The 53648-nt window shown below is 64.1% G+C and carries 62 protein-coding genes (2 of these 62 cut by a window edge); 25 read left to right on the forward strand and 37 right to left on the reverse strand.

Going from position 1 to position 53648, the window contains the following annotated elements; genetic code table 11:
- Nucleotides 1-1058, forward strand: the 3' portion of a protein-coding gene (gene ettA / locus ACSH0F_RS10140; RefSeq protein ID WP_278327167.1) for an energy-dependent translational throttle protein EttA. It extends 616 nt beyond the left edge of the window; only the last 1058 of its 1674 coding nucleotides appear in the window; its start codon lies beyond the left edge, outside the window; its stop codon occupies nucleotides 1056-1058.
- Between the two features lie 81 nt (nucleotides 1059-1139).
- On the opposite strand, the gene ACSH0F_RS10145 is transcribed toward ettA, so the two are convergent.
- Entirely contained in the window at nucleotides 1140-1760 is a 621-nt protein-coding gene (locus ACSH0F_RS10145; protein ID WP_435202406.1) for a hypothetical protein, read from the reverse strand.
- Between the two features lie 438 nt (nucleotides 1761-2198).
- Between ACSH0F_RS10145 and ACSH0F_RS10150 the strand changes: the two genes are divergently transcribed.
- A complete protein-coding gene (locus tag ACSH0F_RS10150) occupies nucleotides 2199-2636 on the forward strand; it encodes an FKBP-type peptidyl-prolyl cis-trans isomerase (RefSeq protein WP_435202408.1) in 438 nt (145 codons plus the stop codon).
- Nucleotides 2637-2686: 50 nt separating this feature from the next.
- Here ACSH0F_RS10150 and ACSH0F_RS10155 read toward each other — a convergent pair whose 3' ends face one another.
- The 3 genes from ACSH0F_RS10155 to ACSH0F_RS10165 all read right to left on the reverse strand — a co-directional run bounded on the left by ACSH0F_RS10155 (nucleotide 2687) and on the right by ACSH0F_RS10165 (nucleotide 5382).
- Nucleotides 2687-3595 carry a substrate-binding domain-containing protein gene (locus ACSH0F_RS10155; protein WP_435202410.1) on the reverse strand — a complete coding sequence of 303 codons (909 nt, stop codon included), beginning with the start codon at nucleotides 3593-3595 and terminating at the stop codon, nucleotides 2687-2689.
- 61 nt (nucleotides 3596-3656) lie between these two features.
- Entirely contained in the window at nucleotides 3657-4544 is an 888-nt protein-coding gene (locus ACSH0F_RS10160; protein ID WP_435202412.1) for an OmpA family protein, read from the reverse strand.
- 268 nt (nucleotides 4545-4812) lie between these two features.
- Nucleotides 4813-5382: a pyridoxamine 5'-phosphate oxidase family protein gene (locus ACSH0F_RS10165; RefSeq protein ID WP_435202414.1), complete on the reverse strand. Its 570-nt coding sequence runs from the start codon at nucleotides 5380-5382 to the stop codon at nucleotides 4813-4815.
- Between the two features lie 184 nt (nucleotides 5383-5566).
- On the opposite strand from ACSH0F_RS10165, the gene ACSH0F_RS10170 reads away from it, so the two are divergent.
- Nucleotides 5567-6466, forward strand: coding sequence for an RcnB family protein (locus tag ACSH0F_RS10170; protein ID WP_435202416.1), 900 nt, complete (start codon nucleotides 5567-5569; stop codon nucleotides 6464-6466).
- An 87-nt stretch (nucleotides 6467-6553) separates the two neighbouring features.
- Here the strand turns inward: ACSH0F_RS10170 and ACSH0F_RS10175 are convergent, their stop codons facing one another.
- On the reverse strand, nucleotides 6554-7111 hold the full coding sequence (locus tag ACSH0F_RS10175) for a cytochrome b (protein ID WP_435202418.1): 558 nt from the start codon (nucleotides 7109-7111) through the stop codon (nucleotides 6554-6556).
- Between the two features lie 97 nt (nucleotides 7112-7208).
- Here ACSH0F_RS10175 and ACSH0F_RS10180 point away from each other — a divergent pair, with 97 nt between their 5' ends.
- Entirely contained in the window at nucleotides 7209-7877 is a 669-nt protein-coding gene (locus tag ACSH0F_RS10180) for a prolyl hydroxylase family protein (protein WP_435202420.1), read from the forward strand.
- A 7-nt stretch (nucleotides 7878-7884) separates the two neighbouring features.
- Here the strand turns inward: ACSH0F_RS10180 and ACSH0F_RS10185 are convergent, their stop codons facing one another.
- Nucleotides 7885-9510 carry a lysine--tRNA ligase gene (locus ACSH0F_RS10185; protein WP_435202422.1) on the reverse strand — a complete coding sequence of 542 codons (1626 nt, stop codon included), beginning with the start codon at nucleotides 9508-9510 and terminating at the stop codon, nucleotides 7885-7887.
- A gap of 462 nt (nucleotides 9511-9972) precedes the next feature.
- Between ACSH0F_RS10185 and ACSH0F_RS10190 the strand changes: the two genes are divergently transcribed.
- The 5 genes from ACSH0F_RS10190 to ACSH0F_RS10210 all read left to right on the forward strand — a co-directional run bounded on the left by ACSH0F_RS10190 (nucleotide 9973) and on the right by ACSH0F_RS10210 (nucleotide 15240).
- Nucleotides 9973-10227 carry a cold-shock protein gene (locus tag ACSH0F_RS10190; RefSeq protein WP_435202424.1) on the forward strand — a complete coding sequence of 85 codons (255 nt, stop codon included), beginning with the start codon at nucleotides 9973-9975 and terminating at the stop codon, nucleotides 10225-10227.
- Nucleotides 10228-10301: 74 nt separating this feature from the next.
- On the forward strand, nucleotides 10302-10487 hold the full coding sequence (locus ACSH0F_RS10195; RefSeq protein WP_435202426.1) for a hypothetical protein: 186 nt from the start codon (nucleotides 10302-10304) through the stop codon (nucleotides 10485-10487).
- 881 nt (nucleotides 10488-11368) lie between these two features.
- A complete protein-coding gene (locus tag ACSH0F_RS10200; RefSeq protein ID WP_435202428.1) occupies nucleotides 11369-14113 on the forward strand; it encodes an ATP-dependent DNA helicase in 2745 nt (914 codons plus the stop codon).
- Nucleotides 14110-14637 (forward strand): SixA phosphatase family protein, encoded by a 528-nt coding sequence (locus ACSH0F_RS10205; RefSeq protein WP_435202430.1) that lies wholly within the window; start codon nucleotides 14110-14112, stop codon nucleotides 14635-14637. The genes ACSH0F_RS10200 and ACSH0F_RS10205 overlap by 4 nt, the downstream gene beginning before the upstream one ends.
- 63 nt (nucleotides 14638-14700) lie before the next feature.
- The gene (locus ACSH0F_RS10210) at nucleotides 14701-15240 is read left to right on the forward strand and encodes an acyloxyacyl hydrolase (protein ID WP_435202432.1); all 540 of its coding nucleotides are present in this window, start codon (nucleotides 14701-14703) and stop codon (nucleotides 15238-15240) included.
- On the opposite strand, the gene soxR is transcribed toward ACSH0F_RS10210, so the two are convergent.
- Nucleotides 15237-15674, reverse strand: coding sequence for a redox-sensitive transcriptional activator SoxR (gene soxR / locus ACSH0F_RS10215; RefSeq protein ID WP_435202434.1), 438 nt, complete (start codon nucleotides 15672-15674; stop codon nucleotides 15237-15239). The genes ACSH0F_RS10210 and soxR overlap by 4 nt on opposite strands.
- 91 nt (nucleotides 15675-15765) lie before the next feature.
- Here soxR and ACSH0F_RS10220 point away from each other — a divergent pair, with 91 nt between their 5' ends.
- Complete coding sequence (locus tag ACSH0F_RS10220; protein WP_435202436.1) at nucleotides 15766-16140, forward strand: VOC family protein; 375 nt, start codon at nucleotides 15766-15768, stop codon at nucleotides 16138-16140.
- A 53-nt stretch (nucleotides 16141-16193) separates the two neighbouring features.
- Here the strand turns inward: ACSH0F_RS10220 and ACSH0F_RS10225 are convergent, their stop codons facing one another.
- From ACSH0F_RS10225 to ubiA, 3 genes are read right to left on the reverse strand one after another with little or no spacing between them, the layout of a single operon-like run.
- Nucleotides 16194-16520, reverse strand: a complete 327-nt coding sequence (locus ACSH0F_RS10225) for an ArsR/SmtB family transcription factor (protein ID WP_278327183.1) — start codon at nucleotides 16518-16520, stop codon at nucleotides 16194-16196.
- A 46-nt stretch (nucleotides 16521-16566) separates the two neighbouring features.
- Nucleotides 16567-17187 (reverse strand): SOS response-associated peptidase, encoded by a 621-nt coding sequence (locus ACSH0F_RS10230; RefSeq protein ID WP_435202439.1) that lies wholly within the window; start codon nucleotides 17185-17187, stop codon nucleotides 16567-16569.
- Nucleotides 17187-18101 (reverse strand): 4-hydroxybenzoate octaprenyltransferase, encoded by a 915-nt coding sequence (gene ubiA, locus ACSH0F_RS10235; protein WP_435202441.1) that lies wholly within the window; start codon nucleotides 18099-18101, stop codon nucleotides 17187-17189. The genes ACSH0F_RS10230 and ubiA overlap by 1 nt, the downstream gene beginning before the upstream one ends.
- 39 nt (nucleotides 18102-18140) lie before the next feature.
- On the opposite strand from ubiA, the gene ACSH0F_RS10240 reads away from it, so the two are divergent.
- The 3 genes from ACSH0F_RS10240 to ACSH0F_RS10250 are packed head-to-tail and all read left to right on the forward strand — an operon-like array spanning nucleotide 18141 to nucleotide 20628.
- Nucleotides 18141-18896 carry a 16S rRNA (uracil(1498)-N(3))-methyltransferase gene (locus ACSH0F_RS10240; RefSeq protein WP_435202443.1) on the forward strand — a complete coding sequence of 252 codons (756 nt, stop codon included), beginning with the start codon at nucleotides 18141-18143 and terminating at the stop codon, nucleotides 18894-18896.
- 42 nt (nucleotides 18897-18938) lie between these two features.
- Complete coding sequence (locus ACSH0F_RS10245) at nucleotides 18939-20309, forward strand: glutamate--cysteine ligase (RefSeq protein WP_435202445.1); 1371 nt, start codon at nucleotides 18939-18941, stop codon at nucleotides 20307-20309.
- A gap of 16 nt (nucleotides 20310-20325) precedes the next feature.
- Nucleotides 20326-20628 carry a putative quinol monooxygenase gene (locus tag ACSH0F_RS10250; protein ID WP_305932154.1) on the forward strand — a complete coding sequence of 101 codons (303 nt, stop codon included), beginning with the start codon at nucleotides 20326-20328 and terminating at the stop codon, nucleotides 20626-20628.
- On the opposite strand, the gene ACSH0F_RS10255 is transcribed toward ACSH0F_RS10250, so the two are convergent.
- The 5 genes from ACSH0F_RS10255 to ACSH0F_RS10275 all read right to left on the reverse strand — a co-directional run bounded on the left by ACSH0F_RS10255 (nucleotide 20629) and on the right by ACSH0F_RS10275 (nucleotide 26377).
- Entirely contained in the window at nucleotides 20629-21987 is a 1359-nt protein-coding gene (locus tag ACSH0F_RS10255; protein ID WP_435202448.1) for a methyltransferase family protein, read from the reverse strand.
- A gap of 55 nt (nucleotides 21988-22042) precedes the next feature.
- Nucleotides 22043-23416 (reverse strand): PQQ-binding-like beta-propeller repeat protein, encoded by a 1374-nt coding sequence (locus ACSH0F_RS10260; protein ID WP_435203157.1) that lies wholly within the window; start codon nucleotides 23414-23416, stop codon nucleotides 22043-22045.
- 34 nt (nucleotides 23417-23450) lie between these two features.
- A complete protein-coding gene (locus ACSH0F_RS10265) occupies nucleotides 23451-24248 on the reverse strand; it encodes a tetratricopeptide repeat protein (RefSeq protein WP_435202450.1) in 798 nt (265 codons plus the stop codon).
- 132 nt (nucleotides 24249-24380) lie between these two features.
- On the reverse strand, nucleotides 24381-25514 hold the full coding sequence (locus ACSH0F_RS10270) for a glycosyltransferase family 4 protein (RefSeq protein ID WP_435202452.1): 1134 nt from the start codon (nucleotides 25512-25514) through the stop codon (nucleotides 24381-24383).
- Nucleotides 25511-26377: an alpha/beta fold hydrolase gene (locus ACSH0F_RS10275; RefSeq protein ID WP_435203159.1), complete on the reverse strand. Its 867-nt coding sequence runs from the start codon at nucleotides 26375-26377 to the stop codon at nucleotides 25511-25513. Before ACSH0F_RS10275 ends, ACSH0F_RS10270 begins: the two co-directional genes overlap by 4 nt.
- A gap of 75 nt (nucleotides 26378-26452) precedes the next feature.
- On the opposite strand from ACSH0F_RS10275, the gene ACSH0F_RS10280 reads away from it, so the two are divergent.
- Entirely contained in the window at nucleotides 26453-27850 is a 1398-nt protein-coding gene (locus ACSH0F_RS10280) for a protein adenylyltransferase SelO family protein (RefSeq protein WP_435202454.1), read from the forward strand.
- Nucleotides 27851-27945: 95 nt separating this feature from the next.
- Nucleotides 27946-29349 (forward strand): succinylglutamate-semialdehyde dehydrogenase, encoded by a 1404-nt coding sequence (astD, locus tag ACSH0F_RS10285; RefSeq protein WP_435203161.1) that lies wholly within the window; start codon nucleotides 27946-27948, stop codon nucleotides 29347-29349.
- A 24-nt stretch (nucleotides 29350-29373) separates the two neighbouring features.
- Here the strand turns inward: astD and ACSH0F_RS10290 are convergent, their stop codons facing one another.
- Together ACSH0F_RS10290 and ACSH0F_RS10295 are read right to left on the reverse strand one after the other, a co-directional pair.
- A complete protein-coding gene (locus ACSH0F_RS10290) occupies nucleotides 29374-30084 on the reverse strand; it encodes a hypothetical protein (protein WP_435202456.1) in 711 nt (236 codons plus the stop codon).
- 237 nt (nucleotides 30085-30321) lie between these two features.
- Nucleotides 30322-30840 (reverse strand): glycine zipper 2TM domain-containing protein, encoded by a 519-nt coding sequence (locus ACSH0F_RS10295; protein ID WP_435202458.1) that lies wholly within the window; start codon nucleotides 30838-30840, stop codon nucleotides 30322-30324.
- A 173-nt stretch (nucleotides 30841-31013) separates the two neighbouring features.
- On the opposite strand from ACSH0F_RS10295, the gene rarD reads away from it, so the two are divergent.
- Complete coding sequence (gene rarD, locus ACSH0F_RS10300) at nucleotides 31014-31916, forward strand: EamA family transporter RarD (protein WP_435202460.1); 903 nt, start codon at nucleotides 31014-31016, stop codon at nucleotides 31914-31916.
- Here rarD and pyrC read toward each other — a convergent pair.
- Nucleotides 31894-32931: a dihydroorotase gene (gene pyrC, locus ACSH0F_RS10305; RefSeq protein ID WP_435202462.1), complete on the reverse strand. Its 1038-nt coding sequence runs from the start codon at nucleotides 32929-32931 to the stop codon at nucleotides 31894-31896. The genes rarD and pyrC overlap by 23 nt on opposite strands.
- Nucleotides 32932-32947: 16 nt before the next feature.
- Entirely contained in the window at nucleotides 32948-33766 is an 819-nt protein-coding gene (locus ACSH0F_RS10310; protein ID WP_435202464.1) for a patatin-like phospholipase family protein, read from the reverse strand.
- Nucleotides 33767-33804: 38 nt separating this feature from the next.
- Here ACSH0F_RS10310 and ACSH0F_RS10315 point away from each other — a divergent pair, with 38 nt between their 5' ends.
- Nucleotides 33805-34545: a YgfZ/GcvT domain-containing protein gene (locus ACSH0F_RS10315; protein WP_435202466.1), complete on the forward strand. Its 741-nt coding sequence runs from the start codon at nucleotides 33805-33807 to the stop codon at nucleotides 34543-34545.
- Here the strand turns inward: ACSH0F_RS10315 and ACSH0F_RS10320 are convergent.
- A complete protein-coding gene (locus ACSH0F_RS10320) occupies nucleotides 34529-35128 on the reverse strand; it encodes a TetR/AcrR family transcriptional regulator (protein ID WP_435202468.1) in 600 nt (199 codons plus the stop codon). The two genes, ACSH0F_RS10315 and ACSH0F_RS10320, sit on opposite strands and share 17 nt — an antisense overlap.
- Before the next feature lie 115 nt (nucleotides 35129-35243).
- Between ACSH0F_RS10320 and ACSH0F_RS10325 the strand changes: the two genes are divergently transcribed.
- Complete coding sequence (locus ACSH0F_RS10325; RefSeq protein WP_435202470.1) at nucleotides 35244-36122, forward strand: metal-dependent hydrolase; 879 nt, start codon at nucleotides 35244-35246, stop codon at nucleotides 36120-36122.
- Between the two features lie 58 nt (nucleotides 36123-36180).
- Here the strand turns inward: ACSH0F_RS10325 and ACSH0F_RS10330 are convergent, their stop codons facing one another.
- From ACSH0F_RS10330 to rplU, 3 genes are all read right to left on the reverse strand, one after another.
- The gene (locus tag ACSH0F_RS10330; RefSeq protein WP_435202472.1) at nucleotides 36181-36720 is read right to left on the reverse strand and encodes a GNAT family N-acetyltransferase; all 540 of its coding nucleotides are present in this window, start codon (nucleotides 36718-36720) and stop codon (nucleotides 36181-36183) included.
- A 217-nt stretch (nucleotides 36721-36937) separates the two neighbouring features.
- The gene (gene rpmA / locus ACSH0F_RS10335; RefSeq protein ID WP_278327203.1) at nucleotides 36938-37207 is read right to left on the reverse strand and encodes a 50S ribosomal protein L27; all 270 of its coding nucleotides are present in this window, start codon (nucleotides 37205-37207) and stop codon (nucleotides 36938-36940) included.
- A gap of 12 nt (nucleotides 37208-37219) precedes the next feature.
- Nucleotides 37220-37669 carry a 50S ribosomal protein L21 gene (rplU, locus tag ACSH0F_RS10340; RefSeq protein WP_435202475.1) on the reverse strand — a complete coding sequence of 150 codons (450 nt, stop codon included), beginning with the start codon at nucleotides 37667-37669 and terminating at the stop codon, nucleotides 37220-37222.
- A 189-nt stretch (nucleotides 37670-37858) separates the two neighbouring features.
- Between rplU and ACSH0F_RS10345 the strand changes: the two genes are divergently transcribed.
- Both ACSH0F_RS10345 and ACSH0F_RS10350 read left to right on the forward strand, forming a co-directional pair.
- Entirely contained in the window at nucleotides 37859-38377 is a 519-nt protein-coding gene (locus ACSH0F_RS10345; protein WP_435202477.1) for a hypothetical protein, read from the forward strand.
- Entirely contained in the window at nucleotides 38374-39054 is a 681-nt protein-coding gene (locus ACSH0F_RS10350; RefSeq protein WP_435202479.1) for a Crp/Fnr family transcriptional regulator, read from the forward strand. The genes ACSH0F_RS10345 and ACSH0F_RS10350 overlap by 4 nt, the downstream gene beginning before the upstream one ends.
- A gap of 6 nt (nucleotides 39055-39060) precedes the next feature.
- Here ACSH0F_RS10350 and ACSH0F_RS10355 read toward each other — a convergent pair whose 3' ends face one another.
- From ACSH0F_RS10355 to coxB, 14 genes are all read right to left on the reverse strand, one after another.
- Nucleotides 39061-39486 carry a hypothetical protein gene (locus ACSH0F_RS10355; RefSeq protein ID WP_435202481.1) on the reverse strand — a complete coding sequence of 142 codons (426 nt, stop codon included), beginning with the start codon at nucleotides 39484-39486 and terminating at the stop codon, nucleotides 39061-39063.
- A 74-nt stretch (nucleotides 39487-39560) separates the two neighbouring features.
- Complete coding sequence (locus ACSH0F_RS10360) at nucleotides 39561-40028, reverse strand: molybdenum cofactor biosynthesis protein MoaE (protein ID WP_435202483.1); 468 nt, start codon at nucleotides 40026-40028, stop codon at nucleotides 39561-39563.
- Nucleotides 40021-40263 (reverse strand): MoaD/ThiS family protein, encoded by a 243-nt coding sequence (locus ACSH0F_RS10365; RefSeq protein WP_435202485.1) that lies wholly within the window; start codon nucleotides 40261-40263, stop codon nucleotides 40021-40023. Before ACSH0F_RS10365 ends, ACSH0F_RS10360 begins: the two co-directional genes overlap by 8 nt.
- Before the next feature lie 3 nt (nucleotides 40264-40266).
- Complete coding sequence (locus tag ACSH0F_RS10370) at nucleotides 40267-40566, reverse strand: Rossmann fold domain-containing protein (protein ID WP_435202487.1); 300 nt, start codon at nucleotides 40564-40566, stop codon at nucleotides 40267-40269.
- Complete coding sequence (locus ACSH0F_RS10375) at nucleotides 40563-40937, reverse strand: dihydroneopterin aldolase (protein WP_435202489.1); 375 nt, start codon at nucleotides 40935-40937, stop codon at nucleotides 40563-40565. The genes ACSH0F_RS10370 and ACSH0F_RS10375 overlap by 4 nt, the downstream gene beginning before the upstream one ends.
- Before the next feature lie 10 nt (nucleotides 40938-40947).
- Nucleotides 40948-41838, reverse strand: a complete 891-nt coding sequence (locus ACSH0F_RS10380; protein WP_435202491.1) for a class I SAM-dependent methyltransferase — start codon at nucleotides 41836-41838, stop codon at nucleotides 40948-40950.
- Nucleotides 41838-43229 (reverse strand): threonine synthase, encoded by a 1392-nt coding sequence (gene thrC, locus ACSH0F_RS10385; protein WP_435202493.1) that lies wholly within the window; start codon nucleotides 43227-43229, stop codon nucleotides 41838-41840. The genes ACSH0F_RS10380 and thrC overlap by 1 nt, the downstream gene beginning before the upstream one ends.
- Nucleotides 43230-43279: 50 nt before the next feature.
- Nucleotides 43280-43915, reverse strand: coding sequence for an SURF1 family protein (locus tag ACSH0F_RS10390; protein ID WP_435202495.1), 636 nt, complete (start codon nucleotides 43913-43915; stop codon nucleotides 43280-43282).
- Nucleotides 43916-43993: 78 nt separating this feature from the next.
- Nucleotides 43994-44815 (reverse strand): cytochrome c oxidase subunit 3, encoded by an 822-nt coding sequence (locus tag ACSH0F_RS10395; protein ID WP_435202497.1) that lies wholly within the window; start codon nucleotides 44813-44815, stop codon nucleotides 43994-43996.
- Between the two features lie 67 nt (nucleotides 44816-44882).
- A complete protein-coding gene (locus tag ACSH0F_RS10400) occupies nucleotides 44883-45455 on the reverse strand; it encodes a cytochrome c oxidase assembly protein (protein ID WP_435202499.1) in 573 nt (190 codons plus the stop codon).
- A gap of 123 nt (nucleotides 45456-45578) precedes the next feature.
- Entirely contained in the window at nucleotides 45579-46511 is a 933-nt protein-coding gene (locus ACSH0F_RS10405) for a heme o synthase (RefSeq protein WP_435202501.1), read from the reverse strand.
- Nucleotides 46512-46519: 8 nt separating this feature from the next.
- On the reverse strand, nucleotides 46520-47479 hold the full coding sequence (locus tag ACSH0F_RS10410; protein ID WP_435202503.1) for an alpha/beta fold hydrolase: 960 nt from the start codon (nucleotides 47477-47479) through the stop codon (nucleotides 46520-46522).
- 76 nt (nucleotides 47480-47555) lie between these two features.
- Nucleotides 47556-49280 carry a cytochrome c oxidase subunit I gene (ctaD, locus tag ACSH0F_RS10415; protein WP_435202505.1) on the reverse strand — a complete coding sequence of 575 codons (1725 nt, stop codon included), beginning with the start codon at nucleotides 49278-49280 and terminating at the stop codon, nucleotides 47556-47558.
- Nucleotides 49281-49315: 35 nt separating this feature from the next.
- The gene (coxB, locus tag ACSH0F_RS10420; RefSeq protein ID WP_435202507.1) at nucleotides 49316-50413 is read right to left on the reverse strand and encodes a cytochrome c oxidase subunit II; all 1098 of its coding nucleotides are present in this window, start codon (nucleotides 50411-50413) and stop codon (nucleotides 49316-49318) included.
- Nucleotides 50414-50635: 222 nt separating this feature from the next.
- Between coxB and pyrE the strand changes: the two genes are divergently transcribed.
- The 5 genes in view from pyrE to lepB are tightly spaced (each overlapping or abutting the next) and all read left to right on the forward strand, a layout consistent with a single transcriptional unit that may run on beyond the window.
- Complete coding sequence (gene pyrE / locus ACSH0F_RS10425) at nucleotides 50636-51217, forward strand: orotate phosphoribosyltransferase (protein WP_435202509.1); 582 nt, start codon at nucleotides 50636-50638, stop codon at nucleotides 51215-51217.
- Entirely contained in the window at nucleotides 51217-52296 is a 1080-nt protein-coding gene (locus tag ACSH0F_RS10430) for a serine hydrolase domain-containing protein (protein WP_435202511.1), read from the forward strand. Before pyrE ends, ACSH0F_RS10430 begins: the two co-directional genes overlap by 1 nt.
- The gene (locus tag ACSH0F_RS10435; protein ID WP_435202513.1) at nucleotides 52293-53051 is read left to right on the forward strand and encodes a pyridoxine 5'-phosphate synthase; all 759 of its coding nucleotides are present in this window, start codon (nucleotides 52293-52295) and stop codon (nucleotides 53049-53051) included. Before ACSH0F_RS10430 ends, ACSH0F_RS10435 begins: the two co-directional genes overlap by 4 nt.
- Nucleotides 53048-53449, forward strand: coding sequence for a holo-ACP synthase (gene acpS / locus ACSH0F_RS10440; RefSeq protein ID WP_435202515.1), 402 nt, complete (start codon nucleotides 53048-53050; stop codon nucleotides 53447-53449). The genes ACSH0F_RS10435 and acpS overlap by 4 nt, the downstream gene beginning before the upstream one ends.
- On the forward strand, nucleotides 53446-53648 hold the start of the coding sequence (gene lepB, locus ACSH0F_RS10445; RefSeq protein WP_435202517.1) for a signal peptidase I. It continues 682 nt past the right edge of the window; only the first 203 of its 885 coding nucleotides appear in the window; the start codon lies at nucleotides 53446-53448; the stop codon falls past the right edge of the window. Before acpS ends, lepB begins: the two co-directional genes overlap by 4 nt.

Genomic DNA, 53648 nt, shown 5'->3' on the forward strand with positions numbered 1-53648 from the left:
ACCTCAAGGAATATGCCGGCGCCGTGCTGATGATCACCCACGATCGCTACTTCCTCGACAATGTGGTGGAGTGGATCCTCGAACTCGACCGCGGCAGCTACTATCCGTACGAAGGCAATTACTCGACCTATCTCGAAAAGAAGGCCAAGCGGCTCGAGCAGGAAAGCCGCGAGGAAAGCGGGCGGCAGAAATCGCTCAGCCGTGAGCTCGAATGGATCCGGCAGACGCCGTCTGCGCGCCAGACCAAGTCCAAGGCGCGTATCCGCAAGTTCGAAGAACTCCAGGAAAGCCAGAAGGACCGCAAGCCGGGCAAGGCGCAGATCGTCATCCAGGTGCCCGAACGGCTCGGCGGCAAGGTGATCGAGGCCAAGGGCCTGACCAAGTCCTATGGTGACAAGCTGCTCTTCGAAAACCTCGACTTCATGCTGCCCCCGGGCGGCATCGTCGGCGTGATCGGGCCGAACGGCGCAGGCAAATCCACCCTGTTCAAGATCATCACCGGGCAGGAGGAACCCGACAGCGGCAGCATCGAGATCGGCAGCACCGTCCACCTCGGCTATGTCGACCAGAGCCGCGACGACCTGAACCCGAAGAACAACGTGTGGGAGGAAATCTCCGACGGGCTCGACTACATGAAGGTCAACGGCCACGACACCTCCACGCGGGCCTACGTCGGCGCGTTCAACTTCAAGGGCGCGGACCAGCAGAAGAACGTCGGCAAGCTGTCGGGCGGCGAACGCAACCGCGTGCACATGGCCAAGATGCTGAAGGAAGGCGGCAACGTGCTGCTGCTGGACGAGCCGACCAACGACCTCGACGTGGAAACGCTCGGCGCGCTGGAAGAGGCGATCGAGAACTTCGCCGGCTGCGCCGTGGTCATCTCGCACGACCGCTTCTTCCTCGACCGCCTTGCAACGCACATCCTCGCCTTCGAAGGCAACAGCCACGTCGAATGGTTCGAAGGCAACTTCGAAGCTTACGAGGAGGACAAGCGGCGCAGGCTGGGCGATGCTGCGGATCGGCCGACACGGCTGGCGTACAAGAAGCTGACGCGATAATTGGCCCGCTGCGGGTCGTTAGCAGACTGGCAGCTAGCGACCCGATTGCGGACGTTCAAATGCGCCAGCGATGGATATGGATTATCGCTGGTGTTTGGCGGGTTCGAGCGAGATAATCTGGTCAACGATCATTAGGTGCTCGTAGCTGGCGGTGTGGCCAAAGTTCCCTGGCACCTTGGTTCGTCTACCCACAAACTCGATGCGATGGATACCATCAGGCAGGTTGTCATCCAGTTCAACGTTATCCGCGAACTCAAGCCAAATGCCGCGCTTTGCCATCCAATCGCACGTATCTGCTGGGTCAGGACAGAAGTTAGTCCATTCCCACCCGTGCTCCCAAAGACCACTCCATCGCTCTGCAGGTAGCATTTCATAGCAGTCAGGGTCATCAGGGCGCCACTCGATGAAACCACCAAAGCGAACCTCGTTCAAGCAGGTTTGGACCATGCCCGGATGGGATTCCCGGAACGCGGCAAACTCATCATCCGAGATAGCAGGTTCAGGTTGCTCGCAACCGAGAAGTAGCGCCAGCAAAGGTAGGACAAAGATAGCTTTCACCAAACGACTATGAAACGCTTCGCTGCCGATGACAATTAGACGCACTCGCTTGGTCCGCTTTCCACCCCACAGAAAGACATTGGGAAGAATCCGTCGACTACCTGAGAGCGGACGTTGGGTTTGCGCTTCGGCATAACAGGCCACTTTCGCCTTCGGCCCGCGTTAGTTGATCCTCGCAAACCAAACGTGGTATCCTCTCGGCCAGCCTCTTTGATCAGGCCGCCGCTTTCCTACCTAGCGTCTCGCTGATACCGAGGTAATCCTCTTTGGCAGACGAGGTCTGTATTTCTTGACACCAATGCTTGCCCCCCGGGGGGGGGGGGGGGATATCCAAGTTTGGCACGCTGCGAATTGAACTGGCCTACTGTTTACAAACGATTTTTTGGCGATCGCAATAGACGACAGGGTGTCGCCTTTGTCGCCACTGTGTCGCTTTCGTCCCGCTCTCCCGCCTCGCTCCGCCGCTGCGTTTGACACCCCCCACCCGGGTTTGACACAATAGCGCCCAACGCGCTCGATCCACGAGCGCTTTCCCGAGCGGCGCATCCCTCGCGCCGCGAACACGAAATTCAAAGGAATACCATGACCACACCCAGCAACGGTGACACCGTGACCATCGACTACGTCCTCAAGCGCGGCGACGGGCAGGAGATCGGCAATACGTCCGAAGTCGGCCCGCAGACCGTCCAGCTTGGCGCAGGCCAGATCTTCCCGGCGATCGAGGAAGCGCTGACCGGCATGGAAGTCGGCGACAGCAAGACCGTTTCCATCGCCAGCGACAACGCCTTCGGCCCGCGCCGCGAGGAGCTGGTGATCGACATCCCGCGCGCCAACCTGCCCGCAGAGCCCGCTCCGCAGCCGGGCATGGCCATGCAGGCGCAGACGCCCGAGGGCCAGCCGATGACGCTCTACATCCTCGAAGTGGGCGACGAGCAGGTGAAGGCCGACGGCAACCACCCGCTCGCCGGCGAGGACGTGACCTTCGACCTCACCCTGCGCGACATAAAGCAGGCCGCCTGATGCGCCGGGTTCGGTCGGCGGGGGGATCTGTACCATCCGTCGGCCCAACCCTATTCCTTCAAATCGCCCACCGATTGCCGCTCGACGATATCGAACGGGACGGACACTTGCCTTGACTGCACCCCGCGACGACCAACCTGATCGGCGAGAAGTCGGCCCGCTGCCTCGCCCATCGCCTCGCACGGCTGGCGCACGGTAGTCAGCTGCGGGCGGACCTGCGTGGCCACCGCATTGTCGTCGTAACCGACCAGCGAAATATCGCCGGGAATCGCAATGCCGACGGCTTTGGCCGCGTCGATGACTCCAGCGGCCATCTCGTCGTTGCTGGCGAAGATTGCGGTCGGCTTGGCGGCAAACAAAGCCGGTGCTTCGCGTTTGCCGGATTCGCGGGTGAAGTCCCCCCTGCCGACCAGCGCTTGATCGACCCGAAGACCCTTTGCGGCCAATGCATTGGCATAGCCGTTGTAACGACGCAGACTGACAAGATGGGCTTGCGGTCCGCACAAGATGGCAATGCGACGATGACCTCGCTCGGTCAGAACGCCGACGAGCGCAGAGGCGGCGGCGAATTCGTCCATACCGACGATGTTATCGCGGTCGGGATCGAGCAGGGCAGCGATCCGCACTATCGGAACGCCGCGGGCCTCGGCGATCGAAAGCAACGGGCGATCATCCGAAAGCGGTGGGGTCAGCGCGATCCCGGCGTGGTCGGATGCCCGCAGCACGTCGACCGATTTTGTCCCGCTGCCGTAGACATTGATAGCCTCGACGCCGAGCCCGGCAAGTTTACAGGTGCGCTCCAACCCCAAGCGAACGCGGGACGCGTAATCGCCCCCTGGATTATCGGAGAGTAACAGTACTTTTTTTGCTGCATTCATCCCAAGTCCCCTCGTCTTATTGATGGTACCGCTACCATCAATTCCAGAAAACTTGGTTAAGACTCGTATGGAACACCACAATATCTAGTCAGGAAAAAGGGCGAGCCGAGGCCCGCCCTTCGGTCCTGGAAACTTGTACCGCTCAGCCTTCCTCGGCCGCCTTGCTGACGAGGATGTTGACCGACACGCGGCGGTTCTGGCGACGGCCTTCCGCGGTCGAATTATCCGCTGCCGGATCGGCTTCAGCGAAACCGGTCGGGGTCAGCATGCGCCAGGGCTTCCAGCCGCATTCCTGCTGGAGGATGTTGACCACGCGCGCCGCGCGCCGCTCGCTCAGCGTCTGGTTGTAATCCTGATCGCCGACCGAATCCGTGTAACCGACGACCAGCAGCAGCGCATTGCTCATGCTGTCGGCCTGGCTGGCAGCCTGGCATAGCTGCGCACGGTCGCCCTGCCCGACCGACCATTTGTCGGTGTCGAAATAGACGTTGGTGACGCCCTTCACATTGTAGTTGTCGATATTGCCCATGCGCCCGCGCAGCGCCTCGGCGGCGGCGGTGTTGGTGTCGATATCGGCGCGCTGTTCGGCAAAGCGCTGCGAGGTGCCGGCCTGGATCATCTGCGCGGTCTCGAGATCGTCGTTCTTCAACTTGATCTCGCTGGCGAGCAGCATCTCGCCGGCCTGCATGGTTTCGACCTCGACCGGGATGCCGTTCAGCAGGTCCTGCGCGGTGAGCGAGGTGCGGCCAAGGCCGAGAAAACCGCCGGTGCCGCGGATCTCGGTGTTGGGTTCAACGGTGATGACGGAATTCGTGCCATCGGCGCTGGTGACCTGGATCTGGTCGCCGCGGCGGGCGGTAATCACGCCGTCAATGTTCGGTCCTTCGACCGGGGTCGCGCCATAGACCGTGGTGAGGACTTCGCCGTCTTGCGCAGGCTCGATCTCCTGCGCAGACAGCGTGCCGGCTGCGGGCAGCGTCACTAACGCGACGAGGGCAAGGCGCGAGGCCGTGCTGGTTCGAATTGTCATATTGATACTCCTTCATGTACGACAGCGTGCCTCGGCCAATGCGACCGTTTGGTTCGCCTCCCCCTGTGAGACTTGGCTCGCTGTCCCGACCCCCGATGTTTCTTGTCGACAGGCGATATGCAGTCCCCGCGGGGGTGATCGCCTGCGCCCGCAATCGGCCTGCCACATTTCTGCCACATGAACCATTGGCTTTGGAGGTTGGTGGGAGGGGGTGGCTTGGGCGCAAACTGCGGCGAAGCGTTGTTCAGGCTTCGGCCGCACGCCTCGCTCAAGGCGAAATCCAGCGCCCCTCGTCACCGATGAACAGCGCGCGGCGATGGCCGGTATGGGCGAGGCTGAACCAGTCCGCCTCCTTGATCTGGACCAGCAATAGGGCGAAGTTCTCGCGCGCGGGGTTCACCTGATCGTCCGTCGGCTCGACGCCTTCGAACTCCGCTGGCAGACCGCTGGTCGGCTGGTCGGACTGCTCGCCAGGTCCGCTCCCGAGGTAGCAACGCCGGGCAAAGTTGTCGCTCTGCGACCATGCGCTGTCGACCGCTTGGCCGGTCGTGACGATCCGCCCGGTCCCTCGCAGACGTAACTGCAATTTCGCCTGCTTGTCGTAAGCGAGGACGCCGATCCGCTTATCGTCTTCGATCACCGCAACCTTGGGCGAGCGGGCATCGGTGTGAAACCGCAGCGTCCAGCTCTCGGGATCGAAGCCGCGCAGCACCATCACCCGTGCGTCGGCATCGGCGGTGGCGACGACCGGCGTGTGCATCGGCGATCTGCGATTGGCGGCGCCATCTGTTAGGCGCTGTGCGATATCGTTGCGGATTGCGTCGAAGGTTGAAAGCATCGCTGCCGCCTTGCACCGCCAAGCTCGACCTGCCAAGCTCGATTCCGTTCAGACTACTACAGGCCAACATTAACGGTAGGTCGACAGACCGGTTCAGATTGGGGTCAGCCCGAACTGATACAAACAGCGACAGTGAAACGAGCCGCAGGTGGTGGAGCGGCTGGTAAAGCGGAAGGAACGCTCCATGACACTTACCAGACTGATGAAAGGCAGCGCACTCAGCGCCCTCGCCGCGGCGATGGCGGTGACTGCCCTGCCGGTGGAAGCGCAGGCCCAGGAATGGCGCGAGCGCGCGAACGAGATCAAGCAACAGCGCCAGCAGAGCCGCCAGGACCGCCGTGGCGAGCGCCGCGAAGCGCGCCAGGAACGCCGCGACAATCGCAGCGAAGCTCGCCAGCAACGCAGCGCGAACCGTGGCGACGCGCGGCCTGAACGGCGTGCAGAGCGTCGCAGCGAACGACGGGCAGAACGGCGCGGTGGCATCGACGATCGCGTCCAGCGGCGTGTTGAACGCCGGGTGGCCGAAGACCGGGGCGAGCGCCGCGCAGAACGTCGCGAAGATCGCAGGGTGGAACGCCGTGTGGATCGCAGGGCCGACCGCTACGAACGCAACCGGACCTACCGCGCCGACCGCAACGCGACCTACCGCGACCAGCGCCGTGGCGACTACCGCGACCAACGCAGGTACGATCGCCGCGATACTTACCGCGACCAACGCCGTTACGATCGCCGCGCCCGCTATTACGATGGCCGCCGCTGGCACGATTACGATCGTTGGGACCATCGCCGCTGGCGCAACAACGATCGCTACAACTGGAACCGCTATCGCTACAACAACCGCAACCTGTACCGGCTGGGCCGCTATTACGCGCCCTATCGCGATTACAGCTATCGCCGCCTGAATATCGGCTTCCGCCTCGGCAGCCTGTTCTTCGGTAGCCGCTACTGGATCAACGATCCGTGGCAGTATCGCCTGCCGGAAGTCTACGGCCCCTATCGCTGGGTCCGCTATTACGACGATGTCCTGCTGGTCGATATCTACAGCGGCGAAGTGGTCGACGTGATCCACGACTTCTTCTGGTAAGTCACCTACGCCAGCCGGCTTGAGAGTGGTCCGGATGGCAGAGCAGCCCCCGCCGAGCGATCGGCGGGGGCTTTTTCGTGAGTGACCTTAGCCGGGCACCTTGCCGAAGGGCAGCATGCGGAAGATGCCGCCGTTCTTGTCGAAGAACGTATGCTTCAAGGCCCCCAGGATGTGCAGCGCGATCAGGTAGATGAAGATCGACCCGCCGAGGGCGTGCAGATCGAAGATCGTCCCGCCGAGATCCTCGTTCGTGCCGATCGGCAGCCCGGGGATCGTGAACAAGCCGAAGAAATCGATTTCTCGCCCATTCAGCGAGTTCGCGATCCATCCGCCGATCGGCAGACCGATCAGCAGGACGTAGAAAATGACATGCACCGTGCGCGCCAGTGTCTTTTCCCAACCCGCCAGATCGGACGGGAGCGGCGGCACCGGATGCGTCCAGCGCCAGAGCAGGCGGCCAACCGAAAGCACGAGAATCGCGATGCCGAGCGCCTTGTGATCGGCGAAGATCGCCATCGCGGCCTCGCGGCTTCCGGCATGCTCGGCATTTTCGGCCAGCCGCCAGTTCCAGATGACGGCCACGGCGATGGTCCAGTGAAAGATCATCGCGCCGATCGAATAGCGTCGTGCGGTGGTGTCGGCCATTGTGCTCTCCCGAGGATTATCGCGGCAGACTAGCGCCTCGTCGCCCGTGGGCAAGCGCAATACTTGAAGCGTCGGCTGTGCTTGCTAACACCCGGACATGAGCAAGACAGCGACCATTCCGGACCAGGGCGCCCTGAAACGCATCGGCGCCCAAGTGCGCAAGCGTCTCGAGGCCGACCCACAGGCCTACAAGGTACCGACCGACAAGGCTGAGATCTTCGCGATCGGCGATTTCTTCAGCGCCGAGGAATGCCAGCGATTGATCGGCATGATCGACGCGGTCGCCCGGCCGAGCGAGTTGCACGAGACCGCCTATGTCGCGAAGTTCCGTACCTCCTACTCAGGCAATTTCGATCCGCACGACCCGTTCGTGAAGATGATCTCGCGCCGGATCGACGATGTGCTGGGGATGTCGCCGGCCCAGGGCGAGCGCATCCAGGGCCAGCGCTATCTGCCGGGGCAGGAGTTCAAGCCGCATAACGACTGGTTCTACACCGACCAGGAATACTGGCAGATCGAGCGCAAGCGCGGCGGGCAACGCTGCTGGACCGCGATGGCGTTCCTGAACACGGTCGAGGAAGGCGGGCACACGCATTTCGTGGAGGTTGGCGCGTCGATCGAGCCCAAGCCCGGCGTGCTGCTCGTTTGGAACAACGCCACGCCGGAGGGGGAACCTAACGAAGGCACGCTGCACGCCGGAACCCCCGTTATCAAGGGTTCGAAATATGTGCTGACCAAATGGTACCGCACGCGCAAGCACGATTGAGCGGCATTTACCGCGCCAGCGCCTCCGCAATGAGCTTGCGGCTATTCTCCACGCCATAGAGCGCGATGAAGCTGCCCATGCGCGGGCCCTGATCGCTGCCGAGCAGCGTCTGGTAGAGCGCCTTGAACCAGTCGCGCAGGTTCTCGAACCCGTATTCCTCGCGCTTGCCGATCTCGTAGACCTCGGTCTGCAGATCCTCCGCGCTCGCATCGGCCGGGGCATCGGCGAGATAGGCGTCGAGCGCCTTCAGCGCCTCGGCCTCGTTGGGCGTCGGCGCGCGCTTGACCAGCGTCGGCGCGATGTAGTCGCGGGTGTAGTTGACCGCGGTCTCGATGAGGACCTCCAACTCCGGCGTTACCTGCCCTGACCCGATGTAGCTTTCGAGATAGTCGCGCAGGTTCGGCACGGTGGCTTCGGCGCCCAGCACGCTCGCGAGGTTGAGCAAGAGGCCATAAGTCACCGGCAGGCTGTCGCCCGCACCCGGCGCCTCGCTACCCTCGAACCCGCCATTGGCGCGCGCCAGGTGCCACACCGGATTGCCGAGCTGCTTGTCGAGCTCCTGCTCGGCCAGCCGCTCGCGGAAGCTCCAGTAATCGTCCACCGCGCGCGGGATCACGCCTACGTGGAGCTGCTTGGCGCTCTTCGGATTGGGGAAGATGTAGAACCCCAGGCTCTCCTCGCTGCCATATTGCAGCCATTCCTCGATCGAGAGGCCGTTGCCCTTGGACTTGGAGATCTTCTCGCCGTTCTGGTCGAGGAACATCTCGTAGATCAGCCCCTCCGGCTTGCGGCCGCCGAGCACCTTCACGATCTTGCCCGATTGCACGCCGCTGTCGGTCAGGTCCTTGCCGTACATCTCGTAATCGACGCCCAGCGCATACCAGCGCATCGCCCAGTCGACCTTCCACTGCAGCTTGGACATGCCGCCGAGCACGGACTGTTCGACCACCGTGCCGTCCTCGTCGGTGAAGCGGATCGTGCCGGCTTCGGCATCGGCCACCTCCACCGGCACCTGCAGCACGCGGCCCGTGGCGGGCGAAACCGGCAGGATGGGCGAATAGGTCTTGCGCCGCTCCTCGCGCAAGGTGGGCAGCATGATGTCGAGGATCGCGTCGTTCTTGCGCAGCACCTGTTTCAGCGCCTCGTCGAACTTGCCCGCATTGTAGATGTCGCTCGCCGCGATGAACTCGTACTGGAAGCCGAAGCGGTCGAGGAAAGCGCGCAGCTGCGCGTTGTTGTGCGCGGCGAAGCTCTCGTGATCGGTGTCGAACGGATTGGCGACGCGGCTGAGCGGCAGGTGCAGGTTCTCCTGCAACAGCGCCTGGTTCGGCACGTTGTCGGGCACCTTGCGCAGGCCATCCATATCGTCGGAGAAGGCGACGAGGCGCGTCTTGCCGTCCTCCGGCTTCGCCCCGATCATCGCCTCGAACGCGCGGCGGACCAGCGTGGTGCGCAGCACCTCCTGGAAGGTGCCGATATGCGGCAGCCCGCTGGGGCCGTAACCGGTTTCGAACAGCACCGGGCTGCCATCGTGTTTCGCACCATCGGGATAGCGCTTGAGCAGCCGCTGCGCCTCCTGGAACGGCCAGGCCTTGGACACGCGGGCGGCTTCGATCAGATCGGTCATGCTCATGCGCGAACCCTTTGCCGCTGCACGCTCCTTTCGCAAGTGCGAAGTGTTGGACGCCTGTTGGAGCGGCGCCGGGCCACTCCAGTCGCATGGACCGCATGGACCACAGTCTTGGGCGGAAAAAACTGCGGGGTGGTTAGGGTGGCGGGATTGAAGTTGGGTTCGGGATGGCGGCGGCGCGACATGTGGCAGGGGTTATCTGCAAATCGCTGTGTAGGACAGACGTCGGATTTCCAGTCCAATTGCGGTCTTTTGTTAGCTACCCTGTTTTGTTCCCAATATTTGCCGCTTTTGGGCTTGCCCAGCTCTTGTAATGCCAAGCTGCAATAGCCATCTAATTATCAGCTACCAGTCGCAATCGACGGTCACCGTTTCCAAAATCGGAAACCCTTTCCTTCAGTTCCGCCTCTTAGTCGCAGCCGGGTCAATTCTGGCGCGCTGCACACTCGTTCGAAGGAATGACAGATGACACATTACGGCAAGATCAAGAGCTATGACAGCAGCTCAGGAACTGGCTCGATCACACCCGAAAAGGGCGGCGACGTACTTCGCTTCAAGAAGGCAGACCTGCAGCAGGAAGGCCAGGTGCCCAAGGTCGACGAGCGTTTCAGCTACGAAACCAGCGAAGTCGATGGGGGCAAAAAGAGCGCCGTGAACCTGCAGCATCAACAGGGTGACGGCCAGAGCCAAAAGTACCAAGCCAGCGCCCAACAGGGCTGATGTCGGCAACGGAGCCGGGGATCACCTCCCCGGCTCTGGTCCATTCCCTCTCACAAGGATTCTTGGCTATGCCGATGAACCAGTTTCTGTTCGATCACCAGCTTGCGGCAATGAAGACCGACCAATCGGGCTCGGCGGAAGAACGCCTGGAAGCCCTCGAAACGCTGGGAGGTCGCGCAAAGCGAATAGCAGAATGGCGAAAAGCGAATGGCCTTTCCAATCTAGGTTGGCCTTGTGATGTGCGTAGAGACGTATCCTGAACGCTCAGCGTAGCGATGGACCTGCATACTTTGCTGGGCTTTTTCCCGTGATGTTCTTGGGCGCAATTCTCTGGTGGTTCTCACAATGAACGGCCGTTGGAGACTTCTTCGATAGAGAGTGAGATATCACCCAATGCCAAGTCGAAACACGACAGCCCACGTCACATTCAAGCGCGCCTTTCAACTCGCGGAAATCGACCAAGAGCTTCCTCCGGGCAGATATGAAATCGAGACTGAGGAGAAGGCGATCGAGGGCAACAAGCGGACGGTTTATGTCCGAACAGCGACATTTATATGGGTTCAAAGTTTGGGGAGAAGCCGAATGGTGAAGATAGATCCGACAGGATTGGAGGCTGCGTTGCTCAAGGATTCTATCAAGAACCAATAGAACGACCCACTTTCACCTCATCAATCGTTGTTCCGCGTGCCGTGCGAATACCAAGCGCATTTTGCTCTCGTCTGAGATCATGCACCTATTAATAAAACCGCTGTCGGCACCCTATGAAATGCGAGAATCGCCATGCGTCAATTCGAAATACACATGCCGGACATTACGGCTAGAAAGCTTTGGGATAGGCTCGACGCCGACGGACTTCGCGACTGCGGGCGTAGCATGGTAATTGTAGAGTTCGATGATCTGGACCGAGCCAGGGACGCGCTTCACTTGGCAGAGGGGCGCGGAGAATTTCTTGCAGAGATTTATCCAGTGCGTGGCATGTGACCTCCACCTTGCAGCCAATGATTTCAGACAAGGCTCGCTAAGGACTCATACTCAGATAAAATTGGGTAGCGTGCGGCCATCAAAACACAGCCTCCCGAACACGAAAGATAGTCTCCCTCCCCGCTTGCCCAGCGTTCCGTTTGTGTTCTAACGCCAACGCGTGAGCCAGACTCTCCCCCTCCCTGCCCTTCATGCCAGCCATGCCGGAACCTGGCTGCGCGATGCGAACGGGGCCACGCGCGGGTGTTCCAAGGGGGAGGCGGTGATGGCGGCGGCGGATACGCCGCTGTTGATGATGAACGCCCCGCTGGTGGCGAACCGGCTGGGCTATCCGGATTTGAACGGCCTCGACCTGCTGGAGCTTTTCGCTTTCGTCCATCCCGCGCAGTTCTGCGTGCCGACGCCCAAGGGCCTCGCCCATGCGCTGGGTCTGGAAGAGCCGGGCGACGATGCCGAGGTGCCGCTGTTGCTGCAGAGAGCCGCGGGCGCGCTTGTGGCGACGTGCGAGAGCGCGGAGTGGGCGCAGCGCGAGGGGGCGTGGTCGACGCTGCAATCGCTCGCGCGGCTGCGCTGGCCGTGGGCAGGCGTGCTCGCGCCGCATGTGAAGAAGCCCGAGCGGGCCGAGAAATGGCTCTTCAGCCGCCTTCCCGAATGGGAGGAGACGCCCGAGCGCCCGCAGCCCGCGCAGGTGCTGATCGAGGAGCCGGAGATCGAGGCGCATCTCGAGCGGCTGACCGGCGAAGGGGCCGAACGGCGCGAGGGGCAGCGCCTGTTCTCGCGCGATGCGGGCAGCGTCTTCGCCCCGCGCGACCGGCAAAAGCGCCCGCATGTGCTGCTGGCGCAGGCGGGCACGGGGATCGGCAAGACGCTGGGCTATCTCGCCCCCGCCTCGCTGTGGGCGAAGCTGTCGGGCGGCACGGTGTGGGTGAGCACCTATACCAAGAATCTCCAGCGCCAGTTGCGCCGCGAGAGCGCCCGCGCCTGGCCCGCGACCCGCGAGGACGGATCGCCGCCGGTGGTGGTGCGCAAGGGGCGGGAGAACTACCTCTGCCTGCTGAACCTGGAGGACGCGCTGCAGGGCGGCTTTGCGGGACGGCCCGCGATCCTCGCGCATCTGGTGGCGCGCTGGGCGGCCTATACGCAGGATGGCGACATGATCGGCGGGGACCTGCCCGGCTGGCTCGGCACGCTGTTCCGCAAGCGCGGTATCGCGGCGCTGACCGACCAGCGCGGCGAATGCGTCTATGCCGGGTGTCCGCACTACCGCAAATGCTTCATCGAACGCAGCGCGAGAAATGCCGCGCAGGCCGATCTGGTGATCGCCAACCATGCGCTGGTGATGGTCAATGCGGCGCGCGGGCGCGACCAAGGCGGGCGGCCGACGCGGATCGTGTTCGACGAGGGGCATCACGTGTTCGATGCCGCGGATTCGACCTTCTCCGCCGCGCTGACCGGGCAGGAGGCGATCGAGCTACGCCGCTGGATCGTCGGGCCGGAGAAGAACTCGCGCGGGCGGCGGCGCGGGCTGGCGGCGCGGCTGGCCGATGTAGCGAGCTATGACGATGCGGGCGGCGAGGCGGTGGAAGCGGCGGTCGAGGCGGCGCATGCGCTTCCCTCCGAAGGCTGGCTGGGGCGGCTGGCGGAAGGCGCACCCATCGGCCCGGTCGAGGAATTGCTGGCGCAGGTCCGCGCGACCACCTTCGCGCGCGACGAAAGCGGGCTGGAGGCAGGCTACGGCATCGAGACCGAGACCGCGCAGATGCCCGGCGAACTGGTAGAGGCGGCGGGCACGGCGGCGCAGGCGCTGGCTGCCATCCGCGTTCCGCTGCTGAAGCTGGCGGGGCGGCTGGAGGCGATTCTGGAAGACGCCCCCGACTGGCTCGACGGGCAGGGGCGCGCGCGGATCGAGGGGGCGCGGCATTCGCTCGCCTGGCGGATCGATCTGATCGCGGCCTGGGAAGCGCTGCTCGGGCGGCTGGGGGGGCCGGCGGACCCGGAATTCGTCGACTGGCTGCAAGTCGACCGCAACGATGCGCGCGAATTCGACGTCGGTCTTTATCGCCACTGGCTCGACCCGATGAAGCCCTTCGCCCGCGTGGTCATGGAACCGGCGCACGGTCTGATGATGACCAGTGCCACGCTGACCGATCGCGACGATAGCGGGCCGGACTGGCCGCATGCCATCGCTGGCAGCGGCGCGCCGCATCTCGAACTCAACCCGCGCACCGCGCAAGCCGACAGCCCGTTCGACTATGCCAACCGCGCCGAGGTGCTGATCGTCACCGACATCCGCAAGGGCGACATCCCCGCGATGGCCGGTGCCTATGCGCGGCTGATCGAGGCGAGCGGCGGCGGCGTGCTGGGCTTGTTCACCGCGATCCGCCGGATGCGCGCGGTCTATGGCCGCATTGCCGACCGGCTCGCCCGGGCTGGCCTGCCGCTCTACGCCCAACACGTCGACCCGATCGACACCGGCACGCTGACCGATATCTTCCGCGACGATCCGCGCGCCAGCCTGCTCGGCACCGATGCCCTGCGCGACGGGGTGGACGTGCCGGGCGAGAGCCTGCGCTGCGTGGTCCTAGAAAGCGTGCCCTGGCCGCGCCCGACCATCCTCCACCGCGCCCGCCGCGCCGCGGCCGCCGAGCAGGAAGGCGGCGCCAAGCGTTACGACGACCGCATCATCCGCGCGCGGCTGGCGCAGGCCTTCGGCCGGCTGATCCGCAGCCGCGACGATTCGGGCCATTTCATCGTTCTTTCCAGCGCCTTCCCCAGCCGGCTGCTCTCCGCCTTCCCCGAAGGCACGCCCGTCATCCGCCTGACACTCGAAGAGGCTTTACAGCGCGTGGCGAAGGGTGTTGGAACAATGGACGCCCAAGTCGCAGCGGAGAATGACGCCTCGTGAAAATCCTCGGTCTCCTGCGCCACGCCAAGTCCGACTGGGGCGCGAGCGACAAGCGCGATTTCGACCGGGGCCTGAACGATCGCGGTCATCGGGGTGCCAAGGTGATCGGCGAGCATATCGCCAAGCACGGCGTAAAGTGGGACACAGTGCTCGCCAGTCCGGCCGAGCGGGTAAAGCTGACGCTGGCCGACGCCTTGCCAGATCTCGCGCCTGAATGGGACCAGCGGCTCTACCTCGCCGGGACCGATACGATCATGGACGTCCTGCGCGAATGCGGCGGCGATGCGGAGGCGGTGCTGCTGTCGGGCCACAATCCCGGCCTTGGCGACATGCTTTTCGAACTGGTCGCGCCAAAGAACGAGAACGATCTCTACGACGAGGCGAAGGTCAAATTCCCGACCGCCGCCTATGCGGTTTACGAACTCGATATCGAGAGCTGGTCCGACCTTCGCGACGGCTGCGGCAAGCTGGTGCATTTCGCCCGCCCGCGCGACCTCGACGAGGAGCTGGGGCCGGAATACTGAGCGTCAGGCTGCAGCAAGGATAGTGTGATTAAGCAAGGCTTTCACTCCAGCGAAAGCCTTCGAATGAAACGCCTTTTTCCTATCTTCGGCGCCTGCCTCGTCTCGACCGCCGCGACATCGGCCCACGCGGGAGAAGTCTATGGCGGCGTCCTGGCGCATGGTGTCGATACGCCCTTCACCTTCGAGACGAACGAGGAGGGCGTCGATCTTCAGGCCGGCGTTCGCAGCGAACCGATCGAGGCGCTGTCCTTCGTAGGCCAACCGTCGCTCTATGCCTTCGGGTCGGTCAATACGACCGGGGACACGAACTTCGTGGCGGCGGGCGTCAGCTGGAAGATCGATCTGGGTCCGGTCTACCTTCGCCCCGGTGTCGGCCTCGCCCTGCACGACGCGCCTGCGTTCAGGCTCGACCCCGACACCCGCATCCGCACCGATCTTGGCAGCCGCGTGCTGTTCGAGCCTGAGATCGCGATCGGCCTGCCGGTATCGGAGCGCGTCTCGGTAGAGGCGAGCTGGGTGCACATCAGCAATGCCCGATTGTTCAATTCCCAGCAGAATCCCGGCATCGACATGATCGGTGTCCGCACAAACCTCGCGTTCTAACGCAATACCCGCGGACCCTTCCCGCTCTCGCCCCATTTGTCGTTCGCATTGTAGAGCGCGCATTTTTTGAGGCTCAGGCAGCCGCAGCCGATGCAGCCGTGAAGGTCCTCGCGCACCTTTTCCAGCCGCGCGATCTGCGCATCGATGCGCTGGCGGATGACGGTGCTGATGCGTTTCCAGTCGGCCGCGTTGGGCGTGCGGCCATGCGGCAGGCCCTTCATCGCCTCCTCGATCTCCGCCAGCGACAGGCCGAGATTCTGCGCAATCAGGATGAAGCTGAGCCGGCGAATGTCGCTGCGCAGGAAGCGGCGCTGGTTGCCGCCGGTGCGCATTGGCTCGACCAGCCCCTTGTCCTCGTAGAACCGGATCGCCGACACGCTGAAGCCGGTGCGGCGGGCGAGTTCGCCGATGCTGAGCAGGTCGTTCGCTTTCATCGATCAGACTGATAGCGCAATTAAACCTTGACCTCAACTTAGCTTGAGGTTGCATCAATGCGTGCATCGCCATTCGAACAGGAGATTATCCATGGCTAATGCACGACTGGAACACGTCAATTTCTCGGTCACCGACGGGGAGCGGAGCGCCAGGCTGCTTGAACAGCTGACCGGCTGGCACCGCCGCTGGGAAGGCCCTTCGCTGGACAACGGGCGCTCGATCCATCTCGGCGACGACCATGCCTATGTCGCCATCCACACCAGCCTGCGGATCTCCGGTGATTTCGCCAAGAGCGTGCCGATGAACCACATCGGTATCGCCGTCGACGATCTCGGAGCCGCCGAAGCGGTCGTGGTCGAACACGGCCTCGAAACGTTCAATCACGGCAATTACGAGCCCGGCCCGCGCAGCTTCTATTTCTTCGACTGGGACGGAATCGAGTTCGAGGTGGTCAGCTATGAATGAGATCATGCCGCGCGAGCTACTGTTCGCTCACCGTCGCCAAACGCCGCGACCGGTTACATCCGGGGCGCAAGACCCGGATGCCGGTCGGAACCGTGATAACCGGCCAGCGCGGTCATCGGCACGTCCTCGAACCGCCCGAGCCAGCGCCGCGCCATCTTCGCCAGTGGCATCGGGTTGAGGTAGTGCCGCTTGCACCGCCCGTCGCGCTCGCTCGCGACCAGTTCCGCCGCCTCCAGCACCGCAAGATGCTTGGCCACCGCCTGCCGCGTCATCGGCAGCTCCGCGCTGAGATCGGAGAGCGTAAGCCCGCCCTGCTCGCTCAGCCGGTCCAGCAGGAGCCGGCGCGTGGGATCGGAAAGGGCGACGAAGGTGTCCGTCATGCAGCAAGGCTAGGCAAACCGCGCCGAGTCGCTCAAGCTTGCGGGGTCAGAGGAGCGAGACTTGTCCACGACCGGACCACGGCACGCCCGTGCGATCGAGGGTGAGCTCGCCCTGCCACGGCTTGCACAGCGCCCGCGCATCGTCGGGTGAGCCGCCGGTCCAGACGCCGATGTCAGCATCCGCCAGTAGCACCGGCATGCGCGAATGGACCTCTGCCGCCAGCCCACCCGCATCTGTCATCACCATCGAATAGCAGCGACCCCATTCATCCGAATCGCGCCACACACCGGCAACAGCGAAAAGCTCCGCATCGGGCCGCGACATCCAGCTGCGTGTCTTGCCGCCCTTGGGCCCTTCGGCCTCCGCCCAGGCCGTCACCGGGATTATGCAGCGGCGCTCTTCGAAACTGTAGCGCCAGAAGAAGCTATCGAGCTTGTCGGTGCGCGCATTGTTGACCGGCTTCGGCTTCAGCGGCTGGCCGCTTTTGCCCTTCATCACCAGCGGGAAGCCCCAGGTCATCTGCTGAAGCTGGCCTTCGGCGACAACGGCGCCGGGATAGCCGGGAAAGACTTCCTCGGCGAAGTTCGCCCCGCCGAGCGCATTCACCGCGTCGAACCATTTGGCGACCTCATCGGTGGTCTTGGTCATGCGGTAGAGATTGCACATCAGGCGTTCCCCACAACGAAGCACGCGGCGGCGACCAGCGCGCCGGTCCAGCGATTCGAGCGGAAGCGGTCGAGCGGGTTGGCGGGATCGTCGGCATCTAGCGTCGCGACCTGCCACACGAGATGTGCCGCGGCCGGGACCAGCGCGAGCAGCGCGATCCAGTCCGCACGGTAGAGCCAGAAAGCGAGCGCCCAGAGCATTACGGCACCTGCATAGAACAGCGCCACCCCGCCGGTCACATGGCCGCCGAGGCGCAGCGCGCTGGAGCGGATGCCGACCAGTGCGTCGTCCTCGCGGTCTTGCAGCGCGTAGATCGTGTCGTAGCCGATGACCCACAGCGCCGCGCCTGCGTACATGGCGGCCAGCGCGTCCCAATTATCGGCGCGAAGCTGCGTCCAACCGACCAGCAGCCCCCAGGTGAACACCATGCCGAGCCAGGCCTGCGGCCACCAGGTGATGCGTTTCATGAAGGGGTAGGCAGCGACAAGAGCGATGCTCGCCAGCGCCACACCTTGCGCGAGCGGGCGCAGCTGGACGAGCACAAGCAGGCCGATCAGGCACAGGCCCAGCAACCAACCCCAAGCTAACTTCTTCGAAACACGTCCGCTGGCGACCGGACGGCTGGCGGTGCGGGCCACCTTCCGGTCGAGCCTTGCATCGACGATATCGTTATAGACGCAGCCAGCCCCGCGCATCGCGATACTGCCAAGCAACAGCCAGCCGAGCAGTGCGACCTGCCAGCCTGCACCCGCCAGCCATACGCCCCAGGCGCAGGGCCAGAACAGCAGCCACCAGCCGATCGGCCGGTCGAACCGCGCCAGCATCCCAAGATCGCGCGGCAATTGCGGCAGCCGCGCGACAAGGCCTTTATGTTCACTGTCGGGGACGACGTCGGGATTGGCGGTTTCGCTCATCGCTTGCTCCCTAACCTCCGACGTGCCACCTGCAAAGCCATGCCCGCCACACCCGCATGGCCGCCCAAGAGTGCACCGCGCCTGTTCGTCGAAGACGAACTCGGCTCCGGCCGGACCGTCGCCGTCGAAGGTAATCAGGCGAATTACCTCGCCCGGGTCATGCGCGTTGGCGAAGGCGACACGGTGATCCTGTGCGACGATCTCACCGGAGAATGGGCCACGCGGGTCGTGCAGGTCGACAAGCGCCGCGTCGAGCTCGAAGTCGGGCAGCACCTGCGCCCGCGCGAGCCGGTGCCGGATTTCTGGCTCTGCCCCGCGCTGCTCAAGAAAGACCGCTTCGATCTCGTGCTCGAGAAAGCGACCGAGCTCGGCGTCGCGCGCATCGCCCCTGTCGTCACCCGGCGCTGCGTGGCGGACAAGCTCAACACCGAACGCGCCGACACGATCGTGACCGAGGCGGCCGAGCAATGCGCGCGCACCGCCCTGCCCGAGATCGCACCGGTCGCAAAACTCGACGCCTTGCTGCGCGACTGGCCGCAGGACCGCCACCTGTTCTTTGCTGACGAGGATGGCGGCGAACCGGCCGCCGACGCCTTTTGCTATGGCGAGGGACCGGCCGCGCTGCTCGTCGGCCCCGAAGGCGGCTTCGACGATGCCGAACGGGCCGCGATCCGCGCGCATCCCGCCTCCGTCGCGATCAGCCTCGGCCCGCGGATCCTGCGCGGCGAGACGGCGGCCATCGCCGGGACCGCCGTGTGGATGGCGGAAGCGGGCGACTGGCTGGACGAAGAATAAAAGGCTTTCCTCGGAAGGTTCGGTTTTCTAACGCCACCGACCATGAGCACGCGCGAGACCTCCGGCAACGCCGATCCCGTCATCGAATCCCGCGACCAGCTGGTCGCCCCGATGCAGCGCGGGGAAAAGCCCAAGGACCAGTGGCGCATCGGGACGGAGCACGAAAAACTCGTCTTCCACCGCAGCGATTTTCGGGCGCCGTCCTATCACGAGAAAGGCGGTATTCGCGACATATTGATGAGCCTGCGCCAGTTCGGCTGGGAGCCGGTCGAGGAAGGCGGGAAGGTCATCGCGATGCGCGGCGAGGATGGCACCGTAAGCCTCGAGCCTGCCGGCCAGCTCGAACTGTCGGGCGCACCGCTTGAGAACCTGCATCAGACCTGCGCGGAAACCGGGCGGCACCTCGATCAGGTGAAGCGCGTCGGCGAGGATTGTGGCGTCGGGTTCCTCGGTCTTGGCATGTGGCCCGACAAGACTCGTGACGAGCTGCCGATGATGCCCAAGGGCCGCTACGAAATCATGAGGCGGCATATGCCGCGCGTCGGCACGCTGGGCCTCGACATGATGCTGCGCACCTGCACGATCCAGGTGAACCTCGACTATTCGGGCGAGGCGGACATGGCGCAGAAATTCCGCACCGGGCTCGCGCTCCAGCCGCTCGCCACCGCGCTCTTCGCCAATTCGCCTTTCACCGAAGGGAAACCGAACGGTTACCTTTCCTACCGTAGCCACATCTGGAGCGACACCGACCCGCACCGCACCGGCATGCTGCCTTTCGTGTTCGAGGACGGCTTCGGCTACGAGCGTTGGGTCGATTACATGCTCGATGTGCCGATGTATTTCGTCTTCCGCGACGGGAAATACATAGACGCTGCGGGTCATAGCTTCCGCGATTTCCTTAAGGGCGAACTCGAAGTCCTGCCCGGCGAGAAACCGACCGAGAGCGACTGGTGGGACCACCTCTCCACCGCTTTCCCCGAAGTGCGCTTGAAAAGCTTTCTCGAAATGCGCGGCGCCGACGGGGGCCCGTGGAGCCGGATTTGCGCCCTGCCCGCCTTTTGGGTCGGCCTGCTCTACGATCAGGGCGCGCTCGATGCCGCATGGGATCTGGTCAAGCACTGGACGATGGAAGAGCGCGAGGCGCTTCGCAATGCCGTGCCGAAGCAGGCCCTCGCCGCACCGATCCCGGGCGGCGGCACATTGCGCGATCTTGCGAAAGAGGTGCTCGCCATCGCTCGTGCCGGCCTCGCCTCCCGCGCGCGCCTCAATTCGTCGGGCGACAATGAAACCGGGTTTCTGGAAACGCTCGACGAAATCGTCGCCAGCGGGAAAGTGCCTGCGCAGGTCCTGCTCGATCGCTATCACGGCGAATGGGGCGGCGATATCAAGCGCGTCTACAAATACAGTTTCTGAGCGAAGGGAAAGACCGATGATCCAGATCAATGGTACCATCAAACTGGGGCGCACGATCGATGCAGCAACGCGCAAGGCGATTGTCGAAATGGTCCGCGCCAGCCGCGCGGAAGACGGCTGTCTGGACTATGCCTTCGCCACCGATCTGGCCGACCCCGATACGCTGGTCCTGTTCGAGCGCTGGCGCGACCAGGCGGCGCTGGATGCGCATGGCACATCCGCGCATATGGCGGAATTCCAGAAGGTAATGGCGGACAATCCGCCCGCTTCGCGCGATATCCGCATTTACGAGACGGACGAGGGCAATCCGCTCGGCTGATTACTCCGCGGGCTGCGGTGCCAAGGCCGCGCGCGGCTTCCAGACTCGACGTTGCAGGCGCTCAAGCGGCGCGGTCAGCAGGCCGTGCTGCGCCATATAGGCATGATACTCGCGATATTTCGCATCCTCGCGCAACAGATGCGCTTCCTCGGTCTTGGCGCGCCAGAAATAGATCGCGTTGACCACCAGCAGGAAAAAGCAGTTGCGGATGGTTTCCACCCAAGATCCGTCCTGCACCAAGAAGGGCAGCGTCGCGCACCACCAGAACAGGTTCTTCGACACATAGGCCGGATGCCGCGTGAAGCGGTAAGGCCCGTTCGTCAGCACGCCGCGATAGGTGAGGTTCGAAAAGCGCAGGCCGAAGGCGAAGGTCGCCCAAGCATAGAACCCGGTCAGCACTACCAGCAGCGCGCCCCACACCGCCAGCGCGAGATCGTTGCCTTCCAGCCAGAATATCCATCCCGGCGTGCCGAGCTCGTAATTGATTGCCTTGCCCTCGCCCAGAATGCCCCAGACGATCGGCGGGTAGCAGATCAGCGCCGCGACCCAACCGGCGAGGAGGGGATTGCCGCTGCGAATATGCGCATCGAGCGGGCGCATGGTGACGATATAGCCGACCGTTCCGATCATCACGTCGATCATGAACATGGCCTCGATCGTCATCAGCGCAAGTTGCTCCGGCCGCTGGGCCAGCAGACCGAAATCGGCTTCCACCACATTGCGGAAGGCGAAGGGAATGATCGAGATCATGAAGGCGGTGAAGAAGGCCTTGATGATCCAGCTGCGCCAATGCGCCTTGACTTCATCAACCTGCCACCCGGTCTTGCGAACGAGCAGTGCCCCGAAGTGCCAGGCATGGTCGCGCGGATTCACCGTGTAGCGGTCGATCCAGAACACATAGGGGACCGACAGCACCATGAGCGGAATTGCTGCATAACCCAGCACCCGCATCGAGAAGAGGTAATTCCCGCTCCAGTACCAGCGGCACAGGCAGTAGAGCGCGGCGATGATCGCCCAGGTCGCCCACAGGCCGATGAGCTTGATCAGCGTGTCCGCACGATCCGGCTGGCGCGTGCGACCGAGCGACCAGTCGAGCCCGGTACTGGGGCGACGATGCACCTTCTCCACCAAGACCGACCAAAGCGCCATCGGCAGCGCCGCGGCGAGCAGACCGACCAATGCCGCGTGCGGACCGGACATGACCTCGCGCGGACCGGGCAGGTCGAGGCCGGTAGCTATCGCGGGATAGGCGCGCGCGAACAGGACCCAGGCGAACAGCCCGGCCAGGCCGACCAGCCCGACAGCCGCAGAAACATCGCTCTCCGGCCGCGTCATCGGGATCGATTCACGCGTCTCCATTTCCCCGCCGTCCTACACCCGAATGGTTAACACTCGGCGGAGAATAGCGCAAAGCCTAGTGGAAGGCGGTAACCGTGCCGCTGTCGTCGAGGACGTAGAGCGTGTTGTTAGCCACGACCGGAGCCAGGCTGACCGGCTCGTCGAGGTCGTAGAACAGGCTCGCGGATCCTTCGCCGGTGCTCACGCGATAGATCTCGCCTTCGCTGCTGGCGACCCAGAGGTTGTTTCCGGCAAGCACCGGTCCGGTCCAGAAGATCGGGCCTTTCTTGTCTTCCTGGTCGCGATACTGCGCCAGCTGGGTGATCCAGCGGACTTTGCCGGTGCTGCGCGCGATAGCCAGCAGGCGGGCATCGTCGGTCAGGGTGAAGATCCACTCGCCGGCGATGGCTGGCGTGGAAATCCCTGCGAGGCTGAGTTCCCAGATGCGCTGCCCGGTGACCAGCTCGTAAGCCGCCATGCGACCGCCCTGGCCCAGCGCATAGACGCGGCCGTTGTCGATGATCGGATCGGCATCGATATCGGTCAGCGAACTGACCGAGGTCGAGATCGAGGTGCGCGCCAGCGCATCGGCCCACAGCGTGCGACCGTTTTCGTAACGGTGCGCAATGAGCTCGCCCGAACTGTAGCCGGCGATAACCGTACCTTGCCCTGCAGCAGGCGCCGCCACGCCGAAGACGCCGGCCTGCGTGGCCGAACCGGATTGCTGCCACTGGACCGCGCCGTCGGTCAGGTCGAGCGCATAAATCTGGTTGTCCTGCGTCATGACGAACAAGGAACCGAAGGCGATCGTGGGCGAACCGCGCAGCGGTCCGGCGGGCTTTACCTGCCACAGCTGCGCGCCGGTGTTGGCATCGAGGGCGATCACGTCGCCCGCACCGGTGGTCATGTAGACCTTGCCATCGGCATAGCTCGCGCCGCCGCCAAACGCGGAAGCGCGCGTGTCACCAGTCAAGTTGGGGGCAAATGCCCAGCGCTTGGCACCGGTCTGCGCGTCGAAAGCATCGAGTTCGCCGTCACTGCCGACCGCAAACAGCATGCCGCCGCCCACGACCGGCGCAGCACCCAGACGCTCGCGGTTGGAGCCGCCCGCGACTTCGGCGGTAAACGCCCGCGTCGGCGTGGCGGAGAGCGCGAGATGTCCATAGGACTTGCTGGCCGTGCCGCCGGCCTGCGCCCAGCTGTCATTCGCCTGCGCGGGAGGGAGAACCACCGCAACACCGGCCAGCGCAGGATCGACTTCGGCACCGGCTTCGATGCGCGAGAGGATGGGTTCGCGATTGCCGATCGTCGGCGTAGCCTTCTTGTCGCCGCCGCCGAACAGGCCGCCGCTGCAGGCGCCGAGGCTGGCGACCAGCGCTGCGGCCAGAACGCCGCGTGCCAAACCGCTGCGTGAGGTAGCTTTCGAAGGCTTCCGGCCCTTACGATCCATAGTCGGTTCTTTCATTCCGGCCCGAACGGGCTCCTTACTGGATTTGCGCGGCGGCTTCGCCATCCGCGGCCTGAGTGTCCACACCCTGTTCTTCGAGCAGAGCGTCCACGTCTTCGATCGCATCGACGCCGAGCACGCCGGCCATCTGCCGTGCGCGCGAGCGTAGTCCTTCGGGCGCATCGTCTGCCTTAGCGATCTGCGCGAACAGCGCGCCCGCCTCGGCATTCTTGCCCTGGTCCATGTAGGCATGGGCGACGAGTTCGCCGGCGCTGGCGAAGAAGGGATTGCCGGGCACGGCGAGCGGCTTGAGCTGGGTAATCACCTCGCCGCTCGACAGGCTGTCGTACCGCGTGGCGATTTCGCGCAGCTTCGCGAGGTCGCGCAGCGCCTGCGGCGCTCTTTCATTCGCGGCGACGGCGGCGAAGAGGCGCGCGGCTTCATCGGGCCTGTCTTGCTCGGCAGCGATCCCGGCACGCATCAGCCCTGCAACGGCGGATGCCCCGCCCCGGTCTTCTCCCGCCAGCGCTTCGAGCTGGTCGTATCCGGTCTGCAGATTGCCCGCTTCGACCTGGTCGAGCGCGCCGACGAGGACTTCGGAATCGGCTTCCATCGCCTGTTCCTGGCGGCTGTCCCAGAACAAATAGCCGCCGAAACCGACCAAGCCGAGGATGAGCACGGCCAGCAAGGGCTTGCCGTATTTCGTGAAGAATTCCTCGGTATCGCCTTGGCGCACCGCGTCATCGACCTCCCGCAGCAGGGCTTCCTGCTCGGCGGCGTCGCGTTTCGCGAGCTTTTCCTCGCGGCTGAGTTCTTTCTTGGGTGTGAGGGCCACGTGTGGCGGGCTCCGCTTTGTCTCGTCGAAAAATGTTTGCGCGTCTTTAGGCAGTGCGCCCGCCAAGGGCAATGGTCGTCGAAGCCTGTCCCCGTCCGGGTGAACGGACGATGAAAGCGGAAGCCCGTTCGGTTACAGCTCCCGCCCCATCGCGCTGGAATAGAGGCGGCGGTAGGTCGCCACCATTTTCGCCTCGTCGAACTCGGCCACGGCCTTCGCGCGATTGGCCTCGCCGATCTGGCGGCGCAGGTCCTTCGACTGCGCCAGATCGGCCAGCACATCCTGAAGGCCGCCCTCGCTGCCGGGTGAGGTGATGTAGGGTTCGTTGGCCTCGGCCACCATCCCGGCGATATCACCCACGGCCGGGGCGGCGATCGGCAGGCCCGCGGCCATGGCCTCGACGACCGAGAGCGGAAACTGCTCGGAATCGCTCGACAGCGCGAAGATATCGAACAGGCCGATGACCCGCGCCGGATCGGTCACTGCTCCCGGCAGGTGGACGCGGTGGTTGATCTTCAGGCGATCGACTTCGGCAAGGATCGCGTCGCGCGCTTCGCCCTCGCCGACGATGACGAGTTGCCAGTTTTCCGGCAGCGGCGCGAAGGCGCGAACCAGCCTGGGCAGGTTCTTGATCGTACGCAGGCCTGCGAGCGTGCCGACCCAGTACTCGCCCGGGCGCTTGATCAGCCGAAGCGCATCTTTCTTCGGCCGCATGGCGAAGGCCTTGGTGTCGATCCCGTTGGGAATGCGCTTGACCCGGCCGAGCGGCTGCTGCCAGTCGACCAGCGCGATCTCCTCGAGCCGTTCGGACGGGACGACGAGTCCGGAAGACCGCCCTAGCGCGATCCGCCGGTACCACGTCCGGCGTTTCTTCGGGCGGTGCAGCTCGCTTTCGTCGAATCCGTCTTCGTGATGGATGAGCGGCGGAAGGCCGTGGACGTCCTTGAACAGCGTATGCGCCATCACCGCATCCATCGCGCCCCAATTGTAGGTGAGGATGAGATCGAACGGCTTCATCGCCTTCGCGAGCCGCTGCAGGCGACCGGGGAACGGCACGCCCTTCAGGCTGGGGAATTCGGGCTGCACCATCACGTCAATGCTTTTCGCGATGCCTTCGGCGGCGCCCAGCCGGTCGGACTCTGCCGAGACAATGGTGTGCCTCGCCTTCGCACCGAAGGCGTTGATCAGTTGCACGCTACGCCGTTCCTTGCCCCCGGCGGCGAAGGTGGAATGCAGGTGCAGGATGTGCGGGCGACCAGCGCTCATGTCACGCGCCCGAGTAGTGCGTCGATGGCCGCGCGTGCCTCTGTCTCGTCCAATGTCGGCGCGTGGCCGATCTGCGGAATGGTGACGGCAGTGGCCTCGGGAAGCCGCTGCTGCATTTCGGCGAAGCTTTCCTTCGACAGGAGGGGCGATACTTCGCCGCGCAGCAGCAGCACAGGACGTCCGCCGAGCGCCTCGAAAGCAGGCCACAAATCGGGCGGAACGGCGGCTTCGTCCGCCGCAAGGATCGGCTCGGCGATCTTCATGTCGTAATCGAACACGATGCGCCCGCTGCTGGCCAGCGTCATCCCGCGCTTGGCCATGCGGATCCAGTCCTGCATCTCGAAACGCGGGAAGTTCGCGCCCTGCACCTCTTCCAGCGCGCGGGCGGCATGCATCCAGGTCGGGAAACTGCGCCCCTGCCCGACATAACCCTTGATCGCGTCAAGTCCGGCCAGTTCCAGCGCTGGCCCGATGTCGTTCAAGACGATGCCTGCCAGCGCATCGAGCCGGATGGTGGCGAGGACCATCGTGATTAGCCCGCCCATCGAGGTGCCGACCGAAACGAAGCGCTCGATCCCCTCCTGCTCCAGCAGCGCGAGGACATCTCCGACATAGGTCGGCACGGCATAGCTCGCCGTGTCGCTGGCATATTCGCTATCGCCGCGCCCGCGCATGTCGGGCACGATCACGCGCCAGCCCTGCGCGGCGATATGCGGGGCCAGATCCTCGAAATCGCGGGCGTTGCGGGTAAGGCCGTGCAGGCAGATCACCGGCGGCCGGTCGTTCGCCTCGCCATAGTCGCGAAAATGCAGGGTGAGGCCGTCGGCGCTCTGCCAACTGCGGTCGGTGTAGCTCGTGTCCATGGTCGAAGGAGTGTGTCCCGTGCCGATTTCGGTGTCGCCCTTGCTGCGGGCGGGCTTCGTCCCCACTATCGCCGCATGCGCGAAGAACCGCAACCTGCGAGCTATCACCCCGACACGCCGATCGTCGCCCTTGCCGAATGGATCGGCGATCCGATAGCGTCGGGCGATTTCCCCGAGGCGACATTGCGTCTCCGCAACGATCGCCATGCAGCCACGGTGGGGCTGGACAATCTCTCGGACGAGGACTGGCTCCGCCATTTCGGTCGCTTCAAGGCCCTGCCCGACAATCTGCCCCAGCCGCTGGCGCTACGCTATCACGGCCACCAGTTCCGCGTTTACAATCCGGAGATCGGCGACGGGCGCGGCTTCCTGTTTGCTCAGCTGCGCGATGGCGCAGGCCGCCTGCTCGACCTTGGCACCAAGGGTTCGGGCCAGACGCCGTGGAGCCGCGACGGTGACGGGCGCCTGACCCTGAAGGGCGCAGTACGCGAAATCCTCGCGACAGAGATGCTGGAAGCGCTTGGCGTCTACACCTCCAAGACTTTCAGCGTCGTCGAGACGGGCGAATCGCTGTGGCGCGGCGACGAGCCTTCCCCCACGCGCTCTGCCGTGATGACGCGGCTGAGCCATGGGCACATCCGCATTGGCACCTTCCAGCGCCTGCTCGCTTTGGAGGAGCGCGAGCATATGGCACAGCTGGTCGACTACTGCCTCGAGCAGTTTCCGGGCTCGCCGCCGCCGGAGGATGCACCCGGACGCGACGAACCTGCGGTGCGGCTGATGCATTTCGTGGTCGAGCGGCTGGCGGACCTAGCGGCAAGCTGGATGGTTGCCGGCTTCGTTCACGGCGTGCTCAACACCGACAATATGAATATTTCGGGCGAGAGCTTCGATTACGGCCCGTGGCGATTTTTGCCAAAGTGGGACCCGGCCTTCACCGCCGCCTATTTCGATCACCAGGGGCTTTATGCTTTCGGTCGCCAGCCGGAAGCGCTGCACTGGAATTGCGGCCAGTTCGCCATTGCCCTGCGCTTACTGACGGATGCACCGCCGCTAATCGCCGCGATGGATCGCTTCGGACCGCTCTACATGGAAGCGATCGGGCGGCGCTGGTGCTGGCGCCTCGGCCTCGAAAGTCGCGGCGCGGAGGCCGATGCGGCGCTGGTTGCGGCGAGCGAAGCGTATTTGCGCGAAAGCGGGGTTACGCCGGACGAGTTCTTCTTCCGGCATCGGGGCAAGCGAGCGGCGAAAGGTGCGCTGGCGGACGCAATGGCAGACTACCGCGCTCTACCGGGTAATCACCCCTACTGGAGCGACGAGGGACCGCAATCCATGCTGATCGACGAAGTCGAAAGCATCTGGTTGGCGATTGCAGAAAAAGACGACTGGCAACCGCTGGCCGACAAGGTCGCAGCGCTGCGGCGCATGGGCGAGGCACACGGCCCGGTCCCGACCCCGGCGGGCCACGCCTGATGTTGTTCACATTTGGCGTTTGACGCACTCACGCAGCTATCTCATAGGCGCGCACACGAACTAAGAACGTCGCGGGAAGGTCTCGATTGTCTGATATGGAACTGGTTTCTACCGAGCCTGCCACCGGCGCGGAAATCTGGCGCGGCACGGCGGGCGATGTCGAGCAGACGATCGCCCGCGGGCGCGAGGCGATGCGCGACTGGGCGCGGACACCGCTGGGCCAGCGCGTCGAACTGCTGCGCCGTTTCGCCAATGCCGTCCGCAAGCATGCCGAGCCCTTCGCCGAACTGATTGCGCGCGAAACCGGCAAGCCGCTGTGGGAAGCCCGGACGGAAGTCCAGGCCGTTATCGGCAAGGTCGATATCTCCGTTACCGCCTATGCCGAACGCACCGGGCAGAAGAAGCTCGACAGCGCGCTGCAGGGCACCGCCGCGCTGCGCCATAAACCGCACGGCCTGATGGTCGTACTCGGGCCGTACAACTTCCCCGCGCATCTGCCGAACGGCCATATCGTCCCCGCGCTGATCGCGGGCAATGCCGTGATCTTCAAGCCGAGCGAGAAAGTGCCCGCCGTCGGCGAATTCCTGACCCGCTGCTTCCACGAGGCCGGCATTGCCGAAGGCGTGGTGCAGTGCATTCATGGCGGCCCGGATGCTGGCAAGGCGCTGGTGGAGCATGCCGATGTCGACGGCGTCCTCTTCACCGGATCGGCGCGCGCGGGGATTGCGATCAATCGCAAGCTCGCCTCGAACCCCGGCAAGATCGTCGCGCTGGAGATGGGCGGCAACAATCCGATCGTCGTCACCGACACGCCCAAGCTGGCCGACACTGCTGCGACGATCATCCAGTCCGCATTCACGACTGCAGGCCAGCGCTGCACCGCCGCGCGCCGCCTGATCGTGGTCGATTCGATGTTCGATCAGGTCGTCGCCGAAGTGAAGACGCTGACGGAGCGGCTGATCGTGGACGAGCCCTTCGCCGATCCCCAGCCCTTCATGGGCTGTGTGATCGACAACCAGACCGCAGATCTGCTGTCGGAAAGCTTCGTCGCGCTGATGTCGCGCGGCGGAAAGCCGATCGTGCATATGAAGCGCAAGGATGAGAGCCTGCCCTTCCTGTCGCCGTCGATCCTCGATGCGACGGATATTTCCGAACGCCCCGACATCGAGCTGTTCGGCCCGCTGCTCCAAGTGATCCGTGTGGCCGATCTCGATGCCGCTATCGCCGAGGCGAACAACACCCGCTACGGCCTGTCCGCTTCGCTTATCGGAGGAAGCCCGAGCGATTTCGAGCAGTTCTGGAGCGAAATCCGCGCCGGTATCGTCAACTGGAACCGGCCGACCAACGGGGCCTCCTCGGCTGCGCCCTTCGGCGGGATCGGCCTTTCGGGCAATCATCGTCCGGCGGCGTTCTACGCGGCGGATTACTGCGCCTATCCGGTGGCGAGCACCGAAATGGAACAGCCGCGTGCGACTATCGGCGTCGGCCTCAAATCCTGACGCTTGCCCGGCGGGGCGGACGCGTCAGTTGCTCGTGACGAGATCGATCTGGGTCACGCCCTGATCGAGGCGGCGGCCGTAGACGACGTAAGCCGACTGGCCCTTGGTCCCGCTGAGAATATTGTCCCCGTCCTTCATCGTATGTTCGACATTGAAGCCGGCGTCGCGGGCGCGCGTGCTGTAGAATGAGAGCACGTCATCGAGGGCGACCGGCGTGTAGAAGGAGACGATTCTCAACGCACAGTCGCCCTCGTCCGTGCCGGCGGCCTCTTGCGTATTGCCGCGCGGATAGACGGGGAAAGCAGTCGGGAGCTTGGCGGCCCAGGCCGAGCCGTATTCGGCGCTCGCGGCACAATTCGGCCCGTCGGGTTTCACCGCGGCGCGCGCCGCAGCCACCATCGCCGCGGTATCGGGCGCATTGGCCGCCAGCTGTTTGGCCGCCGGGGCCGCTTTAAGATTGGACGATCCACCGACCATCTGCGCGCCGCGATTGCGCGCAGCCTCGACAGCGCGCGGACTCTTGTCGATTTCGGGGATCGCCTGGCTGCCCGTGCCGGACAGGGCCGCATTGGCCTCGTTCTGGCCGGCCAGGTCGGGATCGCTCATCAGGCCGTCATTGAGCGCCTGTTCGCTTGCCGGATCGACCGTATCGGCATCCTGCGCCTCATCCGCGTTGCCGCCGCATGCAGCCAGCAGGACGACAGGGGCAAGCGCAGCTAAGGGACGGAATTTCATCAGGGACCTCCGGCAGACAGGTGTCGGCTTCTGCTGTCTGGGACCGTCGGTATCCAGCCGCTTGCAACGCGCTGCATCATAGCGGGACACCTGCCGAGCGAAATGCTTAACGCGAAACGATAAGGGCGCCTCCTCTCTCCCGAAGGAAAGAGGAGACGCCCTTGGCGGCCCGTGATTGTTATCTTGGGTGCCGCCCTTCGCCCGTGGGTGGGCACGGACGAAAGCTGGGGTTTCGATTTAGCCGCAGCGCGTGCTGGAGCGATCGATGGTCCGGCCGAGCAGCGCGCCTGCCGCGCCGCCGAGGATCGCGCCGAGCGTGCGATCGCCGCGACCAGCCACTTCATGACCGATCAGCGCGCCGACACCGGCACCGACCAACAGGCCCGTCGTGCCATTGTCACGGCGGCAGTAATACCGCCCGTCACGACCCCGCCAGATGCGGGTGTCGCGGCGGACCGGCTCGCCGTAATTGCGGTCGTAGCCCATGTAATAGGGTCGCGACTGGCGGTAATCTCGATAGTCGCGGCGATCGTTGGAATAGCCGCGGTCGCTGTAATAGGCGCGATCGCGACCGCGCTTCCAATGCTTGCGCTTCTTCTTGCCGTGCTCGTAAACCGTGGAGGCAGGCCCGTCGTAATAGACGGAGGCGTGCGCCGCCGGAGCAGCATGGGCGGCCGGCGCTGCGGAGGCCGGAACGGCCAGAGTAAGGCCCGCTGCGGCCATGGCGAGTGCTGGAAGCTTGAACATATTTGCCATCGTATTCGTCCCTTTTGATCTTGTATTGGCCCTGTGATGTTCAGCTTTAGACCTGCCAACCTGAACCGAATGCAACCGCGCCGTCAGATTCGAAATTTGCGACGAACCGACTGTCTCGTATCGGCGAGATGAAGCTTGCCGCGCCGATTTCGCGCGCCTAGCGCCGCTGCAGGATGACCCAAGCCGCTTCACAAACAGACAGGACCGGCCTCGGCGCTGCCGTCGGCGCCTATGTCATCTGGGGCTTCCTGCCGCTCTACCTGATTCTCGTCAGCAGAGTGCCGCCGTTCGAATTCGTCGGCTGGCGCATCATCTGGACGCTGCCGCTGTGCCTGCTGATCGTCGCCTATCGCAAGCAGGGCGGCGAAGTCCGCCTGGCCTTGGTGGATCGCAAAACCCTCGCCCTGCTCCTGCTCAGCGCGACGCTGATCGCGATCAACTGGGTGGTTTATGTCTGGGCGATCCAGAACGGACAGGTCTACGCTGCAAGCCTCGGCTATTACATCAACCCGCTGGTAAACGTGCTGCTCGGCACGCTGCTGCTCGGCGAGCGCCTGTCGCGGCTGCAATGGGTTGCAGTGGCGATCGCCGGAATCGGCGTTTCGCTGCTGCTGACAGGTGCGCTGACGACCCTCTGGATCAGCCTGACGCTGGCCATGAGCTTCGGCACCTACGGCCTCATCCGCAAGCAGGTGCCGGTCGGATCGCTGCCCGGTCTCACCATCGAATCGGCGATCCTGCTCGTCCCGGCCCTCGGCGTCGCATGGTATTACGCGCAGAGTCCGGCGGGTTCGTCATTCGTGCAGGACATCGGCCTCAGCCTCGCGATCATGCTCGGCGGCGCGCTGACGGCCTTCCCGTTGCTGCTATTTGCCATCGCCGCACGCAAGCTGCCCTACTCGACGCTCGGCTTCATTCAGTTCCTTGCGCCGAGCATCGTCTTTATTTTGGGGCTAACGGTCTTCGGCGAAGAGCTGAACTACGCCCAGGCGGCCTGCTTCGCCTGCATCTGGGCAGCGGCGGCGATCTTCGTCTGGGACTTGTGGTCGCGCTCTAGGAGGCCAGCCGCCAACTGAGCGTTTCACCAGCGTGGAACGGCACGATCTCCGCCGTACCGCCAGCGACCGATGCCGGAACCTCCTGCGCGATCTTCTCAAGCGTTACCGTGCCTTCATTGAGCGGCAGGCCGTAAAAGCGCGGTCCGTTCTCCGATGCGAAAGCCTCGAAACGATCGAGCGCGCCCTCTTCGTCGAACACGGTGACATAGCTCTCAAGCGCATGCGGCGCGTTGAAGATGCCTGCGCAGCCGCAATCGCTCTCCTTGTCGTGGCGATGGTGCGGTGCACTGTCGGTGCCGAGGAAATACTTTGCCGACCCGCCGGTCGCGGCCTTGCGCAAGGCCAGACGGTGCTCCTCGCGCTTGGCGACGGGCAGGCAATACATATGCGGCCTGATCCCGCCGACGAGGATGTCGTTGCGATTGATGTGCAGATGCTGCGGCGTGATAGTCGCCGCGATATTCGCGCCGGAAGCGTCGATAAATTCGATCGCCTGCCGCGTCGTGATGTGTTCGAAGATCACCTTGAGTTCGGGTAGGCGCGTCACGAGAGGTTGAAGCACGCGCTCGATGAACACCGCCTCGCGGTCGAAGATGTCGATCTCCGCGTGGGTGACCTCGCCATGGACGCACAGCGGCATCCCGATCTCGTCCATGCGCTCCAGCACACCGCTGATGTTGGCGACATCGGTTACGCCATGGGCAGAGTTTGTGGTAGCGCCTGCGGGGTAGAGCTTGGCCGCCGTCAGCACACCGTCGGCGAAGCCAGCCGCAAGATCGTCGGCATCGCTCTCGTCGGTCAGATACGCCGTCATCAGCGGTGTGAACTCCGCGCCTTGCGGCACGGCATCCAAGATCCGCTCGCGATAAGCAGCGGCGAGAGCGCTGGTGGTTACCGGCGGCGAGAGGTTCGGCATCACGATGGCGCGGGCGAACTGCCGCGCGGTATGCGGCACCACGGCGCGCATGGACTCGCCGTCGCGGAAATGCAGGTGCCAGTCGTCGGGCCGGCGGATGTTCAGTCTCTGGGTCATCGCGCGCGCCTTAGCTTCACTGCCCGCGATCTGCCAGCCATTGCCGCGCGTCCGCTTCGCCTTGCTCCCAGGTCCGGGTGACCTTGCTCGCATCGGAAAAATCGATCTTGTCCGCCGCCACCTCGCGGGTCGGCTGGATGTAGGTGCAGCGATCGGTCTGCGGGAGATTTCCGTAGATGCTGGTCATCAGCACGAGCGTTTTCCCATGGTCGTCTTTCGGCAAAGGCGCCTTGTCGAGCATGCCGCCGTCGAGCACCCGGTCCCCCTCCCATTCCGGCACATCGAAGACGGGCGGGATGGTCGCCGCGGCGCAGATCAGATCGACGAGTTTGCCGTCGCGCGCGGCCTGGCGCGCATCGACACACAGTTCGCCCAGTCCCGCCCGGCGCGGCAAGATCAGGTGCGGGGTCGATCGCACAGCCTGATCGAGCTTGTACAAGATTCCATAGAAAACCGCGCTCATCCGGGCCGACAGATGTTTGGGCGGGCGTGACAGCGACACTTCGTATTCGGGTCCTTCGGCGATTGCCTCGATCGCGGCGCCGTCCAAGGTCGTCTCGATTACGGCGCGGTAGATTTCCTGGTGCGGCGTGAAATTGCTGCGCCTGCGGTCGTAATTCGCATCGTTGATGCGGAATGCCTCGCTCATCAGCATCTTAAGATCCCGCTCGCGGCCGCCGATCCACGCAGCGGCGCTCAGTGCGCCGCCCGACGCGCCACTAACCCGCTTCGGAGCCAATTCCGCCTTGTCTCCCAGACCCGACAGGAAACCGCCATGCCAGAAGCAACGGATGCCACCACCGGAGAAGACCAATTGCTCGATGTCGCTGAACATGGCTTTGCCTATGGGCGGTCGCATCCTATCTGTCACCCATGACTGCGACACGATTGTTCGAGCGGGCGGTGATCCGCCTTTCGCCCCGCGATGCCGAGGAGGATGTTGTCGGTTTCCTGCAAGGTCTGGTCACCAACGATGTGGCAGGCCGTCTGCCCGTTTATGCGGGGCTGCTGACACCGCAGGGCAAGACGATGTTCGATTTCCTCGTCTGGCCGGGCTCGAAAGGCGAGCTGCTGATCGATTGCGAGGCCGAAGCGGCGGAGGAGCTTTCGAAGCGCCTTTCGCTCTATCGCCTGCGCCGTGCGATCGACATCGAGGTCGATCCTGCGGTCGGTGTGCATTGGCAGCGCGAGATGGGCGACGGCGGAGCGGCCGATCCCAGACTCGGCGCGCTGGGACAGCGCTGGCTCTCGCCGGTCGGCGATGACGACGAAGCCGCCGATGGAGCGTGGCGCGCGCACCGGCTGTCGCTTGGTGTTCCCGAAGGGCGCGCGGAACTGGGCGACATCCTCTGGCTCGAAACCAATGCGGTGGAGCTGCACGGCGTGAGCTTCAACAAGGGCTGCTATATCGGTCAGGAGAACACTGCGCGGATGAACTGGCGCAGCAAGGTCAACCGCCGGCTGGCGGTCGTTCCGCTCGAGTTATCGGAGGAGAAGCGGCGCAAGGTGGCTTATGAAGACCTCGAGCTTGCGGTCGATCACCTGCGGCTCGATGCGATCGACACAGATCGCGCGCCGGACTGGATGAAGCCGGGGCTTACTGCGGCAGATTGAGCGCCGCGATCGAGTTGACCAGCATCCGCTCCGCCCGGTCGCGCGCGGCAGTCTCGGGCAAGCCGAGCGAGCGCGAGAGCGCGCTGCCGATCAGCGCATCGCCCATCGCCATCAGGACCAGCGCCAGCGTTTCCTCGTGAACCTGCATCGGGTGGCCGCCATGCTCGGCCTCCTCGGGAGCGATTTCGTCGACGAGATTGTGGATTGTCTCGACGATAGGCGTCAGCGCATCCTCGTTGCCGGTGAGGATCATCCAGCTAGCCAGCGCGCCCGCCCCTTCCTTGTCGAAAGCATCGAAAGCGAGATCGACCACTTCGCGAGGAGAGCCAAGACCGGCGCGGCTGGCGCGTACGGCGTCTATGATCGTGTCACACACTGTCCCGGCAAGATGCCCGGCAAGCGCCTTTTGCAGGCCTGCCGCCGAGCCGAAGTGATGAAGCAGGTTCGCATGTGTGCGCCCGATCCGCGCGGCGACGGCCTTGAGCGTCACCGCCTGAGGCCCCGCTTCGATCAACAGTGCCCTTGCCGCTTCGAGCGCCGCGAGGCGGGATTCTTCGGGGGAAAGTCTCTTGCGCGTGGCCATGCGATGAAGCGTTAACCCAAAGCGGCGAGCGCGCATAGCCGTTTACCGATCGTTATTGACACCAATGTAAGCAAGCACTACTTACATCAATGTCAGTTAACCCCGGAGCCTTCCGATGAATGCCCCCGTCACCATCGATACCGATACCCGCACTTCCGCCCCGACACCGGATGACCTCACCCTCACCGTTCGCGACGAGCGTTTCAATCGCGACACAACGCCGCGCCGCTGGTGGGCGGGCGATGCGTTCGGTACGGCGTGGCACAATGCCCTGTCGGCCACCTTCCCGCGTGGCGAGGCGTTCTTCATCGAAGCCGTTAAGGCGCATCGCGACGGGGCTGATCCGAAGCTCGCGGAAGAAATCCGCGCCTTCGTGAAGCAGGAAATCAACCACACGCGCGAACACATTGCCTTCAACCGTCTCGCCGAAGACCACGGCTATGACATCAAGGCGATCGACAAGCGCGTGGGCGAGATGCTCGCGCTGACCAAGGATCGCCCGGTCATCGTCAACCTCGCCGCGACCATGGCCCTGGAGCACTACACTGCGATGATGGCGCAGGAATTCCTCGCCAATCCGAACCACTTCAAGGATGCCGATCCGGAAGTGCGCGCAATGTGGGAATGGCACTCGGTCGAGGAGATCGAGCACAAGGGCGTCGCCTTCGACACCTGGAACCACGCGACCCGTGACTGGACGCCGTTCCGTCGCTGGAAACTGCGGAGCCTGATGATGCTGATCGTCAGCTTCAACTTCTTCCGCAACCGCTGGACCGACACGCTGGAGCTGCTGGCGCAGGACGGCATCACCGGCTGGAAGGCCAAGTGGGGCCTGTTCAAGTACCTCACCGTGAAGCCGGGCGTCGTGCGCCGTATCTTCCCGGCGTGGCTGAGCTACTTCAAGCCGGGCTTTCACCCATGGGATCACGATGATCGCCACCTGATCGGCAAGTACGAGGGCGAATTCGAAGCGGCGCTGATGCCTGCCGAATAAGTCTCACGAAGCGAAAGAAGAAAGGCCCCGCAAGCGATTGCGGGGCCTTTCGTTTGGGTCACGCGGCTTTTGGAGCTGCGACCTCGTCCGCTGCGAGATCGAGCGTGAAAAGCACGCAGTCGACATCCTCGCCGCGCGCGCAGCTGTGCCGCGGCGCCACCTTGCCGGTGGGACGGAAACCGATCTTGCGAAGGACCCGACCGGACGCCGGATTGTCGGTGAAATGTCCTGCCTCGAGCCGATCGTAACCGAGCGACTTCGCCACTTCGATCACGCCGCGCGCAGCTTCGGTGGCGAAGCCCTGGCCCCAATAAGGCCGCGCGATCCAGTAGCCGAGTTCGACGCCGCTTTGCGTCTCGCCTAATCCGGCACCACCAATGATCGTCGACCCATGACTACCGGGCAGCGTCAGGAGGAAGCTCGGCATTTTGCTATCCTGTGCGCGCATGACGAACTGGCGGGCGTGTTCGGGGAGATAGGGCCACGGTGCGCGCGCGAGGTTGCGGACGACGCCCTCGTCGGCAATCCCGCCGAACAAAGCTTCTGCATCTTCGGGCCAGGCAGGCCGCAACAGCAGCCTCTCGGTAACATGGAACATCGGTATTCTCCCTATATCCACGCTCCGGGCTCCTAGGCCGGACGCGTGACAGTTGCGTGGCGGCGAAAGGATATTTCGCCAGACTGAGAGGGAGAAACGACAAGAGGGAGACGGACCCCCTGAATTCACAGGAAAGTCCCATCTCCCTCTTCGGTGGCCGGTGATTATCCCGGCTGGGACCGTCCCGTCTGGACGATCCCGTTATCGGAGCGTCCGATTATTCGGCGGCTTCCGCCAGCATGTCGACCGAGACGAATTTGCGGTCGAGTTTGCCCTTGTGGAAGCGCACAATACCGTCGGTAAGGGCGAACAGCGTGTGGTCCTTGCCCATGCCGACATTGGTGCCCGGATAGAACTTAGTGCCGCGCTGGCGCACGATGATGTTGCCGGCGACGACGTTCTCGCTGCCGAACTTCTTCACACCGAGGCGACGACCGGCTGAGTCGCGACCGTTGCGCGATGAACCGCCTGCTTTCTTATGTGCCATCGTCCGTAATCCTTACTTCTTATCTTCGGTCTTCTTGGCGGCGGCCTTCTTCGGCGCTGCCTTCTTCGGCGCTGCCTTCTTCTCGGCCTTCGGCGCATCGTCCGTCTTGGCTTCGGCCTTCGGAGCCGATTCCTTCTTCGGCGCAGCCTTACTCTCGGCCTTCGAATCGCCGACGGCGGTGATGCGCAGAAGGGTCATCTGCTGGCGATGGCCGTTCTTGCGGCGATAATTGTGGCGGCGGCGCTTCTTGAAGACGATCACCTTCTCGCTCTTTGCCTGGGCGATGATTTCCGCGGACACGGTCACCTTGCCGGCGTCTTCGAGCTTTTCACCTTCACCGGCGAGCAGGACGTCGCCCAGCGTGATGGTGTCACCGGCTTCGCCAGCCAGCTTTTCAACGGCGATCTTGTCTCCGGCGGCAACCCGGTATTGCTTGCCGCCCGTGCGCACTACTGCGAACATGGTGGTTATCTCTCAATCAATTAGCTTTGCCGCATCCTTGCGAATATACGGCGCACCCGTCAGGCCGCCGATTGGCAGCCCCGGAAAGAAGCGTGCCGTTAGGCGAATGGCGGGCCCAAGTCAACGGCCAGAGCGAGGATTTTTGCATCCTCGCTGGCGACTTTCGGCCTGCATGATATGGAGTGGGCGATGACGTATCGCAAGCTCTCTCTCGCCGCCTGCCCTGCGCTCCTGATGGTCGGATGCGCGACTCCGGCCGATAGCGATTACCCGTCGCTTGCCGTCCGGGACATCGAGCGGGCTGAAGGACAATTCGATGTCGGCCCCCCGCAGACAATCGATGTGCCCGCAGTGGAGACACCGCTCAGCGGCCCGCTCCCCGAACAGCTTGCAACTCTCGTCGCCCGGGCGACCGAAGCCCATCGCGCCTTCACGAGCGCCCTGCCCACAGCCGAGCGCCGGGTGGCGGCAGCTTCGGGCGCCGCGATCGGCAGCGATAGCTGGGCCGCCGCACAGGTCGCCCTCGCTGATCTCGATTCGAGCCGGAGCCTGGCCTCGGTGCCGCTGGGCGATCTCGACATATTGTACGCCGCAGCATCGGTGCAGGCAGACGACACGGCAGCGATCGAAGCCGCGCGCTCTCAGGTCATCGCACTAGTCGCGGAAGAGGACGCAGCGCTGGAGCGACTGCGCGCGCGCGTTCGATGAGCCTCGCCTGCGCGACATGTCCGGTGCGCGATCGCGCGGCCTGTGCTGTGCTCGACGAGGCTGAACGGGACGAGCTGGCGAAAGCCGGGCGCACGCGCAAACTGGCAAAGGGCGAGGCTCTGTTTTCGGCAGGCCTGAGCGATGCGGCTTGCGCCACGCTGGTCAGCGGCGCCCTGAAGATCACCTCGACGGACAGCGAGGGCCGCGAGCGCATCCTGTCGCTGGTGCATCCCAGCGGCTTTGTTGGCGAGTTGTTCGGACCTTACGTCCAGCACGATGTCGTGGCGCTGGGCGAAAGCGAGGTTTGCGTGTTCTCCGGCCCTTCCCTCGAGCGGGCGATCGAGCGGTACCCGCGGCTCGGCACGGCGCTTTTGCGGCGCGCGCAGGAGGATCTCTATGCCAGCCGCGAATTGCTGTCGCTGACTGGGAATGCCTCGGCCGAACGCCGCGTCGCGGGCGCGATCCTGTCGCTGGCCCGATCGGCGAGCGATTCGCCTTGTCATCCGGCGCGGCGTTTCGACCTGCCGCTTTCACGAAGCGAGCTTGCCGATATGCTGGGCTTGACCATCGAAACTGTTAGCCGGACGCTTACCCGCTTCGAACGCGCCGGAGCGATCCGACGCGACGGAAAACGCGGGATCGAATTGCTCGACCCCGCGCTCCTCCCCGACACCTGACTTCGATTACCGGACCAGGGCCGCAATCGTCACGGTCGACACGCCCCAGCAGAAGATGATGACCGGCAGGATCAGCATCTGGACGCTTGCATCCTTGGCCGTGAGCCGCCCGGTCAGCGTGGCGATGCCATCGCGGCGCAGTTTGGCATAGCTCATCGGGCGAAAAGCGGTTCCGGGTGCTAGCTTGGTCCAGATCGCCGGGACGCCGAAGCCGGCCACGACGAACAACGTGAAGATGGCCATCGGAATGATAAGGCCGGGCGTCGATAGCCCCGCCGCCATCACGGCGAGGAACCCGAGGTAAAGCGCAACGGTCGCGGCATAGAGGCCTTTGGGCAGCTCGAACGTACGATCGACCTCGTGGCGGAATTTCGGCGCAGGAACGATGACGGCCTGCCGGGCAACGAGTTCGCGAGTAAGATGCTTGGACATGTTCGGTCTCCTTGTTGGAGACCTCGTGGCCGGAGCCGGAGATCGATTCCTTGATTGAGATCAAATCACGCGAGTTATTCCCAGCGCGCGATATCCTCGCGGTCTTGCCCGCGCGGCTCGATCCAGCGCCAGCCGTCGGCGCGCCTTTCGCGCTTCCAAAGCCATGCTGCGCTTTTCAGGTGGTCCATCAGATAGTCGGCAGCGCCAAAGGCATCGCGCCGATGGCGGGCGGCGGTGGCGACCAGCACGATGGCCTCGCCCGGCATCATGACGCCGACGCGGTGCCAGACCAAAGCTCCGTCGAGTGCGAAGCGGTCGCGGGCCGCTGCAGCCAGCTCTCGCATCCCGGGCAGCGTCAGCGGCTCGTAATGCGACAGGTCGAGCGCGCGGACATCGCCGTCGGGCCTGACCTTGCCGAGAAACGACACGACACCGCCCGCCTCGCCATGCGCGGCATTGAACGCGGCCAGCGCCTCGCCGACCGACAGCCCCTTGTCGAGCAGCCGAACGTCGAGCGGCGTGTCGATGGTGAGCCTAGCCACCGCTCACCGGTGGCAGCAGAGCGACCTCGTCGCCATGCCCGGCGTGCAGCTGGGTCTTGTCGGCAAGGACCTTGCCCGCGCAGGCTACATTAACGCGCTGTTCGCCGAGTTGCTCTGCAACTTGCGGGCCTACGGCTTCCAGCAGGCCGGACCAATCCAGCGGTGCCTCCACCTCCAGCGTCGGGCTTTCCGCCAAATCGCGCAGGGGGCCGAGAAAGAGGATGGTCACCGTCATGCCTCAGGTCTCCAGATATTGCCCGGTGACACCCGGCGCTTCGGCGAGATAGACGACGGTCGCATCGAGCGCCGCGCCTTCGCCGGCCACCATGTTGACCCTGCGCGGCGTGTGCTTGCGTGCGAGACCGGCGGTGACGGCCCGGCGCCATTCGCGGTGCGTGTGGTCAGCCGCAGGTACCGTGATGGCCACGTCTAGGCCGCCTCCGAGCTGCTGCTCGATATGGCTGAGCCAGTGCTGGTGGAACAGACCCGCAGCGGCGAGCGGATCGTCGGGCAGATCGTCCACCGCAATCCGCTTCATTCGCGCCGCTCGCGGTGCAGCGTGATGCCGATCTTCTCGCCCGCCTCGGCGATGGCCAGCTTCACGATCTTGACCGTCACCGCCTCTACCCGCCTGTCCTGCAGGAACAGCGTCTCGCACACATGATCCGCAACCGCCTCGATCAGCTTGAAATGCACGCCCTCGGGTAGCGCTTCGGAAGCGGCGAATTTCAGATCCATGTAGTTCTTCGATTCGTCCAGCGAGGTGTCCGCATCGTAATGAAGGAGCGGTTTCATCCGAACCTGGATGGAAAAGCGCAGCGGCTGGGCCTTGCCCGTCTCTTCCGAATAGATGCCGGTGAGCACGTCGTGCTCGAATTCGGCCACTTCGAGGATCAGCGAATCGTCCATGCCTTGCCCTCTAGCTTGGATTGGACCAGCGCGCGAAGATCGCGGTGGGCAGTAGGCGGCCGGACGCCTCTTCCTGCACCGCCAGATCGCCATGCTCGACTATGCCGGGCAGGTCTGCGAAAACCTCGTCCAGCAGCCCGCCGAGCGCCAAGCTGCTCATGCGGACGGCGTAAACGGTGAGGAACAAGAAGCTGCTGTCGTCATCCAGCAATTGGCGGCAATCTGAGACGAGATCGGGCAGACCCTGCTCCAGCCGCCACACCTCGCCGTCAGGCCCGCGCCCGAACTTGGGCGGGTCGAGGATTATCCCGTCGTAGCGTCTTCCGCGCCGCACCTCGCGCGCGGTGTATTTCATCGCGTCCTCGACCAGCCAGCGGATCGGGCGACCCTCCAGTCCAGCCAGCGCCGCGTTCTCGCGCGCCTGGGCGACGGACTTCTTGCTCGCATCGACATGGGTGACGCGGCCATACTTGGTTAGCGCCTGTGTGCCGACGCCGGTATAGCCGAAGAGATTCATCGTCTCGGCATCGCGTGCCTCGCCGAGTTGCTCTCCCATCCAGTCCCACACGGGTGCCATATCGGGGAAGAAGCCGAGATGGCGGAAGGGTGTGCATTGCGCGGTGAAGCGCGCCCCCTCGCCCCAGCCCAATTCCCAGCCGTTCTCCGGCACATCCTTGGAATACTGCCAGCGGCCGCCGCCGTCCTCGTCGCTGCCGGGGACGAATTCGCCATGCGCGTCCCAGTGGTCGAGACGCGGTGTCCACATCGCCTGCGGTTCAGGGCGGATGAAGCGGTAGGGTCCGTATTCCTCGAACTTGCGACCATGGCCGCTGTCGATCAGGCGGTAAGCATCCCAGCCCTCGCCGACCATCAACACGGGGTCGCGGCGCAGCTCTGCCATCAGGCGGCATGCTCGAGTATGTGGTCACGGACCGCTTCGTAGGTGCTCGGAAGCTCAGTGTAGGCTTCCTCGCGAGCAAACAGGTCGCCCACGCGGTTGGGGAGCGCAGGACGAATGCCGGTCGCGCGTTCGACCGCGTCACGGAACTTCGCCGGATGGGCCGTCGCCAGCGTCACCACCGGGACCTGCGGCGCGAGGTCGGCGTGACGCGCGGCGTGAAGGCCGATGGCGGTATGGGGATCGATGATTTCGCCCCAGTTTTCGTAGGCATGGCGAATCGACGCCGCCGTTTCGTCCTCGTCGACCCGAGCACTGGCAAACAGGCCCGCGGCTCCCTCACGTTGCGCATTGCTGAGCATCATCGCGCTGCTGCCTTCGAACCCGCGCATCTGGTCTGCGAGAGCGAGCCCGTCGCGTCCGCCGACATCGAACAGCAGCCGTTCGAAGTTCGAACTGACCTGGATGTCCATGCTCGGCGCGGCGGTGGGTGTGACGCTGCCCGCGGAATAGTCCCCGCTGCTCAGCGCGCGGTGGAGGATATCGTTGACGTTGGTGGCGACGATCAGCCGCTCGATCGGCAGGCCCATGCGCGCGGCGACATGGCCCGCGAACACGTCGCCGAAATTGCCGGTCGGCACGCTGAAAGCGAGCTTGCGGTCGGGCCCGCCGAGTTGCAGCGAGGCGGCGAAGTAATAGACCACCTGCGCCATCAGCCGCGCCCAGTTGATCGAATTGACCGCGCCGATGCGGTGCCGCGCGGTAACGCTCTCGTCAGCGAAAATGCGCTTCACCATGGCCTGGGCGTCGTCGAAGCTCCCTTCGATGGCGATATTGTGGACGTTCGGTGCGCGCACGGTGGTCATCTGGCGGCGCTGGACGTCGCTAACCCGGCCCCTGGGGTGAAGCATGAAGATCTCGACATTGTCGCGGCCGGCCACGGCGTCGATGGCGGCGCTGCCCGTATCCCCGCTGGTCGCGCCGACAATGGTCAGGCGGCTGTCCTCGCGTGCGAGAAACTCCTCGAAGAGCAGGCCGAGCAGTTGCAGCGCGACATCCTTGAAGGCCAGCGTCGGGCCGTGGAAGAGTTCGAGCAGCCACTGTCGCTCGTCCAACTGGACCAGCGGCGTAACGGCGGTGTGGGCGAAGCGGCTGTAGGCCTCTTCGGTCAGCTCGCGCAGGCGGTCCGGCGTCAGGCTCTCGCCGACGAAGGGCGCCATCACCCGCGCGGCGAGTTTCGCATAGGGCAGGCCGCGCATGTCGCGAATCTCGTCCATCCCGAATTGCGGCCAGCTCTCGGGCACATAAAGCCCGCCGTCGGAAGCGAGCCCCGTCAGCGTGACTTCGGCAAAATCGAGCGCAGGTGCGCTGCCACGGGTAGAGACGTATTTCATCGGAACACGCGGTTAGCGGCGGCGGCGCCGACGGGCAAGCAAGGCGGCCTTTAGCCCGCCTTAGCGTCCCTGCCCCGGCGGCGAAGCACGAGGATGTAGATGACGAGCGCCGTCAGCGCGAAGAAGAACCACTGACCCGCATAGCCCCACGATGTGTTCTCATACTCCTCGGGCCGCGACGGCTGCGACGGGAGGAGCCCCGCTTTCGGCTCATCGGCGACGATCATCAGCGGTCGTTCGGGGCTTTGAAAGGTTAGCCGCTCCCAAAACCCGCGTTCGTCCGGCGCTAGCACGGCGACACCTTCGACTTCCCCGCCCGACCATTGCGCAACCGCATCGGGCCTTTCGGCCACCCCGATCTGGACCTTAAATGGGCGACCCGAAGACGACAGGCAGGTTGCGATCTGTTTCCAGCCGGTCCGCCCCGAAGCATCCCGGCCGCCTGCGACCTGCATGTCGACGACCTCGGCACACGTCGCGCTCAGCCGACGATAGAGCAAGGCTTCGCTCTGCGGGTCGGCAAAGGGATAGTCCGCGACCGGCATAGACGGGCGATCGATCATCGACTGCTTCAGCTGATCCCGTTCCGCCGCGCGGTCGAGTTGCCAGAAGCCCAGTGCGATCATCGTCGCAATCGCTGCCGCGACGATAATTGTCGGAATGATGGGGACGTTCTGGGTCGTCATCTCATTCGTCCGATGCGAGAAGGGCAGCCGCGGCATGGCCGGGCTGCCCCTCGCTTGTTTCGGTCCTGCCGGATGGCATCAATGGACGGCAGCGCCCCAGCCGCCCCAGACGTAGACGACGACGAAGAGGAACAGCCACACCACGTCGACGAAGTGCCAGTACCACGCAGCCGCTTCGAAGCCGAAGTGCTGGCGCGGGGTGAAGTGGCCCTTGTAGGTGCGCGCGAGGCAGACGATCAGGAAGATCGTTCCGACCAGCACGTGGAAGCCGTGGAAGCCGGTCGCCATGTAGAAGGCCGAGCTATAGGTGTTGCCGCCGAATTCGAATGGGGCAGCCGCATACTCATAGGCCTGAATGGCGGTGAAGACCGCGCCGAGCAGGATCGTCGCCCACAGGCCCTTCTTCAGCCCCTCGCGGTCACCATTGATCAGCGAGTGGTGCGCCCACGTCACCGTGGTGCCGGAGCACAGCAGGATCATCGTGTTGAGCAGAGGCAGGCTGAACGGATCGATTACATATTCGATCGCGGCAGGCGGGAATGTCCCGCCGATGACTTCGGAAATCTCCGAGGGGAACAGGGCGAAATCGAACCAGCTCCAGAACCAGCCGACGAAAAACATCACTTCCGAAGCGATGAACAGGATCATGCCGTAGCGCATGTGCAGCTGCACGACCGGCGTGTGGTCGCCGCGTTCGGCTTCCTTCACGATGTTGGAGAACCAGGCGAAGAAGGTGGCGATCAGGCCGGCGATGCCGAGGCCGAGCACGAGGTGCGCGCTGGCCATTTCGTGCATGAACAGCACCATGCCGCTGGTGAAGGTGAGCGCCGACAGCGAGCCGAGGAAGGGCCAGATATCGGGTTCGAGAATGTGATATTCGTGATTGACGTTGCCAGCCATGTGTCCCTGGTCCTGTATTCGCTATGCGCGCCTGCCCTTAAAGCGCCGAGGCGCGCGGGTCTAGGCCCTAGTCGGCAGATTCTATCGCCCGGTGGAAAGTGTAGGACAGGGTGATCTGCTCCACCCCGTCCATATTCGGATCGTCCAGCGCCTTGGGATCGACGAAATAGAGCACGGGCATCCTGACCTGCTCGCCGGGCTGCAGGGTCTGCTCGGTGAAGCAGAAGCACTGAATCTTGTTGAAATAGGCCCCGGCCTGCTCCGGCTCGACATTGAAGGTCGCGGTGCCGGTGATCGGCTGCTCCGAATTGTTGGTGGCGAGATAGATCGCCATGTCGCGCTGGCCGATCGTCACCGTGTCGGTCGATTGCTCCGGTCGGAAGCTCCACGGAACGTCGCGCGCGGTCGAACCATCGAACCGGATCGAGATCGTCCGCCCGCCCGCTGCCGCAACGAGGCGCTCCGCAGTGGCGGCCTCGCTCTCGCTCGCGCGCTGGGTCGTGCCGCCGAACCCAGTCACCTGGCAGAACAGCTCGTAGAGCGGCACGGCGGCATAGCCGAGGCCGAGCATGGCCAGCGCGCCGCCGAATGCCAGCAGCGCCGTACGGGTCTTGCGGGTTTCGAGCGTAGCAGTGGTCACGATATCCTCACATGCGGGCGATGGTGATGAAATAGAACAGGAAAGCCATGAACAGTAGAATCCCGCCGAGCACGAGGTTCCGGCTCTTCTGACGGTGCTTGAATTCGGCTTCTTCTTCGGGGGTCATGTCAGCAATCCGTTATAGGCGAGTACCCGGTCCACCACGAGCACTGCGAACAGCGCGAAAAGGTAGACGATGGAGAACGCGAAGAGGCGCTTCTCCGGCTTCATCGTGTCGTCGGCCTGCTTTTCGCGGAATGCGACCGGGATCGAAAGCGCAAGAAATGCAAGCGACAGCGCGAGCGCTGCAACGCCATAGATCGGCCCGGTTCCGCCGATGAACCATGGCGTTGCCGCAAGCGGAACGAGCAGCACGGAATAAACGAGTATCTGGCGCCGGGTCGACTTTTCGCCGCGGACATTGGGCATCATCGGAATGCCGACATTCTCGTAATCGGTCTTCACGAACAGCGCGAGCGCCCAGAAATGCGGCGGGGTCCACATGAAGATGATAGCGAACAGCAGCACTGGCATCAGCGTGATGTCGCTGGTCACTGCGACCCAGCCGATCATCGGGGGGAAGGCCCCTGCCCCTCCGCCGATCACAATGTTCTGCGGCGTGCGCGGCTTTAGCCACATGGTATAGATGACCGCGTAATAGACGATCGCCACCAACAGGATGATCGCGGCCAGCCAATGGATCGCGACGCCCATGATGAGGACCGAGGCGACCGACATCACGATGCCGAAATCGCGCGCATCCTCGCGACGCATCCGCCCGGTCGGTAAGGGACGCTGGGCGGTGCGCTTCATCCCGCCGTCGATGTCGGCTTCCCACCACTGATTGAGCACGGCCGAACCGCCCGCGCCCATCGCGATACACAGGATGGCGGTAAAGCCGAGGATCGGGTTGATGCTGCCCGGCGCGGCGAGCAGGCCGCACATGCCGGTGAAGATCACCAGCGTCATCACGCGCGGCTTCGTCAGCGCAAAGAAATCGCGCCATTCCGCGGGGAGCTGGGTGGTGGTCGCCTGGGTCATTGGATCGCTGGCCATATAGGGGCTCAGAGCCGGTTTAGCCAGTCGATCAGCAGGCGGTTCACCGCAGCGGGCGCCTCCTGCTGGGTCCAGTGGCCGATACCGTCCAGGATGTGTCCTTCGACCTGTGGCGCGAACATGCGCATCAGCGCAATCGGATCCTCGACCGCGCCGAACAGGAAGGTCGCCGGATCGCGCGTGCCGCCGATGAAAAGCGCTGGCTGTTCGATGCGTTTGCCGCTCCAGCCCTGGAGCCATTCGTAATCGGCGACGTGGTTGCGATAGCGGTTGAGCGGCCCGCGAAAACCCGAGGCCTTGAACTCGGCTTCGTAGAAATCGAGATCGTCCTCCGTCAGCCAATCGACCGGCTGCGGATCGGGTAGGCCTTCGAGGAAGGTCGCGCCATAGGGCTTTGACCAGTAATCGCCCGGCGGCACATCGCCGCTGATCGAATACATCATGCGCTGGACGAATTGGCGCGGGTCCGCCTCGGCTTCGACTTCGGCGACTCCTTCGGCCTGGAAATATTCCTGATAGAAGAACTTGCCCTGGCTGGTGAAGTGTTCGTGGAAGACCTCGGTGAAGGGGCGGCTCGGCACGCCTGCGAAAGGCACGGACATACCAGCCACCGCCCGGAAGTGTTCGGGGTGGGTGAGCGCGCTGTTCCAGACGATCGGCGCACCCCAGTCGTGTCCGATCAGAACGGCGGGCGCATCGGGAGAGAACGCCTGCCGCAGGCCGACGAGGTCGCCGACGATCCGCTCCATCGCATAGGCCTCGACCGGCTTTGGCTTGTCGGAGCCGCCATAGCCGCGCACGTCGATTGCGCAGGCGGTAAACCCCGCATCGGCGACGGGGCCGATCTGGTGGCGCCAGCTGTACCAGCTTTCCGGAAAGCCGTGGACCATGATGGCGAGCGGACCCTCACCCTCGATTGCACAGCGCAGCGAGACATCGCCGACATCGATGGTGCGCATTTCTGGCATCGAAAGTCCTTTCGCCGGATGTACGAACGGCCGACCCTTTGGGGGCCGGCCGCTGCTTTACCTGAGGGACCTGCCCTTATGCCGATGCGGGCTTCTGGTCGCCGATGGGCATGTGGTTGTGGTGATCGTGGTGGTCCTCGATCACCGGCAGCTCGCTGAACTGGTGGAACGGCGGCGGGCTCGACAGCGTCCATTCGAGCGTCGTCGCGCCTTCGCCCCAGTAATTCGCCCCGACCTTGCGACCGGCGACGAAAGCATAGGCGATGTTCACGAAGAACAGGACCATCGATGCGGCCATGATGTGATAGCCGAACGAGCTGATCTCGTTCCAGTAGGTGTAGGCTTCCGCATAGTCCGGATAGCGGCGCGGCATGCCCTGCCAGCCCAGGAAGTGCTGCGGGAAGAAAATCACGTTCACGCCGATGAAGAAGCCCCAGAAGTGCAGGTGCGCGAGCAGTTCGGAGTGCATCCGGCCGCTCATCTTCGGGAACCAGTAGTAGAAACCGGCGAACAGCGAGAACACCGCGCCCATCGACAGCACGTAGTGGAAGTGGGCGACCACGAAGTACGTATCGTGCACCACATCGTCCACGCCACCATTGGCAAGGTAGACGCCGGTCACGCCGCCGACGGTGAACAGGAAGATGAATCCCAGCGCCCAGACCATCGGGCTCTTGAACTCGATCGAGCCGCCCCACATCGTAGCGATCCAGCTGAAGATCTTCACGCCGGTCGGGACCGCGATAACCATGGTCGCCGCGGTGAAATACATCTTCGTGTTCACGTCGAGGCCGACGGTGTACATGTGGTGCGCCCACACGACGAAGCCGACCACACCGATCGCGACCATGGCATAGGCCATGCCGAGATAACCGAACACCGGCTTGCGGCTGAAGGTCGCGACGATCTGCGAAACCATGCCGAAGCCCGGCAGGATCATGATGTAGACCTCGGGGTGACCGAAGAACCAGAACAGGTGCTGGTAGAGGATCGGATCGCCGCCGCCTGCCGGGTCGAAGAAGGTGGTGCCGAAGTTGCGGTCCGTAATGAGCATGGTGATCGCGGCTGCAAGTACCGGCAGAGCCAGCAGCAACAGGAAGGCGGTAACCAGCACCGACCACACGAACAGCGGCATCTTGTGCAGGGTCATGCCAGGAGCGCGCATGTTAAAAATGGTGGTGATGAAGTTGGTCGCACCGAGGATCGAACCGGCACCGGCAAGGTGCAGCGAGAAGATCGCGAAGTCGACCGCCGGGCCTTGCGAGCCGGACGTCGAGAGCGGCGCATAGACCGTCCAGCCCACGCCTGCGCCCGGCCCCGTGCCGCCCGGCACGAAGAGCGAGAACAGCAGCGAGACGAAGCCCGCCACGGTCAGCCAGAAAGAAATATTGTTCATGCGCGGAAAGGCCATGTCCGGCGCGCCGATCATCAGCGGCACGAACCAGTTGCCGAAGCCGCCGATCATCGCCGGCATGACCATGAAAAAGACCATGATTAGGCCGTGGGCGGTGATGAACACGTTCCACATGTGCAGCGAGGTATCGAAGTCCGCACTGCCGCCCATGAACTCGGCCCAGAACTGGAGATACTGGATGCCCGGTTCGGCCAGTTCGGCGCGCATGACGCCCGAGATGGCGCCACCGACGATACCCGCGATAATCGCGAAGATCAGGTAGAGCGTACCGATGTCCTTGTGGTTGGTGGACATGAACCAACGCGCGAAAAAGCCGGGCTTGTGATCGGCGTGATCGTGCGCGTGGTCGTCGGTATGAGCCTGGAAGCTGTCGGCGGTAGTGGCCATCGTGCTAATCTCTCGAGTCTATAATCAAGTCTGGCTTACGTGGTAACGTCTTCGACCGGCGGTGCACCGGCGCCCGTAGCGCTCGGTTCGGCGCTTTCAGGCTCCTGCACGGCCGGCAGCGACGGATCGGCTTCGATGCCCGCCTCTTCCTCCCCGGCGACGGTGCCGCCCTGGGCGCGGACCCAGGCGTTGAACTGGTCCATCGGCAGCGCCTCGATCGCGATCGGCATGTAGCCATGGCGCGCGCCGCACAGTTCCGAACACTGGCCGTAATACACGCCCGGCTCGTTGATGGTGAGCATCTTCTCATTGAGGCGGCCCGGCACGGCGTCGAGCTTGAACCACAGGCTCGGCACTGCGAAGGAGTGGATCACGTCGGCAGCAGTGGTCTGCAGGCGGATGGGCACGCCGACGGGGAGGACCATGCGATTGTCGACGGCTAACTGATACGGCTCGCCCCGCTCGCGCGCTTCGGCATCGTCGAGCATGTTGGAAACGATCTCAAAATCGCCATTGTCAGGGTAGGCATAGCCCCAGTACCACTGGTAGCCGATCGCCTTGACCGTGATCGCGTCCTTGGGCGGGGTTTCGTACTGCTTGGCGATCAGCGTGATCGAGGGGATCGCGATACCGAGCAGGATGAGCGCCGGCACCACGGTCCAGATGACTTCAATCGTGGTGTTGTGGCTCGTCTTCGAGGGCACGGGGTTGGCGCCCTTGCGGAAGCGCACGACCACATAAACCATCAGCGCCAGCACGAAGAGGCTGATCGCGACCATCACCCAGATCAAGCCGACATGCAGCCCGCTGGCATATTCGCCGGTGGGCGAGAATTGCGGCTGCACATCCCAACCGCCTGCGACAGGCATGCCCTTGCCTTCGACCGGGTCCATCGGCGAGTAGGCATCGCTGCCTGCCGAGACGGCTTCCTGATCGGCGACGTCCGCGGCTTCTGCCGGATCGACACCTTCCAGCGCCGAAGCAGGCGTCTGCTCGGGAGCCGGAGCGACGAGATCGTCCTGCGTCAGACCTTCCTGCGCCAGCCCCGCCTGCGGAGCCACGGCCAGCATGCCAGCCATCGCAAGACCGGCCATGGTGCGATTCAAACCCTTGAAGAAGCCAGGAAAATTCATCGTCTGGACGCTCTTTCGTATCTCGTTTTCAGCTCGGCCCGGTGATCTTTGGAAGGACCATCGAGAATTGGCCGCCCATGGTACAACGACCCGGGAATGGGCGGGATTTGGGCTGCCCTATAGGCAGGGATGGCCTGTGCCTCAAGCGCCCAACCGACAAAATTATGCATTATCCTTTGCCTCTTGCGCAATCGCGCGCAACACGCTTTGAGCCGGGGCGGTATGACAGAAGACGAAATCCTCTCCGAATTCCGCGCCAGCGAAGCCCTGCTCGAAGGCCATTTCAAGCTCAGCAGCGGGCGGCACAGCGGGCATTATCTGCAATGCGCCAGAGTGCTGATGAACCCGGAACGCGCAGGAAACCTCGCCCGGGCGCTGGCACAAAAAATTCCCCGCGAAATCCGCAACGAGGTCGATGTGGTGGTCAGCCCGGCGATGGGCGGCCTCATCATTGGCCACGAAATGGGCCGCGCCCTTGGCAAGGACGCCATGTTTCTCGAGCGGCCCGAAGGCGAATTTCACCTGCGCCGCGGGTTCCGCCTCGAACCGGGCGCCAAGGTGCTGATGGTGGAGGATGTAGTCACCACCGGCCTCTCCAGCCGCGAGGCAATCGCAGCAGTCGGCCGCGAAGGTGGCGAGGTGATCGCCGAATGCGCGCTTGTCGACCGCAGCAACGGGTCTGCCGATCTGGGCGTGCCCTTCTTCCCGCTGATCGACATTACCTTCCCAAGCTATGCGGAAGACGAGGTGCCGGACGAACTTGCTGCCATACCCGTGACCAAACCGGGGAGCCGCGCCGCTTGATGCGGCTTCTCGCAGGTTTGCTGGCGCTCGTCTGGTCGAGCACCGCCGGACCAGCGCTCGCCTGCGCCTTGCAGCCTCTATCGGTGCTAGGCGACGAAGCTGCCGAGCCTGTCCGTCCGCCCTTTTACGCCGGGCTCGATTCCGCGGTCGGCGAGGATTTCCCCGGCGAGGTCCAGCTATACCGCGATGGTCTGACCTATTGGGTGCGCAGCGCGCCGGACTGCGAGAACGCGACCTGGCCGTGGGCCTCGATCACAAAGCAGGTCGTGGCGACGCTTGTCATGCAGGAGGTCGAGCGCGGGACGCTGGCGCTGGATGCCCCGGCGACAAGCTACCTCCCGCTCCCGCCTGCCGGAGATCTCGCCTCGCCCACAATACGCGAATTGCTCCGGCACGAGTCCGGGCTGCGCAATCCGGACGAGAGCCCGGTGGATGCGAACGGCGTTCCCGATTTCTATTCGACCGGACCGAGCGGGCTTGAATGGTGCCTTGCCGGACGCAGCGCGCTCCCAGCCGGAGGCTGGACCTACAACAATTGCGACTACATCGTGCTCGGCGCGGTGCTGGAATTAGTGACTGGCAGACCGATTGGCACCCTGATCGGTGAACGCCTTCGTGCTGCCGGAGTCCATGGGCCGATGCTTGCCACTCGGCGACCGCGCAGCCTCGCGCGCAGCGGCGCGGAGTTTCCCTTCGACATCTCTCGCTACGGCGCTTCGGCGGGGATCGTCGGTTCATTGAACGATATCATCGCCTTCAACCGCGCGCTCCTCGACGGCAGGCTCCTGTCACCCGAAGCGAGAGCCGAAATGTGGAAGAGCGATCCGGCACTCGGCCATATGGCGCTGGGCCAATGGGTCTATGACGTGCCGCTTGCCGGTTGCGACGGCCCGGTGCGGATCGTCGAGCGGCACGGTGCGATCGGCGGGTACCAGCTGCGAAATTTCATCCTTCCCGAAACCGAGATGGCGCTCGTGCTCGCAGTGAAGGACGAGAACTTCGATTTCGGCGAGCTGTGGCAACAGCAGGGGCGATCCTTCGACATCCTGTCCGCCGCAGCGTGTGGAGACGCGACATGACCGATCCCTCACCTCCCAGCAAACTTCGCCTCGGCGTGAACATCGATCACGTCGCCACCATCCGGAATGCGCGGGGCGGCGATCATCCCGATCCGGTTCGCGCGGCCGACATCGTCGCCAGCGTAGGCGGTGACGGTATTACAGCGCACTTGCGCGAGGACCGACGACATATTCGCGATGCGGACCTTCGACGCATTCAGCAGGCCACCGACCTGCCTCTGAACCTGGAAATGGCAGCGACCGAGGAGATGCTCGATATCGCTCTTTCCCACAAGCCGCATGCGGCCTGCATCGTGCCCGAAAAGCGCGAGGAGCGGACGACCGAGGGCGGGCTGGATGCAGCCGGACTGCACAACACGCTGACACCGATCGTGTGGAAGTTGAAGGACAACGGCATCCGCGTCTCGCTGTTCATCGAGGCGGACGAGCGGCAGCTGGACGCCGCCCAGCGCCTCGGCGTGCCGGTGGTTGAATTCCACACCGGCGAATACGCCCACGCCGGTCTCGACGGCGATGCTGAGCGCGAAAGGAGCGAGCTGGAGCGCATCGCCAAGATGTCCGCCGCCGCGCGCAGCGTCGGAATCGAACCGCATGCGGGGCATGGTCTGACCTACGAAAACGTGAAGCCGATCGCGGCCATTCCGGAACTCGCCGAACTGAACATCGGCCATTATCTTGTTGGTGAAGCTGTATTCGTGGGACTGGAAGAAGCTGTACGCCGGATGCGCATGTTGATGGATGAGTCGCGCATATGATCATCGGCCTCGGCTCCGACCTCTGCAATATCGAGCGAATCCAGAACTCTCTCGACCGTTTCGGAGAACGGTTCGAGAACCGCGTCTTTACCGAGATCGAACGCGCCAAGGCGCGGCGGCGGCCATTCACCATCGCAGGCACCTACGCCAAGCGGTTTGCGGCGAAGGAAGCGTTCTCGAAGGCCGTCGGTACGGGGTTCCGGCGCGGGGTTTTCATGAAGGACATCGGCGTCGTGAATGCCAAATCCGGTGCGCCCACCTTGGCGCTTACCGGTGGCGCTGCAATCCGGCTTGCGGAAATGGTGCCGGAGGGCCATGAGGCGCGCATTCATCTCACCCTCACGGACGATCACCCATGGGCACAGGCCTATGTGATCATCGAGGCCCTTCCCGCATGAGTACCGGCACCCCGGCAATGAACGACATCGCCAAGTCTTCCGACACAAAGGACGAAAAGGTCGACTGGCTCGCGGAAATCCGCGGCCTCGCACTAATGCTGCTCGCGGTCTTCGCGTTTCACAGCTTCATCGCCAAGCCCTTCTACATCCCGTCGGAATCGATGATGCCGAACCTGCTGGTCGGCGATCGGTTGATCGT

It is taken from the genome of Qipengyuania sp. 902 (assembly GCF_051195295.1).
Taxonomy (GTDB): Bacteria; Pseudomonadota; Alphaproteobacteria; order Sphingomonadales; family Sphingomonadaceae; genus Qipengyuania.

Bases quoted from the DNA above. Each gene is read 5' to 3' on its own strand.
- ACSH0F_RS10150 (WP_435202408.1), top strand. From the start codon at position 2,199: ATGACCACACCCAGCAACGGTGACACCGTGACCATCGACTACGTCCTC.
- ACSH0F_RS10160 (WP_435202412.1), bottom strand. From the start codon at position 4,544: ATGACAATTCGAACCAGCACGGCCTCGCGCCTTGCCCTCGTCGCGTTA.
- ACSH0F_RS10165 (WP_435202414.1), bottom strand. From the start codon at position 5,382: ATGCTTTCAACCTTCGACGCAATCCGCAACGATATCGCACAGCGCCTA.
- ACSH0F_RS10170 (WP_435202416.1), top strand. From the start codon at position 5,567: ATGACACTTACCAGACTGATGAAAGGCAGCGCACTCAGCGCCCTCGCC.
- ACSH0F_RS10175 (WP_435202418.1), bottom strand. From the start codon at position 7,111: ATGGCCGACACCACCGCACGACGCTATTCGATCGGCGCGATGATCTTT.
- ACSH0F_RS10180 (WP_435202420.1), top strand. From the start codon at position 7,209: ATGAGCAAGACAGCGACCATTCCGGACCAGGGCGCCCTGAAACGCATC.
- ACSH0F_RS10185 (WP_435202422.1), bottom strand. From the start codon at position 9,510: ATGAGCATGACCGATCTGATCGAAGCCGCCCGCGTGTCCAAGGCCTGG.
- ACSH0F_RS10190 (WP_435202424.1), top strand. From the start codon at position 9,973: ATGACACATTACGGCAAGATCAAGAGCTATGACAGCAGCTCAGGAACT.
- ACSH0F_RS10195 (WP_435202426.1), top strand. From the start codon at position 10,302: ATGAACCAGTTTCTGTTCGATCACCAGCTTGCGGCAATGAAGACCGAC.
- ACSH0F_RS10210 (WP_435202432.1), top strand. From the start codon at position 14,701: ATGAAACGCCTTTTTCCTATCTTCGGCGCCTGCCTCGTCTCGACCGCC.
- soxR (WP_435202434.1), bottom strand. From the start codon at position 15,674: ATGAAAGCGAACGACCTGCTCAGCATCGGCGAACTCGCCCGCCGCACC.
- ACSH0F_RS10220 (WP_435202436.1), top strand. From the start codon at position 15,766: ATGGCTAATGCACGACTGGAACACGTCAATTTCTCGGTCACCGACGGG.
- ACSH0F_RS10225 (WP_278327183.1), bottom strand. From the start codon at position 16,520: ATGACGGACACCTTCGTCGCCCTTTCCGATCCCACGCGCCGGCTCCTG.
- ACSH0F_RS10230 (WP_435202439.1), bottom strand. From the start codon at position 17,187: ATGTGCAATCTCTACCGCATGACCAAGACCACCGATGAGGTCGCCAAA.
- ubiA (WP_435202441.1), bottom strand. From the start codon at position 18,101: ATGAGCGAAACCGCCAATCCCGACGTCGTCCCCGACAGTGAACATAAA.
- ACSH0F_RS10240 (WP_435202443.1), top strand. From the start codon at position 18,141: ATGCCCGCCACACCCGCATGGCCGCCCAAGAGTGCACCGCGCCTGTTC.
- ACSH0F_RS10245 (WP_435202445.1), top strand. From the start codon at position 18,939: ATGAGCACGCGCGAGACCTCCGGCAACGCCGATCCCGTCATCGAATCC.
- ACSH0F_RS10250 (WP_305932154.1), top strand. From the start codon at position 20,326: ATGATCCAGATCAATGGTACCATCAAACTGGGGCGCACGATCGATGCA.
- ACSH0F_RS10255 (WP_435202448.1), bottom strand. From the start codon at position 21,987: ATGGAGACGCGTGAATCGATCCCGATGACGCGGCCGGAGAGCGATGTT.
- ACSH0F_RS10260 (WP_435203157.1), bottom strand. From the start codon at position 23,416: ATGGATCGTAAGGGCCGGAAGCCTTCGAAAGCTACCTCACGCAGCGGT.
- ACSH0F_RS10270 (WP_435202452.1), bottom strand. From the start codon at position 25,514: ATGAGCGCTGGTCGCCCGCACATCCTGCACCTGCATTCCACCTTCGCC.
- ACSH0F_RS10275 (WP_435203159.1), bottom strand. From the start codon at position 26,377: ATGGACACGAGCTACACCGACCGCAGTTGGCAGAGCGCCGACGGCCTC.
- ACSH0F_RS10280 (WP_435202454.1), top strand. From the start codon at position 26,453: ATGCGCGAAGAACCGCAACCTGCGAGCTATCACCCCGACACGCCGATC.
- astD (WP_435203161.1), top strand. From the start codon at position 27,946: ATGGAACTGGTTTCTACCGAGCCTGCCACCGGCGCGGAAATCTGGCGC.
- ACSH0F_RS10290 (WP_435202456.1), bottom strand. From the start codon at position 30,084: ATGAAATTCCGTCCCTTAGCTGCGCTTGCCCCTGTCGTCCTGCTGGCT.
- ACSH0F_RS10295 (WP_435202458.1), bottom strand. From the start codon at position 30,840: ATGGCAAATATGTTCAAGCTTCCAGCACTCGCCATGGCCGCAGCGGGC.
- rarD (WP_435202460.1), top strand. From the start codon at position 31,014: ATGACCCAAGCCGCTTCACAAACAGACAGGACCGGCCTCGGCGCTGCC.
- pyrC (WP_435202462.1), bottom strand. From the start codon at position 32,931: ATGACCCAGAGACTGAACATCCGCCGGCCCGACGACTGGCACCTGCAT.
- ACSH0F_RS10310 (WP_435202464.1), bottom strand. From the start codon at position 33,766: ATGTTCAGCGACATCGAGCAATTGGTCTTCTCCGGTGGTGGCATCCGT.
- ACSH0F_RS10315 (WP_435202466.1), top strand. From the start codon at position 33,805: ATGACTGCGACACGATTGTTCGAGCGGGCGGTGATCCGCCTTTCGCCC.
- ACSH0F_RS10320 (WP_435202468.1), bottom strand. From the start codon at position 35,128: ATGGCCACGCGCAAGAGACTTTCCCCCGAAGAATCCCGCCTCGCGGCG.
- ACSH0F_RS10325 (WP_435202470.1), top strand. From the start codon at position 35,244: ATGAATGCCCCCGTCACCATCGATACCGATACCCGCACTTCCGCCCCG.
- ACSH0F_RS10330 (WP_435202472.1), bottom strand. From the start codon at position 36,720: ATGTTCCATGTTACCGAGAGGCTGCTGTTGCGGCCTGCCTGGCCCGAA.
- rpmA (WP_278327203.1), bottom strand. From the start codon at position 37,207: ATGGCACATAAGAAAGCAGGCGGTTCATCGCGCAACGGTCGCGACTCA.
- rplU (WP_435202475.1), bottom strand. From the start codon at position 37,669: ATGTTCGCAGTAGTGCGCACGGGCGGCAAGCAATACCGGGTTGCCGCC.
- ACSH0F_RS10345 (WP_435202477.1), top strand. From the start codon at position 37,859: ATGACGTATCGCAAGCTCTCTCTCGCCGCCTGCCCTGCGCTCCTGATG.
- ACSH0F_RS10350 (WP_435202479.1), top strand. From the start codon at position 38,374: ATGAGCCTCGCCTGCGCGACATGTCCGGTGCGCGATCGCGCGGCCTGT.
- ACSH0F_RS10355 (WP_435202481.1), bottom strand. From the start codon at position 39,486: ATGTCCAAGCATCTTACTCGCGAACTCGTTGCCCGGCAGGCCGTCATC.
- ACSH0F_RS10365 (WP_435202485.1), bottom strand. From the start codon at position 40,263: ATGACGGTGACCATCCTCTTTCTCGGCCCCCTGCGCGATTTGGCGGAA.
- ACSH0F_RS10370 (WP_435202487.1), bottom strand. From the start codon at position 40,566: ATGAAGCGGATTGCGGTGGACGATCTGCCCGACGATCCGCTCGCCGCT.
- ACSH0F_RS10375 (WP_435202489.1), bottom strand. From the start codon at position 40,937: ATGGACGATTCGCTGATCCTCGAAGTGGCCGAATTCGAGCACGACGTG.
- ACSH0F_RS10380 (WP_435202491.1), bottom strand. From the start codon at position 41,838: ATGGCAGAGCTGCGCCGCGACCCCGTGTTGATGGTCGGCGAGGGCTGG.
- thrC (WP_435202493.1), bottom strand. From the start codon at position 43,229: ATGAAATACGTCTCTACCCGTGGCAGCGCACCTGCGCTCGATTTTGCC.
- ACSH0F_RS10390 (WP_435202495.1), bottom strand. From the start codon at position 43,915: ATGACGACCCAGAACGTCCCCATCATTCCGACAATTATCGTCGCGGCA.
- ACSH0F_RS10395 (WP_435202497.1), bottom strand. From the start codon at position 44,815: ATGGCTGGCAACGTCAATCACGAATATCACATTCTCGAACCCGATATC.
- ACSH0F_RS10405 (WP_435202501.1), bottom strand. From the start codon at position 46,511: ATGGCCAGCGATCCAATGACCCAGGCGACCACCACCCAGCTCCCCGCG.
- ACSH0F_RS10410 (WP_435202503.1), bottom strand. From the start codon at position 47,479: ATGCCAGAAATGCGCACCATCGATGTCGGCGATGTCTCGCTGCGCTGT.
- ctaD (WP_435202505.1), bottom strand. From the start codon at position 49,280: ATGGCCACTACCGCCGACAGCTTCCAGGCTCATACCGACGACCACGCG.
- coxB (WP_435202507.1), bottom strand. From the start codon at position 50,413: ATGAATTTTCCTGGCTTCTTCAAGGGTTTGAATCGCACCATGGCCGGT.
- pyrE (WP_435202509.1), top strand. From the start codon at position 50,636: ATGACAGAAGACGAAATCCTCTCCGAATTCCGCGCCAGCGAAGCCCTG.
- ACSH0F_RS10430 (WP_435202511.1), top strand. From the start codon at position 51,217: ATGCGGCTTCTCGCAGGTTTGCTGGCGCTCGTCTGGTCGAGCACCGCC.
- ACSH0F_RS10435 (WP_435202513.1), top strand. From the start codon at position 52,293: ATGACCGATCCCTCACCTCCCAGCAAACTTCGCCTCGGCGTGAACATC.
- acpS (WP_435202515.1), top strand. From the start codon at position 53,048: ATGATCATCGGCCTCGGCTCCGACCTCTGCAATATCGAGCGAATCCAG.